General features: G+C 65.7%; 44 protein-coding genes and 1 pseudogene (2 of these 45 cut by a window edge). 20 read left to right on the forward strand and 25 right to left on the reverse strand.

The annotated features are described in order from the left end of the window. From ssuC to UB43_RS14965, 8 genes are all read right to left on the reverse strand, one after another. Positions 1-332, reverse strand: partial view of an aliphatic sulfonate ABC transporter permease SsuC gene (gene ssuC, locus UB43_RS14930; protein ID WP_045212284.1) — the beginning only. The gene continues 463 nt to the left of window position 1, outside the view; the window shows 332 of its 795 coding nt (coding positions 1-332); the start codon lies at positions 330-332; the stop codon falls past the left edge of the window. Between the two features lie 83 nt (positions 333-415). Next, complete coding sequence (ssuD, locus tag UB43_RS14935) at positions 416-1564, reverse strand: FMNH2-dependent alkanesulfonate monooxygenase (RefSeq protein ID WP_045212286.1); 1149 nt, start codon at positions 1562-1564, stop codon at positions 416-418. 164 nt (positions 1565-1728) lie between these two features. Then, entirely contained in the window at positions 1729-2694 is a 966-nt protein-coding gene (locus UB43_RS14940) for a sulfonate ABC transporter substrate-binding protein (protein WP_045212289.1), read from the reverse strand. A 148-nt stretch (positions 2695-2842) separates the two neighbouring features. After that, positions 2843-3436 carry an NADPH-dependent FMN reductase gene (ssuE, locus tag UB43_RS14945; protein ID WP_045212292.1) on the reverse strand — a complete coding sequence of 198 codons (594 nt, stop codon included), beginning with the start codon at positions 3434-3436 and terminating at the stop codon, positions 2843-2845. Between the two features lie 240 nt (positions 3437-3676). Then, complete coding sequence (locus tag UB43_RS14950; protein WP_017517646.1) at positions 3677-4429, reverse strand: ABC transporter ATP-binding protein; 753 nt, start codon at positions 4427-4429, stop codon at positions 3677-3679. Next, the gene (locus UB43_RS14955) at positions 4426-5250 is read right to left on the reverse strand and encodes an ABC transporter permease (protein ID WP_045212295.1); all 825 of its coding nucleotides are present in this window, start codon (positions 5248-5250) and stop codon (positions 4426-4428) included. The genes UB43_RS14950 and UB43_RS14955 overlap by 4 nt, the downstream gene beginning before the upstream one ends. A gap of 3 nt (positions 5251-5253) precedes the next feature. Next, positions 5254-6267 carry an aliphatic sulfonate ABC transporter substrate-binding protein gene (locus UB43_RS14960; RefSeq protein WP_156160416.1) on the reverse strand — a complete coding sequence of 338 codons (1014 nt, stop codon included), beginning with the start codon at positions 6265-6267 and terminating at the stop codon, positions 5254-5256. 275 nt (positions 6268-6542) lie between these two features. After that, positions 6543-7181, reverse strand: coding sequence for a peroxiredoxin (locus tag UB43_RS14965; RefSeq protein ID WP_045212297.1), 639 nt, complete (start codon positions 7179-7181; stop codon positions 6543-6545). A 291-nt stretch (positions 7182-7472) separates the two neighbouring features. On the opposite strand from UB43_RS14965, the gene UB43_RS14970 reads away from it, so the two are divergent. Further along, a complete protein-coding gene (locus tag UB43_RS14970) occupies positions 7473-7682 on the forward strand; it encodes a DUF6316 family protein (RefSeq protein ID WP_045212300.1) in 210 nt (69 codons plus the stop codon). Positions 7683-8020: 338 nt separating this feature from the next. Here the strand turns inward: UB43_RS14970 and UB43_RS14975 are convergent, their stop codons facing one another. Together UB43_RS14975 and UB43_RS14980 are read right to left on the reverse strand one after the other, a co-directional pair. After that, entirely contained in the window at positions 8021-9205 is a 1185-nt protein-coding gene (locus UB43_RS14975; protein ID WP_045212302.1) for a thiolase family protein, read from the reverse strand. A 178-nt stretch (positions 9206-9383) separates the two neighbouring features. Beyond that, positions 9384-18977, reverse strand: a complete 9594-nt coding sequence (locus UB43_RS14980) for a retention module-containing protein (RefSeq protein WP_082085846.1) — start codon at positions 18975-18977, stop codon at positions 9384-9386. 550 nt (positions 18978-19527) lie between these two features. Between UB43_RS14980 and UB43_RS14985 the strand changes: the two genes are divergently transcribed. The 3 genes from UB43_RS14985 to UB43_RS14995 all read left to right on the forward strand — a co-directional run bounded on the left by UB43_RS14985 (position 19528) and on the right by UB43_RS14995 (position 24516). Further along, positions 19528-20817 (forward strand): TolC family outer membrane protein, encoded by a 1290-nt coding sequence (locus tag UB43_RS14985; RefSeq protein WP_371318950.1) that lies wholly within the window; start codon positions 19528-19530, stop codon positions 20815-20817. 178 nt (positions 20818-20995) lie between these two features. After that, on the forward strand, positions 20996-23158 hold the full coding sequence (locus tag UB43_RS14990) for a type I secretion system permease/ATPase (protein ID WP_045212310.1): 2163 nt from the start codon (positions 20996-20998) through the stop codon (positions 23156-23158). Positions 23159-23163: 5 nt separating this feature from the next. After that, the gene (locus UB43_RS14995; RefSeq protein ID WP_045212550.1) at positions 23164-24516 is read left to right on the forward strand and encodes an HlyD family type I secretion periplasmic adaptor subunit; all 1353 of its coding nucleotides are present in this window, start codon (positions 23164-23166) and stop codon (positions 24514-24516) included. An 80-nt stretch (positions 24517-24596) separates the two neighbouring features. Here the strand turns inward: UB43_RS14995 and soxR are convergent, their stop codons facing one another. Continuing rightward, complete coding sequence (gene soxR / locus UB43_RS15000; RefSeq protein WP_045212313.1) at positions 24597-25058, reverse strand: redox-sensitive transcriptional activator SoxR; 462 nt, start codon at positions 25056-25058, stop codon at positions 24597-24599. Between the two features lie 74 nt (positions 25059-25132). On the opposite strand from soxR, the gene UB43_RS15005 reads away from it, so the two are divergent. Next, positions 25133-25480, forward strand: coding sequence for a hypothetical protein (locus UB43_RS15005; protein ID WP_045212315.1), 348 nt, complete (start codon positions 25133-25135; stop codon positions 25478-25480). Positions 25481-25593: 113 nt separating this feature from the next. Here UB43_RS15005 and UB43_RS15010 read toward each other — a convergent pair whose 3' ends face one another. The 4 genes and pseudogenes from UB43_RS15010 to UB43_RS15025 all read right to left on the reverse strand — a co-directional run bounded on the left by UB43_RS15010 (position 25594) and on the right by UB43_RS15025 (position 29580). Then, entirely contained in the window at positions 25594-26037 is a 444-nt protein-coding gene (locus UB43_RS15010) for an acetyltransferase (protein ID WP_045212317.1), read from the reverse strand. A gap of 178 nt (positions 26038-26215) precedes the next feature. Continuing rightward, a pseudogene (locus UB43_RS15015) lies at positions 26216-27826 on the reverse strand (ABC-F family ATP-binding cassette domain-containing protein). A gap of 261 nt (positions 27827-28087) precedes the next feature. Next, complete coding sequence (locus tag UB43_RS15020; RefSeq protein ID WP_045212320.1) at positions 28088-28687, reverse strand: tRNA-uridine aminocarboxypropyltransferase; 600 nt, start codon at positions 28685-28687, stop codon at positions 28088-28090. Beyond that, on the reverse strand, positions 28684-29580 hold the full coding sequence (locus UB43_RS15025) for a LysR family transcriptional regulator (RefSeq protein WP_024765259.1): 897 nt from the start codon (positions 29578-29580) through the stop codon (positions 28684-28686). Before UB43_RS15025 ends, UB43_RS15020 begins: the two co-directional genes overlap by 4 nt. A 287-nt stretch (positions 29581-29867) precedes the next feature. Between UB43_RS15025 and speB the strand changes: the two genes are divergently transcribed. From speB to UB43_RS15055, 6 genes are all read left to right on the forward strand, one after another. Further along, entirely contained in the window at positions 29868-30827 is a 960-nt protein-coding gene (speB, locus tag UB43_RS15030; RefSeq protein WP_045212323.1) for an agmatinase, read from the forward strand. A gap of 16 nt (positions 30828-30843) precedes the next feature. Further along, positions 30844-31254 (forward strand): nuclear transport factor 2 family protein, encoded by a 411-nt coding sequence (locus UB43_RS15035; RefSeq protein ID WP_045212325.1) that lies wholly within the window; start codon positions 30844-30846, stop codon positions 31252-31254. Between the two features lie 25 nt (positions 31255-31279). After that, a complete protein-coding gene (locus UB43_RS15040; protein ID WP_045212327.1) occupies positions 31280-32794 on the forward strand; it encodes a cytosine permease in 1515 nt (504 codons plus the stop codon). Positions 32795-32925: 131 nt separating this feature from the next. Beyond that, the gene (locus UB43_RS15045; protein ID WP_045212329.1) at positions 32926-34305 is read left to right on the forward strand and encodes a sodium:solute symporter; all 1380 of its coding nucleotides are present in this window, start codon (positions 32926-32928) and stop codon (positions 34303-34305) included. Between the two features lie 115 nt (positions 34306-34420). Next, positions 34421-36022, forward strand: coding sequence for a 5-guanidino-2-oxopentanoate decarboxylase (locus UB43_RS15050; protein ID WP_045212331.1), 1602 nt, complete (start codon positions 34421-34423; stop codon positions 36020-36022). 434 nt (positions 36023-36456) lie between these two features. Beyond that, a complete protein-coding gene (locus UB43_RS15055; RefSeq protein ID WP_045212333.1) occupies positions 36457-37182 on the forward strand; it encodes an MBL fold metallo-hydrolase in 726 nt (241 codons plus the stop codon). Between the two features lie 74 nt (positions 37183-37256). On the opposite strand, the gene UB43_RS30080 is transcribed toward UB43_RS15055, so the two are convergent. The 4 genes from UB43_RS30080 to UB43_RS15070 all read right to left on the reverse strand — a co-directional run bounded on the left by UB43_RS30080 (position 37257) and on the right by UB43_RS15070 (position 40889). Further along, complete coding sequence (locus tag UB43_RS30080; RefSeq protein ID WP_256205164.1) at positions 37257-37391, reverse strand: PA1414 family protein; 135 nt, start codon at positions 37389-37391, stop codon at positions 37257-37259. Between the two features lie 174 nt (positions 37392-37565). Next, on the reverse strand, positions 37566-38504 hold the full coding sequence (locus tag UB43_RS15060; protein ID WP_045212336.1) for a DMT family transporter: 939 nt from the start codon (positions 38502-38504) through the stop codon (positions 37566-37568). A gap of 143 nt (positions 38505-38647) precedes the next feature. After that, a complete protein-coding gene (locus tag UB43_RS15065) occupies positions 38648-39745 on the reverse strand; it encodes an extracellular solute-binding protein (RefSeq protein ID WP_045212338.1) in 1098 nt (365 codons plus the stop codon). A gap of 103 nt (positions 39746-39848) precedes the next feature. Then, a complete protein-coding gene (locus tag UB43_RS15070; protein WP_024765266.1) occupies positions 39849-40889 on the reverse strand; it encodes a histone deacetylase family protein in 1041 nt (346 codons plus the stop codon). Positions 40890-41140: 251 nt separating this feature from the next. On the opposite strand from UB43_RS15070, the gene UB43_RS15075 reads away from it, so the two are divergent. The 3 genes from UB43_RS15075 (at position 41141) to UB43_RS15085 (ending at position 45545) form a co-directional block, all read left to right on the forward strand. Next, positions 41141-43600 (forward strand): DUF3772 domain-containing protein, encoded by a 2460-nt coding sequence (locus UB43_RS15075; protein WP_052969550.1) that lies wholly within the window; start codon positions 41141-41143, stop codon positions 43598-43600. 199 nt (positions 43601-43799) lie between these two features. Continuing rightward, entirely contained in the window at positions 43800-44846 is a 1047-nt protein-coding gene (locus UB43_RS15080) for a class I SAM-dependent methyltransferase (RefSeq protein WP_045212340.1), read from the forward strand. Positions 44847-44978: 132 nt separating this feature from the next. Next, complete coding sequence (locus tag UB43_RS15085; RefSeq protein WP_045212342.1) at positions 44979-45545, forward strand: hypothetical protein; 567 nt, start codon at positions 44979-44981, stop codon at positions 45543-45545. A 75-nt stretch (positions 45546-45620) separates the two neighbouring features. Here UB43_RS15085 and UB43_RS15090 read toward each other — a convergent pair whose 3' ends face one another. The 4 genes from UB43_RS15090 to UB43_RS15105 all read right to left on the reverse strand — a co-directional run bounded on the left by UB43_RS15090 (position 45621) and on the right by UB43_RS15105 (position 49355). Continuing rightward, positions 45621-45836 carry a DUF3079 domain-containing protein gene (locus tag UB43_RS15090; RefSeq protein ID WP_045212344.1) on the reverse strand — a complete coding sequence of 72 codons (216 nt, stop codon included), beginning with the start codon at positions 45834-45836 and terminating at the stop codon, positions 45621-45623. Positions 45837-45969: 133 nt separating this feature from the next. After that, a complete protein-coding gene (locus UB43_RS15095; RefSeq protein WP_045212347.1) occupies positions 45970-46989 on the reverse strand; it encodes an AraC family transcriptional regulator in 1020 nt (339 codons plus the stop codon). Positions 46990-47214: 225 nt separating this feature from the next. Then, the gene (locus UB43_RS15100; protein WP_015476361.1) at positions 47215-48396 is read right to left on the reverse strand and encodes a VWA domain-containing protein; all 1182 of its coding nucleotides are present in this window, start codon (positions 48394-48396) and stop codon (positions 47215-47217) included. Positions 48397-48509: 113 nt separating this feature from the next. After that, on the reverse strand, positions 48510-49355 hold the full coding sequence (locus UB43_RS15105) for a MoxR family ATPase (RefSeq protein ID WP_015476360.1): 846 nt from the start codon (positions 49353-49355) through the stop codon (positions 48510-48512). A 231-nt stretch (positions 49356-49586) separates the two neighbouring features. On the opposite strand from UB43_RS15105, the gene UB43_RS15110 reads away from it, so the two are divergent. The 5 genes from UB43_RS15110 (at position 49587) to UB43_RS15130 (ending at position 54073) form a co-directional block, all read left to right on the forward strand. After that, the gene (locus UB43_RS15110) at positions 49587-49976 is read left to right on the forward strand and encodes a hypothetical protein (protein ID WP_052969551.1); all 390 of its coding nucleotides are present in this window, start codon (positions 49587-49589) and stop codon (positions 49974-49976) included. Between the two features lie 9 nt (positions 49977-49985). Next, a complete protein-coding gene (locus tag UB43_RS15115) occupies positions 49986-50186 on the forward strand; it encodes a helix-turn-helix transcriptional regulator (protein ID WP_045212350.1) in 201 nt (66 codons plus the stop codon). Positions 50187-50267: 81 nt separating this feature from the next. Further along, positions 50268-51242, forward strand: a complete 975-nt coding sequence (gene cysK, locus UB43_RS15120; protein ID WP_045212353.1) for a cysteine synthase A — start codon at positions 50268-50270, stop codon at positions 51240-51242. Between the two features lie 211 nt (positions 51243-51453). Then, positions 51454-52548: a polyamine ABC transporter substrate-binding protein gene (locus tag UB43_RS15125; RefSeq protein WP_045212354.1), complete on the forward strand. Its 1095-nt coding sequence runs from the start codon at positions 51454-51456 to the stop codon at positions 52546-52548. A gap of 619 nt (positions 52549-53167) precedes the next feature. Next, on the forward strand, positions 53168-54073 hold the full coding sequence (locus tag UB43_RS15130) for a DMT family transporter (RefSeq protein ID WP_045212356.1): 906 nt from the start codon (positions 53168-53170) through the stop codon (positions 54071-54073). 221 nt (positions 54074-54294) lie between these two features. On the opposite strand, the gene UB43_RS15135 is transcribed toward UB43_RS15130, so the two are convergent. Beyond that, positions 54295-55200: a DMT family transporter gene (locus tag UB43_RS15135; RefSeq protein ID WP_045212359.1), complete on the reverse strand. Its 906-nt coding sequence runs from the start codon at positions 55198-55200 to the stop codon at positions 54295-54297. A gap of 85 nt (positions 55201-55285) precedes the next feature. After that, positions 55286-55783, reverse strand: coding sequence for a GNAT family N-acetyltransferase (locus tag UB43_RS15140; RefSeq protein WP_045212361.1), 498 nt, complete (start codon positions 55781-55783; stop codon positions 55286-55288). A gap of 177 nt (positions 55784-55960) precedes the next feature. Between UB43_RS15140 and aceK the strand changes: the two genes are divergently transcribed. Then, positions 55961-57671: the 5' portion of a bifunctional isocitrate dehydrogenase kinase/phosphatase gene (gene aceK, locus UB43_RS15145; RefSeq protein ID WP_045212364.1), read on the forward strand. 38 nt of this gene lie beyond the right edge of the window; only the first 1711 of its 1749 coding nucleotides appear in the window; its start codon is at positions 55961-55963; the stop codon falls past the right edge of the window.

Genomic DNA, 57671 nt, shown 5'->3' on the forward strand with positions numbered 1-57671 from the left:
AGGTGCGGCACGTTGCGGATCATCTGCACCGAGCTGTCGAGGAAGCGTTCGCCCCACTTCGACAGGCCGGTGATCAGCCCCAGCACCAGGCCGATGCTGCCGCCGATGACGAAGCCGACGGCAGCGCGCCAGGTGCTGATCGCCAGGTGTTGCCACAGCTCGCCGCTGACCACCAGGTGGTAGCCGGCCTCGGCCACCGCGCTGGGTGCCGGCAGGATGCGGCTGGACAGCCAGCCGAATTCCACCGCCAGTTGCCAGATGAGCACCAGGCCCACCGGCAGGGCCCAGGGCGCGAGGCGCTGGGCGATTGAATTGACCTTCGTGTTGCTCATCTTCTGCTCTCACGCATCGCGGGCATGGCCCGCTCCTACAACCAGACGGATGACGCCCTGGCGTCATCCGCCGCGCCGGTTCCTCAGCTCGCCGAAGCGGCCTTGGGCAGGATGTCGTTGGCGACCATCTCGCCGAACGGGCTGACGTAGCCACGTGCCTGCGGTTGCTGGGGCTGGGCGAGGTCCAGGTGCGGGAAGAGCAGTTCGGCGACTCGGTAGGACTCTTCCAGGTGCGGGTAGCCGGAGAAGATGAAGGTATCGATGCCCAGCTCCGCGTACTCCTTCACGCGCGCCGCCACGGTCGGGCCATCGCCCACCAGCGCAGTGCCGGCGCCGCCGCGGACCAGGCCGACGCCGGCCCAGAGGTTGGGGCTGACTTCCAGCTTGTCCTTGCTGCCGCCGTGCAGGGCGGCCATGCGTTGCTGGCCGACGGAATCGAAGCGCGCCAGCGAAGCCTGGGCGCGGTCGATGGTGTCCTGGTCGAGATGGGAGATCAGGCGGTCGGCGGCCTGCCAGGCTTCGTCGTTGGTCTCGCGGACGATCACGTGCAGGCGGATGCCGAAGCGCACGCTGCGGCCCTGCTTGGCGGCCTTCTCGCGCACCTGGGCGATTTTCTCGGCGACGGCGGCCGGCGGCTCGCCCCAGGTCAGGTACAGCTCGACCTGCTCGGCGGCGAGGTCTTGCGCGGCATCGGAGGAGCCCCCGAAGTACAGCGGCGGACGCGGCTGCTGGATCGGCGGATAGAGCAGCTTGGCGCCCTTCACCTGCAGGTGCTTGCCGTCGTAGTCGACGGTCTCGCCTTCCAGCACACGGCGCCAGATGCGGGTGAACTCGACCGAGGCTTCGTAGCGCTCGGCGTGGCTCAGGTGCAGGCCGTCACCGGCCAGTTCGTCCGGGTCGCCACCGGTCACCAGGTTGAACAGCGCGCGCCCGCCGGAGAGCCGGTCGAGGGTTGCGGCCTGGCGGGCGGCCACGGTCGGGGAAATGATGCCTGGGCGCAGGGCGACCAGGAACTTCAGGCGCTGGGTCACCGGGATCAGCGAGGCGGCAACCAGCCAGGAGTCCTCGCAGGAGCGGCCGGTGGGGATCAGCACGCCGCCGAAACCGAGGCGGTCGGCGGCCTGGGCGACCTGTTGCAGATAACCATGGTCCACGGCGCGGGCACCTTCGGCGGTGCCCAGGTAGTGGCCGTCGCCGTGGGTCGGCAGGAACCAGAAGATGTTGAGACTCATCGCAGTAACTCCAGATAAGCGCGCCGGCGTGGCGTAGCCGCGCGATGAAGGGGTAGGTGTACGTGTTGCTGCTGTTCTTCGTAGGAGCGAGCTTGCTCGCGAACAGACTCCCGGCAGCTCTGGAGCTGGGCGGGTTCGCGAGCAAGCTCGCTCCTACAAGCGGATCATTGGGCGGTAGCGACCTTGGCCGGAGCCGTCCACACCACGTCCTTGATGCTCAGCGCCTTCGGGATCAGCTTCAGCTGGATGAAGGTGTCGGCGATCTTCTGCTGCGCGGCGGTGACTTCCGGGGTGATCGGCTGGGCACCGTAGCCCTGGCGTTTCACCGCGGTGAAGGTGATGTCCGCCGGCAGGCCGAGCAGCGGCGCAACCTGGTCGGTCACCTGCTGCGGGTTCTGCTGCGACCACTCGCCCACCGAGCGCACTTCGTCGATCAGGGTGGTGATCACCTGCGGGTGGTTGTTCGCATAGGGGCGGGTCGCCAGGTAGAACTGGTGGTTATCCACAAGACCGGTGCCATCCACCAGGGTACGGGCGGAGAGCTGCTTCTCGGCGGCGGCCTGGTACGGGTCCCAGATCACCCAGGCATCCACGCTGCCGCGCTCGAAGGCGGCGCGGGCGTCGGCCGGCGGCAGGTAGACGGGCTGGATGTCGGTGTATTTCAGGCCGGCTTTTTCCAGGGCACGCACCAGCAGGTAGTGCACGTTGGAGCCTTTGTTCAGGGCGACCTTCTTGCCCTTGAGCTCGGCGACGGATTTGATTGGCGAGTCCTTGGGCAGCAGGATCGCTTCGCTGGTCGGCGCCGGCGGCTCGTGGGCCACGTAGACCAGATCGGCGCCAGCGGCCTGGGCGAACACCGGCGGGGTTTCACCGGTGACGCCGAAGTCGATGCTGCCGACGTTCAGGCCTTCCAGCAGCTGCGGGCCGCCGGGGAATTCGGTCCATTGCACCTTGACGCCCTGCTCGGCCAGGCGTTTCTCCAGCGTGCCACGGGCCTTGAGCAGCACCAGGGTGCCGTACTTCTGATAACCGATACGCAGGGTGCCGGGTTGTTCGTCCGCCTGGACGTTGTAGGACAGGGCTGCGATCAGCAGGGCCGCCAGTCCACTACGCAAAGTAAGAGTCCGCATGGGAGTGATCCTTCGTCGAGTGTGATTGCCGGACCTGCGGTCCCGTTGGCGGGACGGTGAGGGCCTGGTTTTTGTTCAAACGCAGTGGTTTTCGCAGTTGCCGCCTGCCGGGTCGGGGCTTGGCGTTCGCCTGCGTTGGGTCTGCCTGTCAGATGCTCCAGCGGGCGTTGATCAGCCGTTCGTTGAGCAGGTTCGGGTCGATGGGTTTCGGACGGCGCGCCAGGGCGCCGTGGAACTGTTCCAGGGATTCCAGCAGTCGGTGTTCGAGGGTCGATTCCAGGCGCGCCGGGGTATTGCCCTCGGGGTAGTGCACCTGGCTCTCCTCGGCGAACACGCCGTGGAGGGTTTCCTGGGCTTTCAACGCGGCGAGGACCGGCTTGAGCGCGTAGTCCACCGCCAGCATGTGGGCGTTGCTGCCACCGGTTGCCAGGGGCAGCACGACCTTGTGGGCCAGCGCCCGCTCCGGCAGCAGGTCGAGAATGACTTTCAGGGCACCGGCGATGGACGCCTTGTACACCGGGGTGGAAATCACCAGGCCGTCGGCGCGCAGGACCTGCTCGATCAGCTCGACCACCCGCGGGCTGTCGAAGCGAGCGTGCAGCAGGTCTTCGGCCGGGAAGTCACGCACGCTGTAGGAGCGCACCTCGGCGCCGTGGGCATGCAGCCAGTTCCGCGCGATGTCCAGGAGGACACCGGAACGGGAACGCTGGCTCGGGCTGCCGGCAAGGGTGACTACATACATCTGCACGCTTCCTTATAACGATCAGGTCGGTACAAATGCCGGCCTGCTAACCAATGTGCATAGACCTTAACAGGCAACCTTATATTCCAATAAATGTTATTTATTCATTTAGTTATGCATTTTTGTTTTAAATGCAGGAGCGAGCTTGCTCGCGAATGCCCTCCGGCCAGCTCCGGCGTCAAGCGGTTCGCGAGCAAGCTCGCTCCTACGAAGGGCCGATCTTTCGGGGGAAGACCACAGTCAGATGACGTGGGACTGGTGCAGCTCGGTCAGCGCTTCGCCACGCAGGAAGGCCAGCTCCACGGCGCGACGGTCGCGCGGGCGCGGCAGCGGCACGGGGAATTCGCGGCGCAGGCGGCTGGGCGTGCCACCCAGCAGGAGGACGCGGTCGCTGAGGTAGAAGGCTTCATCGAGGTCGTGGGTGACCAGCAGGATGCTGATGTCGTACTCCAGCGCCAGTTGCTGGATCAGGTCCTGCAGGCGGATGCGGGTGAAGGCGTCCACCGCGCTGAAGGGTTCGTCCAGCAGCAATACCTGCGGCCGGCCATAGAGGCCACGGGCGATGGCCGCACGCTGGGCCATGCCTCCGGAGAGTTGCTTGGGCAGCAGGTCGCCCTTGCCTTCCAGCCCCACATCGCGCAGCAGATGCTCGATGCGGTGGTCGTCGGCCAGCCAGCCGTCGGCGAAGCCGATGTTCTGCGCCACGGTCAGCCAGGGCAGCAGGCGCGGCTCCTGGAACACCACGCCGACGCCACCACCGCCCCGGCCGGTGTCGCCGTCCGGGCCGAAGCCCAACAGCGGGTTGCGCTCCAGCGAGCCGGCGAACTCGTCGTCCAGTCCGGCGGCAATGCGCAGCAGGGTACTTTTTCCACAGCCGCTGGGGCCGAGCAGGCTGACCACCTCGCCCGGCGCCAGGCTCAGGCTGACGTCGTCGAGCACGCGTACGCCGGAGAAGCTCTTGCGGATATCACGCAGTTCCAGCAAGGCGCTCATCGGTTGTCTCCTTGACCCAGGAAGGTATCGCGCCAGGCCAGCGCGCGCTGCTCCAGCGCCTTGAGCAGGCTGTCGCTGAGCTTGCCGAGCACCGCCAGCACGAGGATGGCGGCGATGACGATGTCCGGCCGCGAGGTTTCCCGGCCGTCGCTGAGCAGGTAGCCCAGGCCACGGGTGGCGGCGATCAGTTCGGCAGCGACGAGGAACATCCAGCTCAGGCTCAGCGCACCACGCAGGCCGGTGAACAGGCTCGGCAGCGCCGCCGGCAGGAGGATGCGCCGTACCAGGGCAAAGGGCGACAGGTGATAGAGCCGGCCCAGTTCCACCCACTTGCGGTCGACGTTGCGCACGCCGGCCACCAGCGAGAGGTAGACGGGGAAGAAGGCGCCCAGGGCAATCAGCACGATCTTCGGGGTTTCGTCGATGCCCAGCCAGAGCAGCAGCAAGGGCACCCAGGCGAGGCTGGGGATCGCCCGCAGCGCCTGGAAAGTTGGCTCCAGATAGGCCTCGGCGCGCTGGCTCAGGCCAACCCAGGTGCCGATCAGCACGGCAGCCGCCGCGCCAATGAAGAAGCCCGCCGCGACTCGCGCCAGGCTGGCCGCGACATGCTTCCAGAGTTCGCCCTGGGCCAGTTGCCAGAGCGTCAGCGCAACGCTGCTGGGCGCCGGCATCTGGTGCTCGGCCAGCCAGCCGACGCGCACCGACAGCTCCAGCGCCGCGCACAGCAGCAGCGGCACCAGCCAGGCGCGCCAGCTCAGCCGCGGCCAGCGCAGTTTCAGTGGGCGGCGCTGGCGGGCCAGGCGCAGGCTCTGGGTTGGCATGGATTACTGCTCCGCCTTGGCGACGGCGGGCTTGCCGATCACTTCACCGGCCAGTTGCGGGGCGATCAATTGATCTACCACAGCGGTCACGTCAGTGCCCGGACGCACCAGTTGCTCATCGACCAGGATCGGCGCGGCAGCCTTCAGCGCGGCAACCTGCTCGGCGCCCGGCAACGGTTTGCTGAAGTCGGTGCGCGAGAGTTGCAGCCTGGCCACTTCCAGCGGCAGCTTGGCTTCCTCGGCGAGCAGTTTCGCGGTCTCTTCCGGATGCGCCACGGCCCACTGGCGCGCCTCTTCGTAGGCGGCAATGACCTGCTTGATCAGCTCCGGCTGCTCCTGCTCGAATTTCTCGGTGACGCTGAGCACGCCGTAGCTGTTGAAGTCTACGTTGCGGTACAGCAGGCGCGAACCGGCCTGCAGCTCGCTGGCGGCCATGTGCGGATCGAGGCCGGCCCAGGCGTCCACCCTGCCCTGCTCCAGCGCGGCGCGGCCGTCCGGGTGCTGCAGGTGGACGATCTCCACGTCGTTCTTGTCCAGCCCGGCCTGCTGCAGGCTGCGCAACAGGAACAGGTAGGGGTCGGTGCCCTTGGTGGCGGCGATCTTCTTGCCCTTGAGGTCGGCTACCGATTTCAGCGGCGAATCCTTGGGCACCACCAGTGCGGTCCACTCCGGGCGACTGGCAATGTAGACGGTCTTCAACGGGCTGCCGTTGGCGCGGCTGAGCACGGCGGCAAGACCTGCGGTGGAGGCGAAGTCCGTGCTGCCGGCGTTGAGGTATTCCAGCGAACGGTTGCTGCCCTGGCTGAACACCCAGCGCACCTCGGTGCCTTGCGGCTTGAGGGATTTCTCCAGCCAGCCGAAGTGCTTGAGCACCAGGCTGGTTGGCGCGTAGTAGGCGTAGTCCAGGCGCACCTCTTTCGGGGCGTCGGCAGCTTGGGCGGGACTGTTGTAGGCGCCGATCGGCAGGCTCGCGAGAAGAGCGACGGCCAGGCTGCGGCGCCAGGTGGAATGACCCATGGTCGTTCTCCTTGGCGTGGGCTGACGTCTTCTTCCCGTTTGGCGGGTAAGTCAGAGCTTGAATAAAAAAGCGCGGCGTGGTCCGCGCATGAAGGATAAAAAATGGGCCGGTCAACCGGCCCGATGTCCCGCTCGAGGTTGAAACTTCTGCCTCCGAAGCGTGCGAGCTAGAGCCAGGCAAGGCGCCAGCGGCAGTGAGAGCGGAGTGTGCTACAGCACATGAGCATCTCGCTGTCGCTGGCAACGCAGCCTGGCCGACGCGCAGCCGCTTCGGATCACTTGTTCGGCTGCGGCGTCAGGCGCAGGTAGGGCTTGATCGCACGATAGCCCTTGGGGAAGCGCTGCTTGATCTCTTCCTCGTCCTTGAGCGAGGGCACGATCACCACGTCGTCGCCGTCCTGCCAGTTGCCGGGCGTGGCGACCTTGTGGTTGTCGGTGAGCTGCAGCGAGTCGATGACGCGCAGGATCTCGTTGAAGTTGCGCCCGGTGCTCGCCGGGTAGGTGATGGTCAGGCGCACCTTCTTGTTCGGGTCGATGACGAACAGCGAACGCACGGTGAGGGTGTCGTTGGCGTTCGGGTGGATCAGGTCGTACAGCTCGGACACCTTGCGGTCGGCGTCGGCGATGATCGGGAAGTTGACCACGGTGTTCTGGGTCTCGTTGATGTCCTCGATCCACTTCACGTGGGAGTCCACCGGGTCGACGGACAGGGCGATCACCTTCACGCCCTTGGCGGCGAACTGATCCTTGAGCTTGGCGGTCAGGCCCAACTCGGTGGTGCACACCGGGGTGAAGTCGGCCGGGTGGGAGAACAGGACGCCCCAGCTGTTGCCCAGCCATTCATGGAAACGGATGCGGCCTTCACTGGATTCCTGTTCGAAGTCGGGGGCGATGTCGCCGAGTCGCAAGCTCATGGGTCTCTCCTTGTTCGTGTTGGTAACCACTATGCACAAGGTCATTACGAATTAAAAAGAATATATTTTGATTTTCTTATAACCAAAACAATCACTTTTCTCGACCCTGCGCGGCGGCGACCGCCGCCGGACACTGAGCATAGTCAAGGGAGCGTGAAGCCCCAGCAGACGAGTGTTTCATCGCTGAAACGATTGACCGCCGTTCGTCGCCATTCCTCCGTAGCCCAGGCACGGCGGGGCTTTGCGACATACACTCGATTCAATTAATCCTTTCGTTCGGGAGGTCAGCTTATGTTGGGACAACGCGTCGGCGACGGCCAGGCGGCCACCCATTACCGAAGCGACCGCATCAGTGCGGTCAACGGCCAGTACTTCTTCTCCACCCGCGAAGGGACCCTCGAAGGCCCCTACTTCACCCGCTTCGATGCAGAGCGCGAGGTCATGCTGTACATCACCCGCATGCAGCAGGCATCCGACCTGTTCGCCCGCGCCGGACGCTGAACTTCTTCTGCTTCTACCCACACGAACCTCGGCCTGCCAGCCGGGGTTTTGTTTTTCTGTTGCTCAAGAGAATGCCCGTCACACCTTGGCACGAGCGGGCCGTGCCCGCGCTCGCGCCCATGGGGCGCTTCTGCAGGTTGCCGGCGGCTTTCCGGTAACGGAGGAGCTAGCCTGCTCGCGAACCCGCCCCAGCGGCAGACCTCGAGCACGATTCCCCCCTGCACCCCCAAAGAAAAACCCCCGGCGTCACCGCCGGGGGTTTCTCATCGGCACCGGGCCGCTTGCGTGGAGCGGTCGGTGCCGTCCAGGCAAGGGCCCGCGCCCTCGCCCGCCGTGCTTCAGCGAACGGCCTCGAACAGGCCGGTGGCGCCCATGCCGCCGCCCACGCACATGGTGACGATGCCGTAGCGCAGGTTGCGGCGCTGCAGTTCGCGCACCAGGTGGCCGACCTGGCGCGAGCCGGTCATGCCGAAGGGGTGGCCGATGGAGATGGAGCCGCCGTTGACGTTGTACTTCTCGTTGTCGATGCCCAGGTGATCGCGGGCGTACAGGCACTGCGAGGCGAAGGCTTCGTTGAGTTCCCAGAGGTCGATGTCGGCAATCTGCAGGCCCTTGGCCTTGAGCAGCTTGGGCACCGAGAACACCGGGCCGATGCCCATCTCGTCCGGCTCGCAGCCGGCGACGGTGAAGCCGCGGAAGAAGGCCTTGGGCTTGAGGCCCAGTTCCAGGGCCTTGTCCAGGCTCATGATCAGGGTCATCGAGGCGCCATCGGAGAGTTGCGAGGCGTTGCCGGCGGTGACCGAGCCGTCTTCGGCAAACACCGGCTTGAGGGAGTTCAGGCCTTCGAGGGTGGTTTCCGGGCGGTTGCAGTCGTCACGGTCGACCACGCCGTCGAGCACTTTCTTCTCGCCGGTGGCCTTGTCTTCCACCAGGTACTTCACGCTCATCGGCACGATTTCATCGTCGAACAGGCCTTCGGCCTGGGCGCGGGCGGTGCGCTGCTGGCTCTGCAGGGAGTACAGGTCCTGTTGCTCGCGGGTGACGTTGTAGCGGCGGGCGACGATCTCGGCGGTCTGGCCCATGGGGTAGTAGATGCCGGGGAACTCGTCCTTCAGGCGCGGGTTCACGAAATTGTCGAGGTTCTGCTTGCCCATGGTCAGGGTGATGGACTCGACGCCGCCGGCCACCAGGATGTCGCTGCAACCCGAAGCCACCTGGTTGGCGGCAATGGCGATGGCCTGCAGGCCCGAGGAGCAGTAGCGGTTCAGGGTCATGCCGGCGACGTGGGTGCCCAGGCGCGACAGTACCGCGGCGTTACGGCCGATGTTGTGGCCCTGGGCGCCTTCGTTGGAGCCGGCACCGACCACGCAGTCGTCCACCAGCAGCGGATCGAGGTGGTTGCGCGCCAGCAGCGCGTCGATGCAATGGGCGACCATGTCGTCCGGACGGGTCATGTTGAATTTGCCACGGAAGGACTTGGCCAGGCCGGTACGGACGCTGTCGACGATCACCACTTCGCGCATGGGAAACCTCGTTGCTTGTTGTTGGACTGAGGGAAGGTGTGGTCCGAGCATAAGCGCCGCTGAGGACACACCGCGACGATCATTCACCAGCCGTATAGCCGTGCCCCCACCCTCGTTGGGCGGAGCGAGAACGAAACCGCCGCCCGGAGGCGGCGGTTTCGACTGGCTTTACACAGGGTCAGACAGTGTCGGTCTTGATCGCGTGATCCCCCAGCAGACCGTTGAGCACGGTCTGGGTATCCCCCGCCGAGAGCACGCCGTTACCGGCATGGCCCGCGTACTTGGCGGCGAGGTCGACGTTGGCCAGGTCGACGGTCTGGGTGACGGCGCCACCGCTGGTGGGGCTGGCGCCGATGGTGGTGGTGCCGGCGTTGACCGAGAAGGTCAGGTAGTGCGCCAGCGACGAGGCCGTGGCGGCTTCCCCTTGCAGCAGGTCGGCGAAGTTCAGCACGTCATGCTCGGCGATGTTGAAGTCCTTGATCACATCATGGCCGGTATCGCCGGACTTCCAGATGAACTCATCCGCGCCGGTGCCGCCGTACATGATGTCGTCGCCGGGCCCGCCGATCAGCTTGTCGTTGCCGCCCTGGCCGAACATCAGGTCATTGCCGGCGCCGCCTTCGAGGATGTCGTCGCCACCGCGCGTGTCACCGGCGACGTTGAGCTGATCCGCGTGCTGGATGATGTAGTTGCTGATCGTGGCCGCCGTCGGCGCGGTGCCGTTGGTGGCGGTCAGGTAATCCACCAGTCCCTGGAAGCCCTGGCCGTTGTGCGTGCCGGCTGCATGCCCGGCCCAGGCCAGCTGGTCGGTGTTGATGACATCGCCGAACAGGATGTCGTTGCCCGCGCCGCCGACCAGGTGGTCGTTGCCCACGGTCACCGGTGTGCTGGTGCTGAAGCCTTCCTGCAGCGCCGCCTGCAACTGCTCGGCGGTATTGATGATCTGCGGCTGGCCGACGGTATTGGAGAGGTTCGTGCCGTCGACATTGGTCACCACGGTGCCGGTGGTGTTGGTGTTGTCGAAGTAGCGCAGGTAGTCGCTGTTGATGCCGTTGCCGATACCGATGGCATTGACTGCCACCGAGTTGTCGCCGACGAGGGTGCCGGCATGGTGCAGCATGTCGTTACCCGAAGTGAGCGCGACGTTCATGTCGTTGTAGCTGGTGCTGTTGCCGCTGCTGGAGTTGCCGTTGTAGACGGTCGGGTTGCCGTCCGTGAGGAAGAACGCCAGGTTGACGTAGCCGTGGGCCGCATCGGCGTGGTTGGTGCCGACCTGGGTGTTGAACCATGCCGAAGCCTTCTGCATGGCGTCGTCATAGTTGGTCGCCCCGTTGGCGCTGAGTGCGTTGATCGCGGAGATCAGCAAGGCCACGTTGGCGGTGGTCAGGCCGTTGTAGCTGACGCGAGTGGCGCTGTCGCCGAACGACACCAGGCTGACGTTGATGACCCCATCGTGGCCCTTGATGGCGTTGACCAGGTTCACCAGCGCATTCTTCGCCAGGTCCATGCGCGACAGACTGCCGGTGCCGGAGGCGTCCTTCATGCTGCCGGAGGTATCGACGATCAGCGAGATGTTGTAGTTCTTGCCCGGCTGGGTATAGACCGACACGCCCCCCGGATCACCAACCAGCACGTCGTTGCCGCCGCCGCCACTGATGGTCCCGGACTTGTCCACATCCTGCGGGTTGGGCAGGGTGTGCTGGGTGCTCGAACCGTCGATGTCGCTGCTGTTGCTGCCCACCACCAGGATCGACTGCGGGGAGCTCAGGTCCAGGCACAGGTTCAGCCCGGTGCTGTCGCCGTCGCCGTCGGTGAGGCCGACGTGGAAGTTGAGGTCCAGGTTCTCCGGCAGGACCGACTGCCCGGCAGAGACGGTAACCAGTCGGTAGTCCCCGCTGTTGCTGCTCAGCACCACGGAGTTGAAGCCGCCTTCGGAAAGCTGGAAGGCCGAGCCGCTGGTGAAGTGGCCGTCGGTCAGCAGGTTGAACGACACCGAGCTGTTCTCGCCATAGCCTGCCGGCGGCGAGAAGGTGCCGGTCGCCAGCACCACCCCGCCATCACCGAGCACCTTCCAGCTCAGCACATCGCTGGTGGAGAGTTTCTGCACGTCGAAGCTGACGTCGTAGATCTTCTCGCTGAAGGCGATGTTGAGGTTCTCGCCGGGGGTGATGAGGTTGTTGCCGCCCACGCCCATGCCATTGCTGGAGGGGTTCACATCGCCGTTGGGGCTTGTGAAGACCACCGTCAGGCCGTCAGACGTCAAGGAGGCCGACGGACGCGGACCGCCGGCGGCGAGCTGGGCAAGATCGTATTCCACCGTCGAGATCGGCCGCGAGTTGAGCACCTCGAAGCTGTAGGTGCCGTCGGCGTTGACCTTGAGAACGAAGAAGGCCTCGTTGGAACCGTCGTAGGCGGTCAGCTGCGAGCCGCCACCGGCCAGTTGGGTAACCACATAGGTCAGGCCATCGGGCGCGGTGTTGCCGCTGAGGTCGAAGGCACCACGGCCATCGCCGCCGAAGCTCACGTCGAGCATGCCGTTGAGCACGAAGCCGGGGACCTCGGACACGTCCTGGCACGGCGGTTCGCTGTGGACCACCGGCAGGTCGTCCTGCACGTTGATCACCAGCGAGCCGCTGCCCAGGCTGACCGGATCGCCGTCGCCGTCGGTGGCCTTGATCACGCCACCGAGGTTGAGCGCCAGCTGCTCCGCATCACTACCATTGTGCAGCGGATGATCCAGCGGGCCGACGAGCTTGAACTCGTAGTTGCCGGCCGTATCCACCGACAGGGTGAAGATGGTCTTGGCGCCGGCCATGGCGGTCAGCAGGTTGCCGACCACGCTGTAGGCCAGTGCCACGCCGCCGGAGGTCAGGTGCTGCGAGGTCAGCGAGGAGTAATCGCCGGTCAGCGAGAAGGCACCGGGGCCGTCCGCACCGAAGTTCACCAGGCTGGTGAGCGAGCCCTTGGCGGTCGTGGTGTCGCTGGCGCCATCGGGGTTGCCACCGGGCAGTGCATCCTCCATCACCTGGCCGGTCACGTTGCCACCGGCGATCAGCGCGGGGCCGTCGTCCTTGAAGACCAGCTTGCCGCCCAGGTCGACGCTGGCGGATTGCTGGTCGCCATCGCCGTCGGTGATGGTCGCCACCAGGGATATCTTGCTGCCCAGCAGGCTCACCGAGTCGTTGGGGTTGGTAGCGTCAGCGTGCTTGAACGCCAGTTTCTGATCGAGCGTCAGGTCACCGGTGGTGCTGTCGAGGGTCAGGCTGAAGGCGACCGCGCCGCCGGTGTTGCCCACGCGCCCCTCGACCACCGTGTCGCTGACCTTGACCAGCACGATGCTCTGCCCGCTGGTGGTCTGCAGGCCACTCGCAGTGCCGTCAGTCGCCGACAGGCTGTAGCTGACGGTGCCGCCGTCGGCACCACCGTTGGAGGTGAAGGCGCCGCTGAAGTTGGCGGTGGCGTCAGTGGCCAGCACGGTTTCATCCACCGTGAGGACCGGCGCCTGGCCGGCGTTGGCGGTGATGCTCGGGCCGTCGTCCTTGAAGGTCAGCCGGCCGCCCAGGTCGAGGCTGGCGGAGAGCGAGTCGCCGTCGGCATCGGTGATGGTGGCGACCAGGTTGATCTTGTTGCTCAGCAGACTGACCGAGTCATCGGGGTTGCTGGCGTTCGGGTGCTGCAGCGCCATTTGCTGGTCGAGGCTGACCACGCCACCGGCAATGGAGACCTTGAAGGCGACAGCGCCCTGGTCTCCGCCGACGCGGCCGACAACATTGCCGTCTTCGTTGAACAGCTGGATGGTCTGGCCATCGGTGGTCTTCAGGCCACTGTCCATGCCGTTGGAAACGGCGCTGAGCTGGTAGGTCAGGGTGCCGGCGCCGTCGGCGCCGAAGCTGCTGGTGAACTGCCCGGAGAAGTCCGCGCTGGCATTGCTGGCCAGGTTGGTTTCATCCACCGTCAGTACCGGCGCGCCCTGGCTGTTGGCGCTGATGCTCGGGCCGTCGTCCTTGAAGGTGAGGCGGTCGCCGAGGTCGAGTTGGGCGCGGCTGGAATCACCATCGCCGTCGGTGATGGTGGCGACCAGGTTGATCTTGCCGCCGGCAATGCTCACCGAGTCATTGGGGTTGCTGGCGTCCGAATGCTTGAGCGCCATCTGCTGGTCAAGGGTCACCACACCGTCGGCCACCGTCACCTTGAAGGCGATGGCGCCAGCCGGGCCGCCTACGCGACCGACCACGCTGGTGCCTTCGTTGAACAGCAGGATGGTCTGGCCCTGGCTGGTCTGCAGGCCGCTGTCGCTGCCGTTGGCAACGGCTTCGACCTTGTAGGTCAGCGAGCCCTGGCCGTCCGCCCCGTAGTTGCCGTTGAACTGACCGGAGAAGTCCGCGCTGGCATTGCTGGCCAGGTTGGTCTCGTCCACCACCAGGCTGGGAGCACCCTGGGCGTTCGCGGTGATGGTCGGGGCATCGTCGTAGAACACCATCTTGGTGCCGAGGTCGACGTGGGCCGAAGCCTGGTCGCCGTCGCCATCGGTGATGGTGGCGGTGAGGGTGATCTTGCCGTCGGGCAGGCGCAGCGCCTCATCCGGGTTGGTCGTATCCGGGTGCTTGAGCGCCAGGCGCTGGTCGAGCATGAGCGCGCCCTGGTCCTCGCTGACCACGAAGGCGATAGCGCCGGTGCCGGCGACCTTGCCGACCACGGTGCCGTCCACGTTGTACAGCAGGATGGCCTCACCCTTGGTGGTTTGCACTCCACTGTCAGTACCGTCGACCGCGGTCACCTTGTAGGTGATGGTTCCTGCGCCGTCAGCGCCGAAGCTCGGAGTGAACAGCTGGGACACCAGGCTGACTTCGACGCGGGCGTTGTTCGACAGGTCGGACTCGTCCACCTCCAGGCTGATGTCGGCGTCCAGGCACGGAACGATGCTCGGGCCATCGTCGAGGAAGGTCAGCTTGCTGCCCAGGTCGATGTGGGCGCTGGCGCTGTCGCCATCCTTGTCGGTGATGGTCGCGGTGAGGGTGACCTGGCCGCTGAGGCTCAGGGAGTCATCGGGGTTGCTGGCGTCCGGGTGGGCCAGGGCACGCAGCTGCTCCAGGGTGACCTTGCCATCGCCGTCGACGTAGACGCGGAAGGCGACGGTGTCGGTGCCCTGCAGGCGACCTTCGATGCCGTTGTCAGTGTTGTAGAGGTAGACCTTCTCACCGGTCTGGGTATCTTTCAGCCCGCTGTCGGTGTTGTCGGCTCCGGCCAGCTTGTAGGTGATCGTGCCGGCGCCGTCCGCACCGAAGTGGGTGGTGAACAGGTCGGCCACCGAAGCGCTGCTGGTGTCCGGCACGCCCAGGTGAGTCTCGTCCACGGTCAGCTTGATATCCGCGTCGTCGCACGGAGTGATGCTCGGGCCGTCGTCGAGGAAGTTCAGCTTGCCGCTCAGGTCGATGTGAGCCTGGGCGCTGTCGCCGTCCTTGTCGGTGATGGTGGCCGTAAGGGTCACGCTGTCCGGGGCGAGGCTGACGCCTTCATTGGCCTGGGTGGTATCCGGATGCACGACGGCGCGCACCTGATCGAGGGTGATCTTGCCGTCCTGCCCGAGGGTCACGCGGAAGGCGACGCTGCCGTCTTCACCTCCTACGCGGCCTTCGACACCGGTGGCGGTGTTGAACAGGAAGATCTTGCTGCCGGTGGCAGTGTCCTTCAGGCCGCTGTCGGTGTTGTCATTGGTCTCGACCTTGTAGGTGATCCCACCCGCACCATCGTTGCCGAAATGGGCGGTGAACAGGTCGGAGACCGTGACCGAACTGGTGGCATCCACGTTCAGGTGGGTCTCATCCACCGTCAGTTTGATGTCCACATCCTCGCACGGCGCGATGCTCGGGCCGTCGTCGAGGAAGGTCAGCTTGCTGCCCAGGTCGATGTGCGCCGAGGAGCTGTCGCCGTCCTTGTCGGTGATGGTGGCGGTCAGGGTCAGGGTGTTCTGGTCGAGGCTGACACCTTCGTTGTTGTCGCCCGGATTCGGATGCACGACAGCGCGCACCTGGTCGAGGGTGATCTTGCCGTCCTGGCCCAGGGTCACGCGGAACGCCACTTCGCCGTTCTCGCCACCGACCCGGCCTTCCACACCGCTGGCGGTGTTGAACAGGAAGATGTGGTCACCGGTGGCCGTGTCTTTCAGGCCGCTGTCGGTCTTGTCTTCGGTCTCGATCCGGTAGGTGATCTGCCCCGGGCCATCGGCGCCGAAGTGCGCAGTGAACAGGTCGGAGACACTGGCAGTGCTGGTGGCATCCAGATTCAGGTTGGTTTCATCCACCGTCAGCTGGATGTCGTGCCCCGAGCTGGGCGCGATGCTCGGACCATCGTCGAGGAAGCTCAGCTTGCCGCCCAGGTCGATCGAGGTGGTCGCGCTGTCGCCGTCCTTGTCGGTGATGGTCGCGCTGAGGGCGATCTTGCCGGCCAGGCTCAGCGAGTCATTGGGATCACTGGTATCGGAATGCACCAGCGCGCGCAGTTGCTCCAGGGTGACCTTGCCGTCCGGGCCGAGGGTCACGCGGAAGGCGGTTTCGCCGCTGGTTTCCAGGCGCCCTTCCACCCCATTGGCGGTGTTGAAGAGGATCACCCGCTGGCCGCTGGCGGTATCGGTCAGGCCGCTGTCGGTGTTGTTGGCCGCTTCGAGCTTGTAGGTGATCGAGCCCTCGCCGTCGGCGCCGAACTGGCCGCTGAACAGGTCGGCCACGGAGCCGGTGCTGGTCGCCGGTTGGCCAAGGGTGGTTTCGTCCACGCTCAGGTGCAGGTCGCTGCCTTCGATGGGCGCGATGCACGGGCCGTCATCGAGGAAGGTGAGCTTGCTGCCCAGGTCGAGACCGGCGCTCTGATGGTCGCCATCGGCGTCGGTCACGGTGGCGGTCAGGGTGATCTTGCCTTCACCCAGGCTCAGCGGATCGTTGGAGTCGGTATTGTCCGGGTGTACCAGCGCGCGGACCTGATCCAGGGTGATCTTGCCGTCCTGGCCGAGGGTCACGCGGAACGCCACTTCGCCGTCCACGCCACCCACGCGGCCTTCCACGCCGGTGGCGGTGTTGAACAGGAAGATCTGGCTGCCGGTGGCCGTGTCCTTCAGGCCGCTGTCGGTGTTGTCCTGGGTCTCCACCTTATAGGTGATCGAGCCGGCGCCGTCGGCGCCGAACTGGGCGTTGAACAGATCGGCCACCGAGCCGCTGCTGGTGGCGTTCTGGCTGAGGTCGGACTCGTCCACCGTCAGGTGCAGGCCTTCGCTGCTGCCCACGGAAATGCTCGGGCCGTCGTCGAGGAAGGTCAGTTTGCTGCCCAGGTCGAGGCCGGCGCTCTGATGGTCGCCATCGGCGTCGGTCACGGTGGCGGTCAGGGTGATCTTGCCTTCACCCAAGCTCAGCGGATCGTTGGCGTCGGTGTTGTCCGGGTGCACCAGCGCACGGACCTGATCCAGGGTGATCTTGCCGTCCTGGCCGAGGGTCACGCGGAACGCCACTTCGCCGTCCACGCCACCCACGCGGCCTTCCACGCCGGTGGCGGTGTTGAACAGGAAGATCTGGCTGCCGGTGGCCGTGTCCTTCAGGCCGCTGTCGGTGTTGTCCTGGGTCTCGACCTTGTAGGTGATCGAGCCGGCGCCGTCGGCGCCGTACTGGGCGTTGAACAGATCGCCTGCAGCCACGGAGCTGGTGGCGTTCTGAGCGAGGTTCGACTCATCCACCGTCAGGTGCAGCCCTTCGGTGCTGCCCACGGAAATGCTCGGGCCGTCGTCGAGGAAGGTCAGTTTGCTGCCCAGGTCGAGCCCGGCGCTCTGATGGTCGCCATCGGCGTCGGTCACGGTGGCGGTCAGGGTGATCTTGCCTGCACCGATGCTGAGCGGATCGTTGGCGTCGGTATTGTCCGGGTGTACCAGCGCACGGACCTGATCCAGGGTGATCTTGCCGTCCTGGCCGAGGGTCACGCGGAACGCCACTTCACCGCTCGCGCCGCCCACGCGGCCTTCCACGCCGGTGGCGGTGTTGAACAGGAAGATCTGGCTGCCGGTGGCCGTGTCCTTCAAGCCGCTGTCGGTGTTGTCCTGGGTCTCGACCTTGTAGGTGATCGAGCCGGCGCCGTCGGCGCCGAACTGCGCATTGAACAGGTCGCCTGCCGCCACGCTGCTGGTGGCGTCGGCCCCCAGGGCGGACTCGTCCACCGTCAGGTGCAGGCCTTCGGTGTTGCCCACGGCAATGCTCGGGCCATCGTCGGTGAAGCTGACCCGGCCGCCGAGGTCCAGCGAGCTGCTGGAGGAAACGCTGTCGCCATCACGGTCGGTCACCGTCAGGTTGCCCTGCAGTTGCACCAGGCCGGAATCGAGCACGGCGTTCTGGCTGGCGTAGTTGCCATCGCTGCCCGGCAGCGCATGGTCCACGGCGCTGAACTGGGTCAGGGTAACCACACCGGTATTGCCGTTCACCGACAGGCTGAAGATGGTGTTCTCGCCGGTGATGCCAGCGGCGCTGGCGGAGGTGGAAGCGACAATGGCGCCACCCACGCTGTACAGGTAGAGAGTCGCGCCGCCGCTGGTCAGGCCCGAATCGATGCCGTTGCCGCCCACCAGGTTCAGGCTGTAGCTCAGCTGGGTAGTACCGGCACCGTCGCCGCCGTAGTTGGCGGTCACCTGGAAGGCCGAGCTGTAGTCGGCGGTGGAGGTGTCGAAGGCAGCGCCGGCGGTGTTGGCGTCATGGGTCTGCAGCAGCACGTCCACACCGTTGTTGGCGGACAGGCTGGCCTGCGGCGCATCGTCCACCACACCCACGGTCAGGGTGCCGCCGGCCGGGGTGCCGTTGCCGTCGGTGATGGTGTAGGGAATCTCGATGTTCAGGGTGTCTTCGGCACCCTTGACCGGATGATCCAGCGGCTGCAGCAGGTTCAGCTCGAAGGCGCCGGTGCTGATGTCGGTGACGGTAACCGTGAACACCGGGACGCCATTGGCGCTACCGGTGAGGGTCAGGCCGTCGGGGCTGACGCTGTAGGTGAGCGGCACACCGCCGGAAGTGAGGTTCGGCAGGCCCGCGGTCCCCCAGGAGAAGCTGCCGACGCCATCGGCGCCGAAGCTGTAGCCCAGGCTGCCGGTGAAGGTCGAACCCTCGCCCGCGCCATTGGGCAGGCCACCAGGCAGGCCGGCTTCGAACACGCTGGCGGAGCCGGGGCCGGCGGTGGGCACTCCGTCCACGGGGGCCGGCGGAACGGCCTCGGCGGGCGGTTGCGGAATACCATCGAATTCGCGCAGGGGAAGCGGACCCGACCCGATGGGCCCGGTGGGGAAGCCAATGGTGGGATCGATATGCCCGCCGACCTCGGTGAGCAGTACAAAGGAGTGCCCGCCACCGGGTTTGCCGTTGGCGGCACCTGCGGCGCTCGGTCCGGCGGCGGTGGCCTCGGCAGCCTGGGTCGGGTCCATGCCTGCGGCGATGGCGGCCTGCAAGGCCTTGACGTCGGTGACGTCCTGCTTGGTCGGCGTCGCCGGCTGCTGCTGGGCAACCGACTGGTCACCCTGCTCCGCCTGGTGCGCAGCCGACAGCATCTGTGACGTCAGCGGCAGGGAGCTGTCACGTCCCAGCGTGATCTCGCCGCCTCCCGCGACCTTCAGCGCGACCGCGCCATTGGCGCCGGTGACCAGCTGCTCACCGACAAAAACCTTGTCTCCCTGTTCCAAAGGACGACGCGATCCATCGGCGGCTACCGCAAACACTTCGCCGATTACCTTGCTGACGACACCCATCAAAGTAGCCATGAGTCCTTCCTCCGCTGCACATCCCGCGGCCGGTTCCACCGGCGCGCGATTGACCGAAACAGGCCACGGCACGCTTGTATCCGGATGCTGCGAAGTAAGTTGCGAAGGGTGCGAAAAGGACTGCTAGCGTTTTTGCATCAAAAAGCCAGCGACAATTTTCTGTCATGCTGGCCACGCGTTTTCTTGTCCTTCTGCGGTGGTCCCCGCCCTAACTGCTACAAACCGTACCTGGCTTCTTCTGCAAGCGCCTTATCCGGCCCATACCCAGGAAACACGAGGGCTTGCACGTTCAAACAATGTGCGGTTTTTCACATGACTCATAAGATTTTTTCCGAATAACCCATGTGAAAAATTCTTCTGAGGTTCTCGAAAAGTTGTTCTTAGCTCTGATGTTACAGGCGTGAAACGCTTGATAAGAGAAAAAAGCCAATAAATTGGCGATCCAAGAGCATCGAAGTACGAGAACACCAGGAGCAAAGCCATGCGCAGTCGTAACGCGGCACTATGGAGCGGTGTATTTTTGGCGGTGGCGGGGACCCATGGGCAGGCCATGACCCTGACTGAAGCTATACAAAGCACGCTGCAATACCACCCGGAAATCAGTCAGAGCGTGAACAGTCGCCTGACCGCGGATGAAGAACTCAAGTTTGCCAGGGGAGGTTATCTGCCAACCGTCGATCTCGTGGCCGGTTACGGCCGGGAGAACACCGACAGCCCGACCACGCGCGCGGCGGGCAATCACAACGATGAAACCCTGACCCGCGGTGATGCGGAAATCCGTCTGCGGCAGATGCTGTTCGACGGCTTCGGCACCCCCAACGAGGTCAAGCGCAACGAGTCCAACGTCAACTCCAAGGCCTTCCGTATCCTCGGCACCTCGGAAACCGCCGCCCTGCGCACCGTCGAGGTCTACCTCGATGTGCTCAAGCGCCGCGAGATGGTGGCGCTGGCCAAGAACAACCTGCAGGCCCACGAACGTATCGGCGATCAGATCCGCCTGCGCAGCGAGCGCGGCGTCGGTTCCACCGCCGATAACGACCAGGCCATCGCACGTCTGGCCCTGGCGCAGAACAACCTCTACACCGAGGAAGTGAACCTGGCCGATGCCGAGGCCAGCTTCTATAGCGCCACCGGCCGCATGCCGGACCAGCTGGAGGCTCCCTCCACGGTCAAGGCCGAGGTTCCGCCGGACCTGCTGGTCGCCCGGCAGAACATGCTCAGCGACAACCCGCTGCTGAAATCGGCTCAGGCCGACGTCAACGCCGCCGAAGCCCAGTACGAAGCCGCCAAGGCGCCGTTCTACCCGCGCTTCGACGCCGAACTGGCGAAGGCGGCCAACAACAACGTCGACGGTGACGAAGGCCACTACAACAGCTGGGAAGCCCAGGTGGTGATGCGCTACAACCTGTTCAACGGGATGCGCGACAAGGCCCACCTGAACGCCACCTCGCACCAGATCAACGAGGCCCAGGACATCCGCAACAACGCGCTGCGGCTGCTCAACGAGAACCTCTCGCTGGCCTGGGACGCGATGGAAAACGCCAAGAAGCAGACCCAGCCGGCCCGCGAGTACGCCGACTACACCCGCAAGGTGCGCGAGGCCTACCAGCAACAGTTCACCCTCGGCCAGCGCACCCTGCTCGACCTGCTGGACAGCGAGAACGAACTGTTCACCGCCAACCGTCGCTACACCGAGGTCCGCTACACCGAGGAATACTCGATGTACCGCGTGCTCGGCAGCATGGGTTACCTGCTCAAGTCGCAGCATGTGGTGGCGCCGCACGAAGCCGTGGCGCTGTCGGATGTGAAGAACGAGGCACGCCTGCCTGACCTGAAATAAGAAAGTCGCTCGCGTCCGTCACTCAGCCCCGCGCCGCCCGGTGTCGGGGCGACGGCCGTGAAGCGATACGACGGGGCACGGAATACCCGACGACCGGCCTGGCCCGGCGAGCACCTGCAAGTGTTCGCCGGATGCCGCCGGCGCGGGTCGGCCCGGCCCGGGAGGAAGTAGCGTGACCATGATCATCCAGGAGCGCGGCACACCCGCGCCGGGCGATCCGCGCCTGAGCCATGACGACCCCCTGCTCGACGGACTGCTGATCCTCTGCCGCCTGCATGGCTGCGCAGTGAGCCGCAACAGCCTGTCCGCCGGCCTGCCGTTGCGCGACCAGCGACTCTCCGCCGCCCTCCTGCCGCGCGCCGCCGCCCGTGCCGGCCTGCAGGGCCGGTTGCTGCGCCGGGAACTGCGCAACATCTCCAGCCTGAACCTGCCGGTCCTGCTGCTGCTCAATGACGGCCGCAGCGCCGTGCTGCGCCAATGGCGCGAAGACGGCCAGGCGCTGATCCTGCCCTGCGAGACCGAAGGCGGCGAACAGGCCGTCGGCGCCGACGAGCTGGCCGCCCAGTACAGCGGCCAGGCCCTCTTCGCCCGCCCGCGTCACGAGCTGGAAGCGGCGCGCAAACCGCTGGTGCCACGCGTCGAAGCCTGGTTCCGCGACACCCTGCGGCTGTCGCGCTGGCTCTATACGGACGCCCTGGTCGCCAGCCTGCTGATCAACCTGCTGGGCATGCTGGTGCCGTTGTTCGTCATGCAGACCTACGACCGCGTGGTGCCCAACCAGGCGCTGTCGACCCTCTGGGTGCTCGCCGCCGGCCTGCTGATCGGCACGTTGTTCGAGCTGCTGCTGCGGGTGCTGCGCTCCAACCTGCTGGACATGGCCGGCAAGAAGACCGACGTGGTCCTCTCCGCCACCCTGTTCGAACGCATCACCGGCATGTCGCTCAAGGCCAAGCCGGAGACCGTCGGCGGCTTTGCACAGAGCATCCATGACTTCCAGGGCCTGCGCGAATTCCTCACCGCGCTGACCCTGACCAGCCTGATCGACCTGCCCTTCTCGCTCTTGATGATCCTGGTCATCGGCCTGCTCGGCGGCTGGCTGGTGGCCGTGCCGCTGCTGGCCTTCCCCATCACCATCGTGTTCGCCCTGATCATCCAGAGCCGCCTGCGCGATACCGTGCAGAAAAGCCTGACCCTCGGCGCCGAACGCCAGGCCCTGCTGATCGAAACCCTCGGCGGCCTGGAAACCCTCAAGGCCTGCGGCGCCGAAAGCGAGCGGCAGTACCGCTGGGAGTCCACCCACGGCGCCCTGGCGCGGCTGGACAACCACGCGCGCTTCCTCTCCGCGCTGGCCACCAACGGCACCCTGTTCCTCCAGCAGTTCGCCGGCCTGGCGATGATCTGCGCCGGGGTCTACAGCATCCTCGACGGCAACCTCAGCGTCGGCGCACTGGTCGCCAGCTACATGCTCAACAGCCGCGTGCTCGCCCCGCTGGGGCAGATCGCCGGACTGATCACCCGCTACCAGCAGGCGCGCCTGACCATGAAGAGCACCGACGCGCTGATGGAGTTGCCGCAGGAGCGCCAGGCCCGCCAGCGCCCGCTGGAGCGCACCCAGCTGCACGGCGCGCTGGAAGTCCGCCAGCTGAGCTTCAGCTACCCGGAGCAGACGACCCCGGCGCTGAACCACGTCAGCCTGCGCATGGCCCCCGGCGAGAAGATCGGCATCATCGGCAAGAGCGGCTCGGGCAAGAGCACCTTCGGCCGCCTGCTGATGGGCTTCTATCATCCGGACGAAGGACAGATCCTGCTCGACGGCCTGGACCTGCGCCAACTCGATGTCTCCGACCTGCGCCAGCAGATCGGCTACGTGGCCCATGACCTGCCGCTGCTGGCCGGCAGCCTGCGCGACAACCTGACCCTCGGCGCGCGCTACGTCAGCGACGCGCGGATGCTCGAAGTGGCCGAGCTGACCGGTGTCAGCGAACTGGCCCGGCAACACCCGGCCGGCTTCGACCGCCCGGTGGGCGAACGCGGCCAGCTGCTCTCCGGCGGCCAGCGCCAGGCCGTGCTGATGGCCCGCGCGATGCTGCTCGACCCACCGATCCTGCTGCTCGACGAACCCACCAGCGCCATGGACAACAGCAGCGAGGAGATCCTGCGCAAGCGCCTGCACGAGGCCTGCCGCGACAAGACCCTGCTGCTGGTCACCCACCGCACCTCGATGCTCAGCCTGGTCGACCGCCTGCTGGTGCTCGACAGCGGCCGTATCGTCGCCGACGGCCCGAAAGACGCGGTCATCGAAGCATTGCGCAAGGGCCACGTCGGCCCGGCAGCGGGGTAATGGCCATGCACTTTTCGCAATCGATCCGCGGCTACCTGGGCGGCAACGGCGCCCGCGACACCGAATTCATGCCCGAGGTCCAGGGCACCCTGCTGGAAGACTCGCCCAACGCCACGCGCATCACCCTCTGGGCGGCGCTCGGCCTGCTGGTGGCGGCCATCACCTGGGCCTACTTCGCCGATATCGAGGAAGTGACCAAGGGCGAAGGCAAGGCCATCCCCTCCTCCAAGGTGCAGACCATCCAGAACCTGGAGGGCGGCATCGTTTCGGAAATCTTCGTCCGCGAGGGGCAGGTGGTGAACAAGGGCCAGCCGCTGCTGCGCCTGGACGACACCCGCTTTTCCTCCAACAAGGGCGAGACCGAGGCCGACCGCAACTCCCTGGAAGCCCGCGTCGAACGCCTGAGCGCGGAAGCCGAAGGGCGCGAGCCGGTGTTCACCGACGACCTGAAGAAAGCCGCGCCGCAGGTGGTGGAAGACCAGCTGGCGCTCTACCAGACCCGCATGCAGCGGCAGAGCAGCGAGCTGAACATCCTTCAGGAACAGCTGCGGCAGAAGGGCCAGGAGCTGCAGGAGTTCCGCGCCAAGACCCAGCAGTACCGCTCGAGCCTCGGGCTGGTGCAGCAGGAGATCAACATGTCCGAGCCGCTGGTGAAGGCCGGCGCGGTGTCCCCGGTGGAGCTGCTGCGCCTGCGCCGCAGCGCGGTGGAAATCAATGGCGACCTCAACGCCACCAACCTCGCCATTCCCCGCGCCGAGGCGGCGGTGAACGAGATCCAGCGCAAGGTGGAAGAGTCGAAACTGGGCTTTCGCAGTGATGCGCTGAAGGAGCTCAACGACGTCCGCACCGACCTCAACAAGCTCACCGCCACCAGCCGCGCGATTGACGACAAGGTCAACCGCACCCTGGTGGTCGCGCCCCTGCGCGGCATCGTCAAGCAGCTCAAGGTCAACACCATTGGCGGCGTGGTGCAGCCGGGCAACGACATGGTGGAAATCGTCCCGCTGGAGGACAACCTGCTGGTGGAAGCGCGGGTGCGCCCGCAGGACATCGCCTTCCTCCACCCCGGCCAGCCGGCCACGGTGAAGTTCACCGCCTACGACTACACCATCTACGGCGGGCTCAAGGCCAAGCTGGAAGTGATCAGCGCCGACACCATCACCGACGACAAGGGCAACAGCTTCTACATGATCCAGGTGCGCACCGACAAGAACCACCTGGGCACCGACGCCAAGCCCCTGCTGATCATCCCCGGCATGGTGGCGACGGTGGACATCATCACCGGCGAGAAGAGCGTGCTGGACTACATCCTGAAGCCGGTGCTGAAGGCGCGGTGGGAGGCACTGCGGGAGCGGTAAGCCCAGCGTTCGCGAGCAAGCTCGCTCCTACAGTTGCCGGGTGCTTCATGTAGGAGCGAGCTTGCTCGCGAAACCCTCCATCACTCATCCCCCCGCCAATGCGCCCCCGGCCCCTCCTCCGCCAGCTTGTCCCCCGGATTGCGCAACGGGCAGGCCTCCATCGACAAACACCCGCAGCCGATGCAGCCGTCGAGCTGATCGCGCAGCAGCAGCAATTTCTCGATCCGCTCGTTCAGGTCGTCCCGCCAGCGCGCCGACAAGCGCGCCCAGTCCGCTGCCGACGGGTTGTGCCCTTTCGGCAGCGAGCCCAACGCCTCGGCGATCTCACCCAGGGGAATGCCGACCCGTTGTGCGACCTTGATCACCGCCACCCTGCGCAGCGTGTCGCGGGAATAGCGGCGCTGGTTGCCGGCGTTGCGCGAGCTGCTGATCAAGCCCTTGGCCTCGTAGAAGTGCAGCGCGGAAACGGCCACGCCAGCGCGCTTGGCCAGCTCGCCGACGCTCAGCTCGCGGTGCATGGAGCAGGAAGAAGATTCTTTCATGGGCTATTGACCTCAACTTAAGTTGAGGTTTTACCCTCGCCAGGCATTCGGTTCAAGCCAGGGAGCCCAGGAACATGACGCAACCCGCCCCGATCACCGCCCATGCCTGCGTGGACAACCCGCACTTCATCCTGCAGATCGAGATCGACGTACCGCCCCAGCAACGCCCGCACATTGCCGCGCGGCTGTGCGATTACCTGTCGCACCTGCAGGAGCTGTTCTACCGGCGCCCCGGCTACCTCGCCAGCGAGCTGCATGCCGAAGGCGAGCCGCAGCGCCTGGTCGGCCGCCTGCACTGGCGCCGCCAGGAAGACTGGGAAGCCGCCTGGGATTGCCGCAGCACCGCCAGCGACCTGTTCGCCGACAGCCTGCTCAAGCTCGGCGCACGGAGCATCCGCTTCGGCAGCCGCGAAATCACCTGAACCTGTAGGAGCGTGCCGTGCACGCGATGGCGGACAACGTCCGCCACGATGCCAGACTCCATGAGGTGCCGGCCGGATCGCGGGCATGGCCCGCTCCTACAGGGAAATGCAGGTTATGGGCTGCCCGGCAGGCTCATGTGCAGCAGCGGGAATGGTCTTCCTTCGCCATCGTGGGAAGAACGCCCGGTCTGGACGAAGCCGTAGTGCCGATAGAACCCCACGGCGGGAGGATTCTGTTCATTGACATCGACACTCAGTGTGCCGCGCATTTCACGCGTGAAATCGAGCAGCGCACGGCCCAGGCCGCGCCCTCGGCAATCCGGGTCGATGAAGAGCATCTCCACATGGCTGTCGTTGAGCCCGATGAAACCCAGCGGCCGGTCAGCATCGTCCACCGCCACCCAGACCTCGACGGCGGGCAGGTAGAGGTCGCGGACCTGGGGCAGCAGAGCATCGATGTCCGACGCCTGGAGGAAGTGGTGGGTCGCGCGCACGGCGCCCAGCCAGATATCGAGCAGCCGCGGGTTGTCCGCAGCGATGCGTTGGCGAATGAGCATGAATTCATCCTGATTCAGCAGATCACGAAGGGATGGCGCACCACGCAGGGTGGCAGCCGTTGGAGCGTCGGCAGCATGAATGCCCGCTTCGCGAATCAACGCCTGGGCGGGTCACGGCAGAGGCAGCCGGAAAGAGAGGAGAGTCGATCCTACCCAGCCCTTCCCGACCGGTAAAGCCTCACTCGGATAGCCAGCGCCAGCCGCCCTCCGCGCATTCCAGCCGCGCCTCCAGGCCCAGCCGTCCCAGCAACGCCTCGTCATGGGAGACCACCAGCAGCGCGCCCCGGTACTGACGCAGCAGGTTTTCCAGCGCCTCGCGGGACGGCAGGTCAAGGTGGTTGTCCGGCTCGTCCAGGAGCAGCAGTTGCGCCGGCTGCTCGGCGTAGAGTTCGCAGGCCAGCGCCGCTTTCAGCCGCTCGCCGCCGCTGAGCAGCGCACTGGGCAACTCGACCCGCGCCGCCGGCAAACCCAGCTGCGCCAATCGGGTGCGCAACACCGCAGAGTCCGCCACGCGATTGCGCTCCTGTAGCTGCTCGAGCACCGAACGCTCGGGCGCCAGCGCGGCCAGATGCTGATCCAGATAGGCACTGCGCACCTTCACTTCGCAGGAGCCAGCGACGGGACCGAGTACACCGGCAATCACCTTGAGCAGGGTCGACTTGCCGCTGCCGTTGCGCCCAGTGACCGCCACACGGCGCGGCCCGTTCAACTGCAAGTCCAGCGGCGCGGCGTTGCCGTATGGCAGGCGCAGCGACTCCAGCAGCAATACCCCACGGGACTCGGGCAGCTCGCAGTCCGGCGCATTCAGGAGCACCGCGCTGTCCTCGCGCAACTGCTCGAAAGCCTCGCTCACCTCCCGCGCCAGCCGTTGCCGACGCTCGTCATGCTGCGTGGCCAGGCGCGCGATGCTGGTCTGGCTGCGCTCCTTCTGCCGGTCGACGAGTATCTTCGCCTGATTGGCTTCCTTTGCTTCCTTGCGCCCCTTCGCCTGCCGATGTTCCTGGCGCTCGCGCTGCTCCTGCATGGCGTGCTGCTGGCGATCACGCTCCAGCTTGCGCCGCTGCAACTCGCGCTGGGCGTTGTCCTGCTCCTGCCGGCGCACCTCTCGGTAGAAGGCGTAGCCACCGGAGTAGCTGCGCAGTCCAGCCGACGACAGCTCGACGATGCGTTGCATGTCGTCGAGCAACAGGCGGTCATGGCTGATCAGGATCAGGCCGCCACGCCAGCGTTGCAGTTGCTCACGCAAGGCCTCGCGCCCGGCGCGATCCAGATGGTTGCTCGGCTCGTCGAGAATCAGCCAGTCCGCGCCGCTGAGCCAGGCGCCAAGCAGCGCAACCCGTGTGCACTAGCCGCCACTGAGGCGCGAGGCGGGCGTATCCGGCAGCAGATGGGCGAGCCCGGCCGCCGACAGTTCCGCCTCCAGCCGGGCTCGGATGTCCCAGTGGCCGTCGAGGCACTCGAAGTCCGCCGGATCGACGCCACCGGCTTCGACACGCGCCAGCGCCTCCAGCAGCGGTCGTACGCCGGCCAACTCCGCGACGCTGCCGAACGCCTGTGGCTCGAGGCGCTGCGGCAGGTAATGCACCGGCCCGGAGAGCAGGCAACGGCCAGCGCTGGCAGCCAGCTCGCCCGCCATGATCCGCGCCAGCACGGACTTGCCCACGCCATTGCGCCCGACCAGCGCGGTACGACGGTCGTCGAAGGTTTCGTTGAGGTCGCTCAGCAGCAGCTCGCCGCAGGGCAATTGGAAAGAGACGCCTTGCAGCGCCAGGGTAAACGGGCTCGTCATGCGCAGGTCCAGATTGATGCCGGAATTCCCCTGGGAACGGGCCAGGGAAGGAAACGGGCCGTGAAACCACGGCGGCATCAATTGCGCATCGGACGAACACCTCGCGAAGGGGAATGAGGGGCGCAGTATAACGAACCTGCGGTGCCCCGTGACACGTCCGGCCTGCCGGCCGGTTCGCGGGCATGGCCCGCTCCTACGGGGGAGGTGTCGCGCGGGGCTGTAGGAGCGTGCCATGCACGCGATGGCGGACAAGGTCCGCCTTCAGGACGAGGAACGCGGCCCGTGGTTGCGCAGGAAGGTCTCCTCGCCCATCGCGGCGATCTGCCCTTCGATCAGTGCCTCGAACGGGCGCAGCAGGTCGGCGTGGGACTGCGGCGCATCCAGCGCATCGAGCGCATGCACCACTGCCTCGATGGTCGACAGCGCACCTTCGGCCGGCGCCTTGCGCAGGCGGTAGCGCGAAGTCAGCCCTTCAGGGAGAACGACACGCGGCAGCGCGGCGAGGTTCGGGTTGAGGTGCAGCAGCTTGCGCGCCTTGCGCCAGGTGCCGTCGGGGACGACCAGCAGGCGTGGTTTATCCACAGGCTGCGCGGCCAGATCAGCCAGACCCACAGCGGCTTCGCCGGGGAACAATAGCCAGGCGTCCCAGGCGGAAAGGTCCAGCTCACTGAAATCCTCGCCAACCTTCAGCTCCGCATTGGCCAGGCCAAGCGCCGCCAGACGCGCAGTGTTCAGCGCATGACCGACCTCGCTCGGATGCTGCAACAGCAGGACGCGGGTGCGGTTATCCACACGGGGAATCAGCGCACACAGGCAATGATCCAGCGGGCGCTCACAGCGCGGGCAACGGGCGCGGCTCATGACTGGCTCGGCTGGGTGCGCAGCAGGTCGCGGAAGTTCTGGATCAGCGGCTCGCGGGAACGGCCGCGGCGCAGGATCAACGAGAACGGCGCCTGGTAGCCGAAGGTCGCCGGCAGCAGCGCGCGCAGGCGGCCCTGCTCCACCCAGGGATGGGCGTAGTGCTCGGGCAGGTAGCCGATGTAGCCGCCGGAAAGGATCAGGATCAGCTGCGCCTCCATACTCTCCACGGTGCCGGCGCTGTGCTTGAAGCCGTGCCGCGCCAGCTCCGCCTGGCTCCAGTAGCCGCGGCCGACCATGCGCTGCTGGGTGATCAGCTCGGCGGGGATGCGCCGTCCGTCGAACAGCGGGTGGCGGTCGCTGCAGTACAGCCAGTGCTGCTCTCTATAAAGAGGCTGGTAGACCAGGCCGTTCATCCGGCTGAAGAACGAGCCGATGGCCAGGTCCAGGCGGTTGTCCAGCACCGCCAGCTGCAACTCGTACGGGCTCTGCACCTGCAAGTGCAGGTGCACCGCGGGGTGCAGGCTGCTGAAGGAGCCGATCACATCCGCCAGCGGCAGCGCCGGGTCACTCACGGTGGAGTCCAGCACGCCGAGGTTCAGGGTGCCGCGCAGCTCCCCCTTGAGCGTCGCCGCATAGCGCTCGAAGCCTTCCAGTTCGCCGAGGATGCGCAGGGTTTCCTGGTGGAACAGCTCGCCCTTGCTGGTCAGGCCGAAGCCGCCACGTCCACGGTGGCAGAGCACGATGCCCAACTGGTTCTCCAGTTGGCTCATGTAGGTGCTGATCGCCGAAGTCGACAGGTTCAGCTCCTGCTGGGCGGCGGCGAAGCCCTGGCTACGCACCACGCAGGCGAAAATCCGCAGCAGTTTGACGTCGGGCAATGCGCTCGCGCTCATGAAGACTCCGCAAAACCGCGGCCGGGCCGCTCTAGTTCAGTAGTTTCTATACCTGAAAAACGGATGATAGCAAGCCACCTATCTATTCAGGAACCGCAGGCCACAAGCCCGGCGAGCCGTCTGCTGCGGCAAGGTGGCGCAGTCTAGCGACCGTTATTAGTTTAGAAAACTCTGAAGTGATTATTTGTAGCCAGCGATTTTTTCCACTACCCGGCGTGGAGAGAATCCGGCCCCAGTATCAACAAGCCTGTTTCCACGAAGACAGCGATCAGCCTGAGGCCCTCCCCATGGACAAGAAACTTCACCAGCCCCTGGGCGGTAACGAAATGCCGCGTTTCGGCGGCATCGCCACCATGATGCGCCTGCCGCATATCCAGTCCCCCGAAGAGCTCAACCAGCTCGATGCCGCCTTCGTCGGCGTGCCCCTGGACATCGGCACCTCCCTGCGCTCCGGCACTCGTTTCGGGCCGCGCGAAATCCGCGCCGAGTCGGTGATGATCCGTCCCTACAACATGGCCACCGGCGCTGCGCCGTTCGACTCGCTGAACATCGCCGACATCGGTGACGTGGCGATCAACACCTTCAACCTGATGGAAGCCGTACGCATCATCGAAGAGGCGTACGACAAGATCCTCGACCACGGCATCCTCCCGCTGACCCTGGGCGGCGACCACACCATCACCCTGCCGATCCTGCGTGCCATCCACAAGAAGCACGGCAAGGTCGGCCTGGTCCACATCGACGCCCACGCCGATGTGAACGACCACATGTTCGGCGAGAAGATCGCCCACGGCACCACCTTCCGCCGCGCGGTGGAAGAAGGCCTGCTGGACTGCGACCGCGTGGTGCAGATCGGCCTGCGCGCTCAGGGCTACACCGCCGAAGACTTCAACTGGAGCCGCAAGCAGGGCTTCCGCGTGGTGCAGGCCGAAGAGTGCTGGCACAAGTCGCTGGAACCGCTGATGGCCGAAGTCCGCGAGAAAGTCGGCGGCGGCCCGGTTTACCTGTCCTTCGACATCGACGGTATCGACCCGGCCTGGGCACCCGGTACCGGCACCCCGGAAATCGGCGGCCTGACCACCATCCAGGCGATCGAGATCGTCCGTGGCTGCCAGGGCCTGGACATCATCGGCTGCGATCTGGTCGAGGTTTCTCCGCCCTACGACACCACCGGCAACACCTCATTGCTCGGCGCCAACCTGCTGTACGAAATGCTCTGCATCCTCCCGGGCGTAGAGCGCCGCTGAGCGCACGAGCACACCCATGAATAACGACGCCTGCGTAGCACAGGTGCTGGAGGCTGCCCGCGATCTCGTGGCAGCCTTCGCGCGCACCGACACCGAAGCCTACTTCGCCGCCTTCAGCGAAGACGCCTCCTTCATCTTCCACACCTGGCCGGTGCCGCTGCTGTCGCGCGCGGCTTATCGCGAAGTGTGGGAAGGCTGGCTGCGTGACGATGGTTTCGAGGTCCTTGACTGCCTTTCGAGCAACACCTTTGTGAGCCTGCAAGGCGAAGACGTGGCCGTGTTCTGCCACGACGTCGCCACGCGGCTGCGCATCCAGGGAGAGGAAAGCCTGAACCACGAACGGGAGACCATCGTCTTCCGCCGTGATCCGAAACAGGGCCGCTGGCTGGCCACACACGAGCACCTGTCACCGTCTCCGACGCCATAAAGACAGGGCTCCCCGGGAGGAAGTCATGGATAACAAGAACAACGCACACGCAATCACAACGATCGAGACATTCGGGGTCGAACAGATCCCGGATCACGAACGCAACGCCACGCCCACCGACCTGTTCCGCATGATCTTCGGTGGCGCCAACACCTTCGCCACCGCCGTGCTCGGCAGCTTCCCGGTGCTGTTCGGGCTGTCGTTCCAGGCCGGCGTCTGGGCCATCGTGCTCGGCGTGCTGGTCGGTTCGCTGATCCTCGCACCGATGGGCCTGTTCGGCCCGCTCAACGGCACCAACAACGCGGTCTCCTCGGGCGCCCACTTCGGCGTGCACGGGCGGATCGTCGGTTCGTTCCTGTCGCTGCTCACCGCCGTTGCCTTCTTCTCCCTCTCCGTGTGGAGCTCGGGCGATGCGCTGATCGGTGGCGCCAAGCGCCTGTTCGACCTGCCGGAAACCGACCTGACCCTGGGCCTGGCCTACGGCCTGTTCGCCGTGCTGGTGCTGATCGTCTGCATCTACGGCTTCCGCTTCATGCTGATGGTCAACAAGATCGCCGTATGGGCCGCGAGCCTGCTGTTCCTGCTCGGCCTGTTCGCCTTCTCCGGCCCGTTCGACGCTGGCTACGCCGGTACCGTGCAGATGGGCAGCGAAGGTTTCTGGGCCGCCTTCATCGGCGCCGCCCTGCTGGCCATGAGCAACCCGGTGTCCTTCGGTGCCTTCCTCGGTGACTGGGCGCGCTACATCCCGCGCCAGACCTCGCAGAAGCGCATCATGCTGGCGGTGATCTGCGCCCAGCTGGCCACCCTGATCCCGTTCCTGTTCGGCCTGGCCACCGCCACCATCGTCGCCGTCAACGCCCCGGACTACATCGCGCAGAACAACTACGTCGGTGGCCTGCTGGCCGTTTCGCCGAGCTGGTTCTTCCTGCCGGTGTGCCTGATCGCGGTGATCGGCGGCATGTCCACCGGCACCACCTCGCTGTACGGCACCGGCCTGGACATGTCCAGCGTGTTCCCGCGCCTGCTCAACCGCGTGCAGGCCACCCTGCTGATCGGCCTGCTGTCCATCGCCTTCATCTTCATCGGTCGCTTCGCCGCGAACCTGGTGCAGAGCGTGTCCACCTTCGCCGTGCTGATCATCACCTGCACCAGCCCCTGGATGGTGATCATGATCCTCGGCCTGATCATCCGCCGTGGCTTCTACCACGCCGATGACCTGCAGGTGTTCACCCGTGGCCAGGAAGGCGGCGCCTACTGGTTCCACAACGGCTGGAACTGGCGCGGCATGGGTGCCTGGATCCCGAGCGCGGCCCTGGGCCTGTGCTTCGTCAACCTGCCGGGCCAGTTCGTCGGCCCGCTGGGCAACCTGGCCGGCGGTATCGACATCAGCCTGCCGGTGACCCTCGGCATGGCCGCGCTGCTTTATATCGCCCTGCTGCGGACCTTCCCGGAACCCGCTGGCGTGTATGGCCCCAAGGGCCCGCGCTGGGTCGGCAGCCATGACCGCCCGGTGCGCAGCATCAGCGAGCCGACGGCCTGATCCAGGCTTCGCGGCCTGACGCGAAGTTCATTACCCGAAAGTCCCATCGGGCCGGTTGCCGCCGGTCCGATGCCCTACCGCACGCCACAAGCGCGCGGCAACAATGACAATGCAAGTGTGAGGAGCCGACCATGGCGTTAGATCTGATCGTCGTACTGATATATGCCGCTGGCATGTTGTGGCTGGGCTGGTACGGCATGCGCCGCGCCAAGACCCACGAAGACTACCTCGTGGCCGGCCGCAACCTCGGCCCGGCGTTCTACATGGGCACCATGGCCGCCACCGTCCTGGGCGGCGCCTCCACCGTGGGCACCGTGCGCCTGGGCTACGTCCACGGCATTTCCGGCTTCTGGCTGTGCGCCGCACTGGGCGCCGGCATCATCGCGCTGAACCTGTTCCTGGCCAAGCCGCTGCTCAAGCTGCGCATCTTCACCGTTACCCAGGTCCTGGAGCGTCGCTACAACCCCATGGCCCGCCAGGCTTCGGCGGTGATCATGTTCGCCTACGCGCTGATGATCGGCGTGGTTTCCACCCTGGCCATCGGCACCGTGATGCAGGTGCTGTTCGGCCTGCCGTTCTGGGTGTCCGTCCTGCTCGGCGGTGGCGTCGTGGTGATCTACTCCACCATCGGCGGCATGTGGTCGCTGACCCTGACCGACATCGTGCAGTTCATCATCAAGACCGTCGGCCTGATGTTCATCCTGCTGCCGATCTGCCTGCATCGTGTAGGCGGCTGGGACGAGCTGGTAGCCAAGCTGCCGAGCACCGCCTTCAGCTTCCACACCATCGGCTATGACACGATCATCACCTACTTCCTGATCTACTTCTTCGGCATCCTGATCGGCCAGGACATCTGGCAGCGCGTGTTCACCGCCCGCGACGAGAAGGTCACCAAGTACGCCGGCACCGCCGCAGGCGTGTACTGCGTGATCTACGGCCTGGTCGGCGCGCTGATCGGCATGTGCGCCAAGGTACTGCTGCCCGACCTGGACAACGTCAACAACGCCTTCGCCGCCATCGTCCAGTCCGCCCTGCCGGACGGCATCCGTGGCCTGGTGATCGCTGCTGCACTGGCTGCGATGATGTCCACCGCCAGCGCCGGCCTGCTCGCCGCTTCCACCACCATCACCGAAGACCTGCTGCCGATCTTCACCGGCCAGCGCTCCACCCGCCTGAGCCTGAACCGCATCTGCACCCTGCTGACCGGCATCCTGGTACTGGGCATCGCCCTGGTGGTGAACGACGTGATCAGCGCCCTGACCCTGGCGTACAACCTGCTGGTGGGCGGCATGCTGATTCCGCTGATCGGTGCCATCTACTGGAAGCGCGCCACCACTGCCGGCGCGATCACCAGCATGGCCCTGGGCTTCATCACCGCACTGGTGTTCATGCTCAAGGATGGCTTCGACGCCAACACCCCGATCTACTACAGCCTGGCCATCGGCCTGGTCAGCTTCATCGTCGTCAGCCTGCTGTCGCCCCGCCCGGCAGCGGTCGCCGACGCGGCCTGATCTAACGCTTGCGCAAGGCAAGAGGGCGCGGCGAGATGATCTCCGCGCCCTCTTTGCTTGATGGCCACGACTTCACACTAGACACGACCTCACCCACGAACAGTAAGGAACTGCCATGACCACCTGCGGCGAATTCCTCGTCAAGCAACTCGAAGCCTGGGGCGTCGATACCGTCTTCGGCATCCCCGGCGTGCACACCGTCGAGCTGTACCGCGGCCTGCCCCACAGCGGCATCCGCCACATCACCCCGCGCCACGAGCAGGGCGCCGGCTTCATGTCCGACGGCTACGCGCGCGTCACCGGCAAACCGGGCGTGTGCTTCATCATCACCGGCCCGGGCATGACCAACATCCTCACCGCCATGGGCCAGGCCTACGCCGACTCGATCCCCATGCTGGTGATCTCCAGCGTCAACGAGCGCTCGCGCCTGGCCCACGGCAACGGCTACCTGCACGAGCTGCCGAACCAGCGCGCCATGGTCGCCGGCGTCAGCGCCTTCAGCCACACGCTGATGAGCGTCGAGGAACTCCCCGCCGTGCTGGCCCGCGCCTTCGCCGTGTTCGACAGCGAGCGCCCGCGCCCGGTGCACATCGAACTGCCGCTGGACATCATCACCGCCCCGGCCGACCACATGCAGGTGCGCCCGCGCGTCCAGCTGGCCCGCCCTGCCCCGGCCCGCTCGCCGCTGCATGAAGCGGCCGCCAAGCTGGCCAAGGCGAAGAACCCGCTGCTGCTGCTCGGCGGCGGCTGCGTCGAAGCCCAGGCCGAAGCCCGCGCCCTGGCTATCGCACTGGACGCCCCGACCGCACAGACCATCAACGCCAAGGGCCTGCTGCAACCAGAACACCCGCTGCTGATCGGCAGCAACCAGTCGCTGGTGCCAGTCCGTGAACTCGCGCAGGATGCAGACGTGGTCCTGGCCATCGGCACCGAGCTGGGCGAGACCGACTACGACGTGGTGTTCGACGGCAACTTCAAGATCGGCGGCGAGCTGATCCGCATCGACATCGACCCGCAGCAGCTGATGCGCAACTACGCGCCGAGCATCGCCATCCACAGCGACGCCCGCACCGCCATGCGCGCCCTGCTCGAACTGCTGCCGGCCCGCCAGGCCGACGCCAATAGCCCCGGCGCCCAGCGCGCGGCCAAGGTACGCGCGCAACTGGCCGAGGACTTCAGCGGCTGGGCGCACTACCGCGAGCTGTTCGGCAAGATCCTCGAAGTACTGCCCGATGCGCGCTTCGTCGGCGACTCGACGCAAACCGTCTACAGCGGCAACCACCTGGTGGAACTGGACGGCGGTCGCCGCTGGTTCAACGCCTCCACCGGCTACGGCACCCTGGGCTACGGCCTGCCGGCCGCCATCGGCGCCAAGCTCGGCGAGCCGGGCCGCCCGGTGATCAGCCTGATGGGCGACGGCGGCCTGCAGTTCACCATGACCGAACTGGCCAGCGCCGTGGAAGCCAAGGTGGGCATCATCGTCCTGCTGTGGAACAACCACGGCTACGGCGAGATCAAGCGCTACATGGAACGCCGCGACATCACTCCGCTGGGCGTGGACATCTACACCCCGGACTTCCTCGCCATCGCCAAGGGCTTTGGTTGCGAAGCCGAACGCGCCCGCGACCACGCGCATTTGCAGGAACTGCTGCGCAACGCGCCGAGCGATCGCCCGCTGATCGTGGAAGTGATGGAGGCGGCGCCTTTCGCGCCTTGAGGTAATGGAGTGGGCCTGAGCCCCTCTCCCCTGCCCTCTCCCTGAAGGGAGAGGGAGCTTGTCCGTGCCGATGGGATGAGGGGTGCTTGCCGGCTAACGCTGGAATATCCGCACACTCCGGACGGTCCCCTCTCCCTTCAGGGAGAGGGTTAGGGAGAGGGAACGAATTACATCCCAGCACAACGAGCTCACCATCACCACCCTGCCCTCTCCCAGGGGGAGCGGGAACCCGCCAGAGCCGGGCGGCGGCGCAGCTACCGGCGACGCCGCTCCAATCCCCCCAGGCTCCGAACGGTTCCTTCTCCCCCTGGGAGAGGTTAGGGTGGGAACACCCTCTCATGTAGGAGCGAGCTTGCTCGCGAACGTCTCAGCTCACCGGGAGCCTGTTCGCGAGCAAGCTCGCTCCTACGAAAAGCCCCCGGAACAGGTCAACCATGAAGATCGTCACCCGCGACCGCTGGTTCGAGGTCCGTCACTGCTACGACGGCGTCAGCCTGATCCACGAGCCCTACGTCCGCCCCTTCTACCGCTGCAACATGTGGCATATCCAGGGCCGCGAGCGCGACGTGCTGGTGGACAGCGGCTCGGGCCTGGTCAGCCTGCGCGAACAGCTGCCCTGGCTCACCGACCGCCCGCTGCTGGCCGTGGCCAGCCACACCCATTTCGACCACATCGCCGGGCACCACGAGTTCGACGAGCGCCTGGTACACCCGGCCGAAGCCGACGTACTCGCCAGCCCCGATGGCGAACGCACCCTGGCCACTGCCTTCGTCGACGACCAGATGTTCGACGCGCACCCGGACTGCCCGCTGTGCTACGCCGAATACCGCGTCAAGGCGGCGCCGGCGACCCGCACCATCGATGAAGGCGACGTGCTCGATCTGGGCGACCGCACCCTGCAGGTGCTGCACACCCCCGGTCATTCGCCGGGCGGCATCAGCCTCTGGGAAGAGAAGACGCAGACGCTGTTCTCCGGCGACATCATCTACGACGGCCCGCTGATCGAGGACGCCTACCACTCCAACCTCGACGACTACGCCGCGAGCCTGGCGCGCCTGCGCGAGCTACCGGTGCGCACCGTGCACGGCGGGCACTTCGACAGCTTCTCCGGGGAGCGTTTGAAGGCAATGATCGACGACTGGTTCAAGGCCCACGAATGACAGGGCATCCGCCAGGACCCCATAAAAAAACCCGCCATCAGGCGGGTTTTTCTTTTGCGGTAGCGCAGGAGCCATCAGTAACGGCGGCGCTGCTCCATCAGGCGACGTTGCTCGTCGCTGCGGATCGGGATCGGTTGCAGACGTGGAGGCTCGATCAGGCCGAGCGTGACACCGAGTTTCCACGCAATGCTTTGCAGCCAGGCTTTCATGGATACCTCCTCGTTCGAATTCAGGTCGGGCGGCCCGTTACCACCATGGGCCGCCCTAGGAAGAATAGCCCGGCGTCCCACTCTCCGCCCGTGCCACTCACTCCTTGCAACAAAGACTATCGTCTTCCCTCGCCGCAGCGCCTGACCTGAATCAAGAGCGCGACAATTCCCAGCTCAGCGACGAAGCATCCGCCGAATCCACTGCTCGCTGCTCACCAGGGTGATGCCCACCAGCACCAGCGCGGCGCCCGCGACGAAGTTCAGGGTCAGCGGCTCGCCGAGGATGAGCACGCCGAAGGCGATGCCGAACATCGGCGTCATGAAGGAAAACACCGCCAGGTTCGACGCCAGGTAGCGGCGCAGCAGCCAGAACCAGGTGAAGTAGCTGAAGAACGACACCACCAGCCCCTGGAACAGCACGCTGCCCACGCCGATGGCGGTGAAGCTCACGTCATGGGTCTTGCCCAGCGCCAGCGCGGCGAAGGGCAGCAGCAGCGCGGCGATGAGCAACTGGTAGAACAGCGTGAGGATCGGTTTGGCCTCGGACAGCCGCGTGGTGCGCACCGCCACCGTGGTCATGCCCCAGGCGAACCCGGCGAGCACGCCGAAGGCATCGCCCAGCAGCATGCGGCCGTCCATGGCGGCGATGTCGAAGCCACCGCCGAAACACATTGCGATGCCGCCGAAGCACACGCCGATCCCCAGCCACTGCAACGGCCGCAGGCGTTCGCTGGGCAACAGGAAATGCAGCGCCAGCGCGGAGAAGATCGGCGCGGTGTAGATGAACACCGCCATGTGCGAAGCCGAGGTATAAACCAGCCCCTGGGCGATGAAGAAGAACTCGGCGGCGAACAGCACGCCGGCCAGCAGCCCGCCCTTGACGGTGCCATGGCGCAGGAAGCCTTCCCAGCCGCCGCGCCAGCACATCAGCAGCCCCACCACCACGGCGGCCACCAGGTTGCGGCCGAAGGCCTGCATGATCGGCGCAATGTCGTGGGCGGCGAGTTTCACCATCACCGCCTGGATGCCCCAGATAATGCAGAGGCCGGTCATGACCTGGATGGCGAAGGCGTCGGCGCCCTTGCGCTCGACGATGGCGGCTTGGGAGTTCATGGCAAGGCTCGGCAGCAATTGGCAGGAATCGGGAAGCCACAAGGACAATCGGCGGACTTCCTCGAAGAAAGTCCGCCGATCATGCCAGTTCGCGCCCGCCGGCCGCCAACGGAAATCCGCTGTTCAGCCAGCTGCAAGCGACATTATTTCCCGGATTTCACCTGGGTCCAGGTGCGGGTACGGATGCGTTCCAGTTTCGGCGGCAGCATTTCCACCGAGAACAGCTTGGCCTGCACGTCCGCCGGCGGGTAGACGTTGGGGTTGTCGTGCAGCTCCCTGGAGATCAGCCCGTCCGCCGCCTGGTTGGGGTTGGCGTAGGCGACATAGTCGGAGATCGGCGCGACCACTTCCGGGCGCAGCAGGTAGTTGAGGAAGGCGTGGGCCTGCTCGACGTTCTTCGAGTCCTTCGGAATCGCCAGCACGTCGAACCAGGCGGCGGCGCCTTCCTTGGGAATGCGGTACTCGATGTGGATGCCGTTATTGGCTTCCTTGGCGCGATTGGCCGCCTGCATCGCGCCGCCGGACCAGGCCAGGGCCACGCAGACATCGCCATTGGCGAGGTCGGTGACGAACTTCGAAGAGCTGAAGTAGGTGATGTGCGGACGCAGTTGCGCCAGCAGCGCCTCGGCCTTCTTGTAGTCGTCCGGGTTGTGGCTGTTCGGCGACAGGCCCAGGTAATGCAGGACCTGCGGGATGACTTCGGTGGGCGAATCGAGGAAGGCCACGCCGCAGGACTTCAGCTTGGCCAGGTTCTCCGGCTTGAACACCAGGTCCCAGGAGTCCACCGGCGCGTTGTCGCCGAGCACGGCCTTGACCTTGTCGACGTTGTAGGCGATGCCGTTGGTGCCCCACATGTAGGGCATCACGTACTGGTTGCCCGGGTCCTTGCTCTCCAGCACCTTGAGCAGGGCGGGATTGAGATTCTTCCAGTTCGGCAGCTTGCTCTTGTCCAGCGGCTGGAACACGCCGGCCTTGAGGTAGTTGGGCAGGAAGCTGTCGCTGGGCACGACCACGTCATAGCCCGAATGACCGGACAGCAGCTTGGCTTCCAGCAGTTCGTTGCTGTCGTAGACGTCGTATTGCGGCTTGATGCCGGTCTCGCCCTGGAAACCCTTGAGGGTATCCGGACCGATGTAGTCGAACCAGTTGTAGATGCGCACTTCCGGCGCGGCGCTGGCAGCGCTGGCCGTGACGAGGGTGGCGGCGGCGAGCAGGCCGCGCAGCGCGGTATTCTTGTTCATGTCCTTCCCCAGTTGGATGCGCTCGCACTCTGACCACTACAAACAGCGGGTGGCGAGCCAATAAATGCAGTGGGGCGGATCAATGTCCGCCCCACCTTGTCGATCAGCGTGCAGCGCCTTCGTAGCCCTGCAGCACGTTCACCGCGTTGACGCCGATGGCCTCCACCGCGTAGCCGCCTTCCATGATGAACAGGGTCGGGATACCCAGTGCGGCGATGCGCTCGCCCATCTTCAGGTAGTCCGGGCTGTCCAGCTTGAACTCGGAAATCGGGTCGTCCTTATACGTATCCACGCCCAGCGACACAACCACGGCGTCCGGCGCGTAGTCGGCGATCTTCCGGCAAGCGTCGTCCAGTGCGGCGAACCAGCCATCCCAGCCCGTGCCATGGGGCAGCGGGTAGTTGTGGTTGTAGCCCTCGCCGGCGCCTTCGCCATGCTCGTTGGCGTGGCCGAGGAAGTACGGGTACTCCACCAGCGGGTCGCCGTGGATCGAGGCGAACAGCACGTCGTTGCGGCGGTAGAAGATGTCCTGGGTGCCGTTGCCGTGGTGGTAGTCCACGTCGAGGATGGCCACGCGCTTGGCGCCCTGGTCGAGGAAGGCCTGGCTGACGATGGCGGCGTTGTTCAGGAAGCAGTAGCCGCCCATGAAGTCGCTGCCGGCGTGGTGGCCCGGCGGACGGCACAGCGCGAAGGCGGTGCTGGCACCCTGGCGCATGTGGTCCTGGGCGGTCAGCGCAACCTGGGCCGAGCTGTACACGGCCTGCCAGGTGCCGGCGGTGATCGGCGCCTCGGTGTCGAAGCTGTAGTGCCCCACTTCGCCCATCAGCGCGGTGGGGATCGGACCGTCACGCAGCAGGCGGCGGCCCGGGAAGGTGGTGGAGACCAGGTCGCCGGTGTGGCCTTCGGCCGCCCAGCGGGCCCAGGCGCCCTTGAGGAATTCGACGTAGCGGGTGTTGTGCGCGCGCAGGATCGGCTCCAGGCCGAAGTCCTTGGGCTCGATGATTTCGCCCAGGTTCTGCGACTTCACGCGGGCCAGCACGGTGTCCGCGCGGCTGGGCATCTCGAAGCAGGGCTGGAGTTTGCCGTCGACCAGTTCGGACTGGCCGAAATGCAGGCGGTGATCATCGCTGTACACGGTAAGCATGGGAGTACCCTCTGAAGGATTCTTGTTGTCCGGTGGCAGAATTCTGCCCAGCGACCGCCCGGCACAGAACAGCGGAAGCGGCCAAAAGGGGATCGATGTGGCCAGAATTTCTGACCCTTAACCATCTACATGCATTGATTATCCGCTTTCGCCCGGCAAAGACTCACCGCTGCGGCGCTATGCTCAGGGAATTGTCCGGGCCTTGGGCCGGTCGAACATCATCAAGCGTTTTGACCACAGGATGGGGGAAGATGCGGGAAACCTTCGTACGCGCCTGCAGCCGTGCGCTGCTGGTGCTGACCTTGTCGCTGGCAGGCACTGGCGCCGTGCTGGCGGACGAGCCGACCGACGTCCAGGCCGGCAATTCCATCCAACTGCCGGACCTCCCCGAGGATGCTGGCGTCGATCAACTGAGCGCCCGTCTCGAACTGATCCGCCAGCGCGTCTCGGCCGACAGCGACGATGGCCTACTGTCGAACCTGCGGCAGTCCGCGCTGGCCGTGCAGGCCCGTGCAGAGCAGAACGCCACCGACATCGGCACGGCACTGTCGCGCACCGAGGACCAGCTCAAGGTGCTCGGCCCGGTCACGCCCAACGAGGCCGAGAGCCTGACCAGACAGCGCAACGACCTCACGGATGCCCAGAGGGACCTGCAGAAACAGCTCGAACGCGCCAACCAGCTGGACAAGAACGCCCAGGACCTCGCCGCACAGATCGTCAACCTGCGCCGCAGCCAGTTCAACTCGCAGATCGCCACGCGCTACCCGCCGCCGCTGAGCCCGAGCTTCTGGTCGAACCTGATCCGCCCCACCGACGATGACCTGAAGCGCCTGCAATCCATGCGTGCGCAGATCGGCGACGCCTTCGCCACGGTCTGGCGGCCCGAGCACCGCTCGCCCTTCATCGCCAGCCTGATCGTTGCCGTGCTGCTGTGGATTCCCGGCCGGCGCCTGCTGGAGCAACTGCTGACCAAGGCGATGATTCGCTGGATTCCGGTTGGCCGCCTGCGCCGCAGCGCCCTGGCGGTAGCGGTCGGCCTGGCCACCATCCTCACCCTCGGCGGCGGCGCCACGGTGATCCACGAGGGCATGAACTGGCACGACCAGCTCAGCGGCAATATGGACAGCCTGGGCGACCAGATGCTCTCGCTGGTGGTCTTCTGCACCTTCACCGCCGGCCTGGGCCGCGCGCTGTTGGCCGTGCAGAGGCCATCCTGGCGACTGCCCGACCTGCCCGACCCGGTTGCCACGGCCCTCTCGCCCTTCCCCTGGCTGATGGCCTGGCTGCTACTGGTGCTGGGCACACTGGATCGCATCAACAGCTCCAGCGGTGCCAGCCTCGCATTGACCGTGGCGGTCAACGGTCTCACCGCTCTGGCAACCGCCCTGCTCTACGGCATCGCGCTGTATCGCTATCGCGTCGCGCGCCGCGAAGCCGAAGGCCATGAGACCTCGCCGCTGGCCGGCATCCTCGTGCTGGCGATGCTGATCACCGTGCTGCTGATCGTCCTCGCACTGGTCACCGGCTACCTGTCGCTGGCCTACTTCTTCGCCGGCAAGCTGCTCTGGGCCAGCGTGGTGTGCGCCACCGGCTACCTGCTGACGAGTCTGTTCGTCGACCTCTGCGAGGTACTGCTGTCGCCCCGCCAGCCGATCGGCGAGCGGCTGGCGGAGAACCTCGGCGTCGATCCACGCCATCAGGCACAGTTCGCCACCCTGCTGACCGGCGCCGGCCGCACCCTGCTGGTGTTGTCCACCCTGCTGATCGCCTTCTCCACGTCAGGCACCAGCCCCGGCGAACTGCTCCAGGGTCTGGTGCAACTGGTGGAAAGCGGCCAGTCGCTGGGGCGCCTGAACATCGTCCCGCAGGACATCCTGCTGGCCCTCGGCACCCTGGCCGCCGGCCTGTTCGGCCTGCGCCTGCTCAAGCGCTGGCTGGCCGACGAACTACTGCCCGAAACCCGCATGGACGCCGGCATGCGCGCCTCGCTGGTGACCCTGGTGGGCTACCTCGGCATGGTCATCCTGGTGCTGCTGGTGCTCTCGGCGCTGCGTATCAACCTCACCAGCCTGACCTGGGTGGTCAGCGCCCTGTCGGTGGGTATCGGTTTCGGCCTGCAGGCCATCGTGCAGAACTTCATCTCCGGCCTGATCCTGCTCACCGAGCGCCCGGTGAAGGTGGGCGACTGGGTCAGCCTGACCGGCGGCGTGGAAGGCGATATCCGCCGAATCAACGTACGCGCCACGGAAATCCAGATGTCCGACCAGTCCACGGTGATCGTGCCCAACTCCCAGTTCATCTCGCAGAACGTGCGCAACGTGACCATGGGCAGCGCCCTGGGCGTGGTCGGCATCAACCTGACCCTGCCCCTGGACACCGACGTGCAGAAAGTCCGCGAACTGATGCTCAAGGCGTACACCGAGCACGAGAACATAGTCGACACACCCGCCCCCTCGGTGACATTCAAGGACCTGAGCGCCACCGGCCTGACCCTGGCCGCCTCGGGCAACGTCAGCAGTCCGCGCGCGGTGTACTCGACCAAGAGCGACCTGCTGTTCACCCTCTTCAGCGGCCTGCGCGAGGCCGGCATCAGCCTGAGCACGCCGCAGAACCTGATCCTGCAGCGGCCGCAACCGGCCCGCGCAGAGCCAGCAGACGAGGCGGCAGCACCGCAAGTCGGCGACGATACCGGGCCGAATCCGCCGCCGTAGAATGAAAGGACTACGCCGGCCTGGCAGCCGCCAGGCCGGCCCTGGCGCAACAGTCCCGCCCGGGAGTCGCCGTTGCGCCTGCAGCGTCCCGTGCCCGCCGCTGGCCGGCGCCCGTCGCGGCATCCGGCACGGCCGCCTGCCGCCTTCCTTCCTCGCTTGCCGCCGGGCCTCCCCGTTGCGGCGCACGGGAGATCGCGCGATGGACGAAGCCAGACTCAACGATTTCATGGGCAAGCTGGTCACCGACATGGGTGGCGCGGCAATGCTCGCCAACATCATCCTGGGCGAAGAGTTAGGCCTGTACAAAGCCATGGCCGACGGCCAGTGGCTGAGCCCGGCGCAACTGGCCGAACGCAGCGGCTGCAATGCCCGCCTGCTGCGCGAATGGCTCAGCGCCCACGCGGCGTCAGGCTACATGGAGCACCAGGACGGCAACTTCCGCCTGCCCGAGGAACAGGCCATGGCGCTGGCCATCGAGGACTCGCCGGTCTACGTCGCCGGTGGCGCGTCCGTGGTCGCCGCGCTCTACCACGACAAGGACAAGCTGGTCGCCGCCATGCGCGGTGACGGCGGCCTGGCCTGGGGCGATCACCATCCGTGCATGTTCTCCGGCACCGAAAAGTTCTTCCGCCCCGGCTACCGCGCACACCTTGTTGCCGAGTGGCTGCCGGCCCTGGACGATGTGGTCGGCAAGCTCGAACGCGGCGCACGGGTCGCCGACGTCGGTTGCGGTCACGGCGCCTCCACCATCGTCATGGCGCAGTCCTTCCCGGCTTCGAAATTCGTCGGCTTCGACTATCACCAGCCCTCCATCGAGGTAGCCAACCAGCGCGCCGGGCAGGCCGAAGTCAGCGGGCGCGCCAGCTTCCAGCGTGCCAGCGCCAAGGACTACCCCGGCAACGACTACGACCTGATCTGCTTCTTCGACTGCCTGCACGACATGGGCGACCCGGTGGGCGCCGCACAGCACGCGCGCCAAGCGCTGAAAGCGGACGGCACGGTGCTGCTGGTGGAGCCGTTCGCCCATGACCAACTGGACGACAACCAGAACCCGGTGGGTCGGTTGTTCTATGCCGCCTCCACCTTCATCTGCACGCCCAACTCGCTGTCACAGGAAGTCGGCCTGGGGCTGGGCGCCCAGGCCGGCGAGGCACGCCTGCGCAAGGTGTTCGAGGAAGCCGGCTTCAGCCGCTTCCGCCGAGCGGCCGAAACGCCGTTCAACCTGATCCTCGAAGCGCGCCCCTGAATCGCCGGAGATTGCCTGCAGCGCCCGTGATCCGGGCGCTGCAGCGCCGAAACAATTCGTCATTTTCCCGTCATCAATCCGTTATGTGGCCCATTGAAACTCGCAGGCTTTCAACCCAGGGAAGCCCCCGAGATGTTCAACAACAAAGCCAACAAAGCTGCATCCTTCGCTCTGCTCGTCGCCGCCCTCGCCGGTTGCGCCGCCCAGGCTCCGGTAGCCAGCAAGGAAGCCACGCCCAACAACGACGACTGGTACCTGGTGCGTACCGACGAGACCCTGTACCTCTTCGATGACGCCGCCGTCTACCGCGACTACATCGTGACCGGCAAGACCACCTACACCAAGGAAGTGGGCGAGAAGGACAAGTTCGGCCAGAACGTGGTCCTGGTCGTCCGTGCCGAGGACAAGGACAAGGACGCGAAGAAGATCGCCTCCTACCAGTTCTACAAGCAGAGCCTGCCGCCGGCCGCCGGCTTCTACGGCGAAATCCGCCAGGAAGGCGTGATCTACGTGGCCCAGCGCTACGGCGACATGGTCGACATGAACGGCCTGGGCGAACCGATCTTCCGCCACACCGAAATCGCCAGCGGCCCCAACGGCGAGCGCGTGGTGTACCTGATGCAGAAGGAAGAGAAGAAGCCGGTCGGCCTGATCGCGCGCTTCCAGAAGATCTACGGCATCACCCCCGCCAAGGGCTGATGACGAAAAAGCGCGCATTCCGGGGAGGGAGTGCGCGCTTTTTCATGGCCGGCGCCGCCAGGGCGCGGGTACGTGTTAGCTGGAAGGCTCCAGCTGCACCGAGGGAATCGTCTTCGGTACCTCGATACCCCAGTCACCGAACTGGTACCAGTCATCGCCGAGCATCTCGGCCGGGTGCATGGTGCGATCGGCACCGTTGCCACAGGCCAGGTTGGTCGCCGGGCAGTAGCGGTCGCAACCCCAGCAGATGCGCTCGGGGTGCGGCGGGTTGAGCGGGAATTTCTTGGCCATGGTCAGGCCCTCGGAAGTTTCCTTGTGGGATTCCTGAAGGCTATGCCTGTCGGACCGGCCTGCTCCTTGATCTGCGACAATTTCGCGCGGATTTCAGGCGCGGTTTTTACGCATGACGCTTATGCACGGCCTTCTATGCACGAAAATGGCTCGGCGGCTGGCCACTCCAGCGCTGGAAGGCATGGCGCAGGCTGGCGGTTTCGCTGAAACCCAGCTCCTCGGCGATGCGGTAGATCGGCATGTCGCCGTCCTGCAGCAGTTCCTTGGCGCGGGCGAAGCGCAGTTCGTCGAGCAGTTGCTGGTAGCTGGTCTGCTGCTGTTGCAGGTGGCGACGCAGACTACGCGAGGAGCAGTTGAGGCGACGCGCCAGTTCTTCCAGGCCCGGCGGCTCCTGCAGGCGTTCGCCTAGGATCGCGCGGACCTTGTCCAGCCAGGCGCGGCGTGCAGCCAGGTCGATGTTCTGGCGGCGGCACTGTTCGAGCATCTCGCGGTGGGTCACGGCGTCAGCCAGTGGCAGGCGCATGTCCAGCCAACTGGCGGGGAAACCGATGGCACTGCGCGAGCAGTTGAAACTCAACTGGCAGCCGAACAACGTGGCGTAGGCGGCGCGACGATCGACCGGACCCTCGTAGTCGAACTCCGCGCGCACCAGCGGCAGTGGCTGGCCGAGCAGGTCGGCGCAGGCCACCTTCAGCGAGCCCAGGCACAGCTCGGTGTTGAACGGGCGCATGTCCTCCTCTTCGCCGTAGCCGGTGGCGACCAGCCAGGCCATGTTGCCGTCCACTTCCAGCGCGAGGTGGAAGTAGGTGCCCAGCAACACCGGGTAGCTCAGGCCGATGCGCAGCGCCTCGCCCAGGGTCGGCGCGGAGATCAGCGCGTAGCCGAGCAGGCCATAGGCGGTGATCCGCGTGCGCACGCCCAGGCGCAGGCCGAGTGCGGGCTCGCCGGCAAGATTCTGCACATTGCCGAAGACCTGCTGCTCCTGCCAGGGGCTGACCAGCCGGCGCAGGTCGAGCAGGTCGTCGCCGGTGATGCCGCTGCCCTCGAGGATGGACTCGCGGCTGTGCCCCTCGGACTCCATCAGCGCGACGGTCAGCGAGGTCATGTGCAGGGAGTTGAGCCAGGTGGAGCGGGAGAAGGTCAGAGGATTCATTCGATGCCCATCGTAGACGCTACGGCGCCCCCGTCAGTGTTACCAGCGCGGGGGCAGGTCAGGAGCAGGCAAGTTGCGTGCCGGCCACCCAGCGTGGCCGGATCGATCCCCATCTTACGGGGTCTCGAGCGCGATGCGGAAGTTTCGACCTTCCGCGGCAGGGTTACCTTTGCGGACATCGGGACGGTGCGGGCGCACCGTCCCGGTGCTCAACCGCGGCAGAACTCAGCCGCGGGAGAGGAAGCGCATGCCCTCTTCCAGGCCGCTCAGGGTCAGCGGGAACATCTGCTCTTTCACCAGCTCGCGCACAAGGCCGGTGGAGGCGGTGTAGTTCCAGGTGTCCTTGGGGTACGGGTTGATCCAGATGAGCTTCTTGTACTTCTCCATGAAGCGCTGCATCCAGACGTAGCCGGCCTCCTCGTTCCAGTGCTCGACGCTGCCGCCGGCCTGGGTGATCTCGTACGGCGCCATGGCGGCGTCGCCGACGAACACCACCTTGTAGTCCGGTCCGTACTTGTGCAGCAGGTCGAAGGTGGCGGTGCGCTCGCTGGAACGGCGCAGGTTGTTCTTCCACACCGACTCGTAGATGAAGTTATGGAAGTAGAAGTACTCGAGGTGTTTGAACTCAGTCTTGCAGGCCGAGAACAGTTCCTCGCAGACCTTCACGTGGGCGTCCATGGAGCCGCCGATATCCAGCAGCAACAGGAGCTTCACGGTGTTGCGGCGCTCAGGACGCATCTGGATGTTGAGCAGGCCGGCATCCTTCGCGGTGTGGTCGATGGTGCCGTCGATGTCCAGCTCTTCCGCCGCGCCCTCGCGGGCGAACTTGCGCAGGCGGCGCAGGGCGATCTTGATGTTGCGCGTGCCCAGCTCGACCTGGTCGTCGAGGTTCTTGTACTCGCGCTGATCCCAGACCTTGGCGGCCTTGCCCTGGCGCTTGCCGGCGTCGCCGACGCGGATGCCCTCGGGGTTGAAACCACCGGAGCCGAATGGGCTGGTGCCGCCGGTGCCGATCCACTTGTTGCCGCCGGCGTGGCGTTCCTTCTGCTCTTCCAGGCGCTTCTTGAACTCCTCGATGAGCTTGTCCAGCCCGCCGAGGGACTGGATCTGCGCACGTTCCTCGTCGGTCAGCAGGCGCTCGAATTCCTTGCGCAGCCACTCCTCGGGGATCAGCGCCTTGAGGTGGTCGTCGAGCTTTTCCAGGCCCTTGAAGTAGGCGCCGAAGGCCCGGTCGAACTTATCGAAATGGCGCTCGTCCTTCACCATGATGGTGCGGGCGAGGTAGTAGAACTCGTCCATGTCGGCGAACACGACGCGGTGCTTGAGCGCATCGATCAGGTCGAGCAGCTCGCGCACCGACACCGGCACCTTGGCCGCGCGCATTTCGTTGAACAGGTTGAGCAGCATGGCTGCACCCTCTCGTAAAGCTTGTGCCCTTGTAGGAGCGAGCTTGCTCGCGAACCCAGCGAACCCGCAAAGCGCTTCGCGAGCAAGCTCGCTCCTACAGAGAGATACGGAAATCAGCGACTCGCGCGGCGGCTCATGAAGGCAAGACGCTCAAGTAATTGAACGTCCTGCTCGTTCTTCACCAGGGCGCCAGCCAGCGGCGGGATGGCCTTGGTGGGGTCGCGCTCGCGCAGCACGGCTTCGCCGATGTTGTCGGCCATCAGCAGCTTCAGCCAGTCCACCAGCTCGGAGGTGGAAGGCTTCTTCTTCAGGCCCGGCACCTTGCGCACGTCGAAGAAGATGTCCAGCGCCTCGCTGACCAGCGTGCCGCTGATCTTCGGGTAGTGGACGTCGACGATCTTCTGCAGGGTCTCGCGGTCGGGGAAGGCGATGTAGTGGAAGAAGCAGCGGCGCAGGAAGGCGTCCGGCAGTTCCTTCTCGTTGTTGGAGGTGATGATGATGATCGGGCGCTGCTTGGCCTTGATGGTCTCGTTGGTCTCGTAAACGAAGAACTCCATCTTGTCGAGTTCCTGCAACAGGTCGTTGGGGAACTCGATGTCGGCCTTGTCGATCTCGTCGATCAGCAGGATCACGCGCTCCTCGGCCTCGAAGGCCTCCCAGAGCTTGCCCTTCTTGATGTAGTTGCGCACGTCGTGGACCTTGTCCACGCCCAGCTGCGAGTCGCGCAGGCGGCTGACCGCGTCGTACTCGTAGAGGCCCTGGTGGGCCTTGGTGGTGGACTTGATGTGCCAGGTGATGAGCTTGGCGCCGAAGGACTCCGCCAACTGCTCGGCGAGCATGGTCTTGCCGGTGCCCGGCTCGCCTTTCACCAGCAGCGGGCGCTGCAGGGTGATGGCGGCGTTGACCGCCAGCTTGAGGTCGTCGGTGGCGACGTAGGACTGGGTGCCTTCGAACTTCATCGGTGAATCCTCGAACGATAGCGGGCCGGGCGTTCTGCCGGGCCGGGCGAATGGTCGGACAAGCTGCGACTATACCGCGCACCCAAGGCGAGTGTGAACGCAGACGCGGCATTCAGTCATTGAATGGCGGGTCAGGGGATGACTGATCGCGATCAGCCTGCCGATGACAAGTTTACTTTACATCGCAGAAATCCCGATGTTAAGTTCACTTTACATCACAAGGAGACCGCGATGAATCCCGCCCTGCGCCGCTACACCCTGTCCTGCGCCGCCCTCATGTTCATCTACTCCGCCCTGGTGGCGCTGATCAGCTGGGGGCTGGACCTGCAGCAGCTGCCTTATGCCCTGCGCGTCCTGGCCGCCGCTTCTCCGGCGCTGCCGCTGCTGGCGATGCTCTATGTGTTCGACCGCTACTTGCGCAGCGAGCCGGACGAGTTCCTGCGTTTCCTGCTGTCCCGCGCCGCCATGCTGGCCGGCGGCGTGGTGGTCGGGTTGTTCAGCGCCTGGGGCTTCCTGGAGCAGTACGCCGCCTGGCCGCGCTTCCCGGTGATCCTCGCTTTCCCGCTGTTCTGGGCTGCCTACGGCATCGCCGTGGTACTGCTGCGCCGGCGCTTCGCCTGAGGACGACCTATGCAGAATCGCCTCAAGGCACTGCGCGCCGAACACGGCTGGAGCCAACAGGACCTGGCCCTGCAGCTGCAGGTTTCACGGCAGAGCGTGATCGCCATCGAGAGTGGCAAGTTCGACCCCAGCCTGCCGCTGGCCTTTCGTATAGCCCGGGTTTTCGGGCTGCCCATCGAGGCCATCTTCAGCGACGCGCAGCCCCAGTGAGCCGGGTGCCCCGACTGGACTACGAAGCCCGCCGGGCATAGGCTGCTGGGTCTGCACAGCTCCGAATCTAAGGAACGCATCATGAGCCGCATATTCGCCGACAACGCGCAGTCCATCGGCAACACGCCGCTGGTCCAGATCAACCGCATCGCCCCGCGCGGCGTCACCATCCTGGCCAAGATCGAAGGCCGCAACCCCGGTTACTCGGTGAAGTGCCGGATCGGCGCCAACATGATCTGGGATGCCGAGTCCGGCGGCCGTCTGAAGTCGGGCATGACCATCGTCGAGCCGACATCCGGCAACACCGGCATCGGCCTGGCCTTCGTCGCCGCCGCCCGTGGCTACAAGCTGATCCTCACCATGCCCTCCTCCATGAGCCTGGAACGCCGCAAGGTGCTCAAGGCCCTCGGCGCCGAGATCGTCCTGACCGAGCCGGCCAAGGGCATGAAGGGCGCCATTGCCAAGGCCGAGGAAATCCTCGCCAGCGACCCGGCGAAATACTTCATGCCGGCGCAGTTCGACAACCCGGCCAACCCGGCGATCCACGAGAAGACCACCGGCCCGGAAATCTGGAACGACACCGATGGCGCGGTGGACGTGCTGGTGGCTGGCGTGGGGACCGGCGGGACCATTACCGGCGTGTCGCGCTACATCAAGAACACCAGGGGCAAGCCGATCCTCTCGGTGGCTGTCGAGCCGGTCGCCTCGCCGGTGATCAGCCAGGCCCTGGCCGGCGAAGAGATCAAGCCGAGCCCGCACAAGATCCAGGGTATCGGCGCCGGCTTCGTACCGAAGAACCTCGACCTGTCCCTGGTCGACCGCGTCGCCACCATCGCCGACGAGGACGCCAAGAACATGGCCCTGCGCCTGATGCAGGAAGAAGGCATTCTCTGCGGCATTTCCAGCGGCGCCGCCATGGCCGCCGCGGTGAAGCTCGCCGAAGAGCCGAACATGCAGGGCAAGACCATTGTCGTGGTGCTGCCCGACTCGGGTGAGCGCTACCTCTCCACCATGCTCTTCGACGGCCTGTTCGAGGACCAGGAACTGGTCCAGTAAGCTCTATTCCGCCCCTCTGCGGGGCGGTTTCCTACCTGCCGTTCCGAATCGGTGCGGCTCGGGTCACGTGCGCTGTCTGCGGACCCGCAGGCAGCCATGGCCCCTCGCCATGTTCCGGCAAAATGGTTAATTCTTGCGCAGCCCGCGACGAAGCGTCGCCCATCTTTCGCGGATGGCCCGGGCTTTCCGCACCGTTGTCAGGAACACAAGAATGAAAATTTCCGCCCCGTTGCTCTCCACCCTTGCACTTTCCCTCTCCGTTGCCGCCGGCGCCGCCCAGGCCGACAGCGTGAAGATCTACAACTGGTCCGACTACATCGCCCCGGACACCGTGCCGACCTTCACCAAGGAAACCGGCATCCAGGCGACCTACGACGTCTACGACAGCAACGAGACCCTCGATGGCAAGCTGATGACCGGCAAATCCGGTTACGACATCGTGGTGCCGTCGAACCACTTCATGGCCAAGCAGATCCAGGCCGGCGCGCTGAAGAAGCTGGACAAGAGCCAACTGCCGAACTGGAAGAACCTCAACCCGGTGCTGATGAAGGCGCTGGAAGTGAACGACCCGGGCAACGAGCACGGCTTCCCCTACCTGTGGGGCACCACCGGCATCGGCTACAACCCGGCGAAGATCAAGGAAGTCCTCGGCGACAACGCGCCGATCGATTCCTGGGACATCTTCTTCAAGCCCGAGTACATGGAAAAGCTGGCCAAGTGCGGTGTAGCGGTGCTGGACAACGGCCCGGAACTGCTGCCGATCACCCTGAACTACCTGGGCCTGCCGCATCACAGCCAGAAGCTGGATGACTACAAGAAGGCCGAGGAAGCGCTGCTCAAGGTGCGTCCGTACATCCGCTACTTCCACTCCTCCAAGTACGTCAGCGACCTGGCCAACGGCGAGATCTGCGTAGCCGTCGGCTTCTCCGGCGACATCCTGCAGGCCGCCACCCGCGCCAAGGAAGCCAAGAACGGCGTGGAAATCCAGTACTCCACCCCGAAGGAAGGCTCGCCGCTGTGGTTCGACATGGTCGCCATGCCCAACGACGCGCCGGATGAGAAAGCCGCCTACGCCTTCATGAACTACCTGCTGCGCCCCGAAGTGATGGCCGGCGTCAGCAACTACGTGCACTACGCCAACGGCAACCTGGCCGCCGACCCGCTGGTGGACAAGGCGATCAAGGCGGACCCGGCGATCTACCCGCCGCAGGACAAGATGGCCAAGCTGTTCGCCCTCGAATCCATGCCGATGAAGATCGACCGCGTACGTACCCGCACCTGGAACACCATCAAGACCGGCAAGTAAGCGTCAACCTTGCGTGACAACGCGCGGCCCCGGCCGCGCGTTGTCGTTTCTGCCGATTGCACCGGGCCGGATTTCGCGGAGAGCGCCCGCCCCAGTGAGAGATGCAGGAGGCGAACTCCTTGTAGGAGCGAGCTTGCTCGCGAACAGGCCCCGCGACGGAATCGGTTCGCGAGCAAGCTCGCTCCTACGAAATGCGTCAGCACAGGTGCAGCCTGTGCGCGTTGTCGTTTCTGTCGCAGGAATCGCAGATTGCCGCGCGACTCGCACAGGGCTCGCCTGCGCGCGCAACGCCCGCTATAGTCAGCCCACGCAGCGCCGTTGCTGCCCCACTGAACAGGTTCGCCGTCCATGTCCCGATACCCATTGCCCGATCCGGCAATCATCGCTGCAGCCTCCCCGGCACGCGGCGCGGGTGCGGGCGCGGCCTGCCCTCCTCCTCCTGTCGTCGCTGTCGCGTCGCCTCCGCCACCCGGTGCGGCCTACCCGCCACCCGGCGTGAGCTTCTGACGCCTCACGCGTTTTTCACCGCCTGGTTTCCCGCGTTCAACTGACGCGGCTCCCGGTATGTGTCCGGCCCTAAGCAGGCCGGGCGTGATCTGCCTGACGACAGGTGCATTGCATGATTTCGTTCACTCGTTCTTCCCTGGCCGGCCTGGCCAGTACCTCGCTGTTCGTGCTGCTGTGGAGCAGCGCCGCGATCATCAGCAAGTGGGGCCTGGCCCACGCCTCGCCGATGGTGTTCCTCATTGCCCGCTTCGGCACCGCGCTACTGGCGCTGCTGATCCTCTCCCCGCTGATCGGCCTGCGCTGGCCGCGCGAGCGCAGGCAGGTTCGCCATGCCGTGTTCACCGGCCTGGTGATGCTGGGTATCTATCCGATCTTCTACCTGATGGCGCTGGACCTGCACGTCACCCCCGGCGTGATCGCCACGGTGCTGGGCGTACAGCCAATGCTGACCAGCTTCCTGCTCGAACGCCGGCATTCGCCGCAGCGCCTTGCCGGTCTCGCGCTGGGGCTGATCGGGCTGGTGATGGTGGTCTACCAGAGCATCGGGCTGTCCGGCCTGACCTTCGCCGGGCTGGCCTGCTGCCTGCTGGCACTGCTGTCGATCACCGGCGGCTCGATCCTGCAGAAGAACATCCGCGAGAATCCGCTGGGCACCCTGCCGCTGCAGTACATCGCCGGGCTGGCGCTGTGCGTCGCCGTGGCGCCCTTCCAGCCGCTGCATGTGGAATGGAATGCTGCGTTCATCCTCAGTGCACTGTGGATGGGGCTGATGGTCTCGGTGCTGGCCACCGTGCTGCTCTACCGGATGATCGCGGCGGGCAACCTGGTCAACGTCACCAGCCTGTTCTACCTGGTGCCGGCGGTCACGGCGCTGATGGATTACACGGTGTTCGGCAATCGCCTGTCCGCCCTCGGGCTGCTGGGCATGGGGCTGATCGTGGTGGGCCTGATGCTGGTGTTTCGCAAGACGGCTCCGGCGCGGGACGCTGGAAACGCACAAGCGGTGGATAACGGGTAGTCCTCCGTGGGGCTTGCCCCCTCTCCCTAACCCTCTCCCTGAAGGGAGAGGGGACTAGTCTGCGCCAACTGAAAGATCCGAGCGGTCCTGCCAGCACCGGAAGAACTCGGGCGTTGAAGCTCGCAGAGGACTGCTCCCTCTCCCTTCGGAGCGGGGCGCGCAGCCAGGGCTGGGGAGAGGGAAACCCGCCGGCACAAACTATCAGGAAATGTCCGTCGCCCTCACCCCGCCGTCTCCACCTTCGCCACCGGCGCCGGCCGCAGCACCAGCCACAGCGCCGCGGCGATCAGCACGCCTCCCTGCAGGTGCGCCCAGGACAGCGACTCATCCAACAGCAGCACGCCCCAGAACACGCCGAAGGGCGGGATCAGGAAGGTCACCGTCATGGTCTTCAACGGGCCGATGCTGGCCAGCAGGCGGAAGTACAGGACGTAGGCGAAGGACGTGCAGAGGAAGCCCAGGCCAGCCAGCGCCAGCAGGATCTTCGGCTCGGCCAGCGGCGCCAGCGGCATGTCCAGGCTGGTGCCGAGGAAGAACGGCAGCAGGCACAGGGTTGCGCCCGTCTGGCTGCCCAGGGCCGAGACAGCGAAGTCCAGCCCGCCCTGGTCGTTGATCCAGCGCTTGGTGAAATAGCCGGCGAAGCCGTAGCAGGTCGTCGCCACCAGGCAGGCGGCGGCGCCCCAGAGCACCTGAGAGTCGAAGGGAACAGGCCCGGCGCGGGTCAGCACCGCTACGCCGGCCAACCCCAGCAATACGCCGAGCGCCTTGCCGCCGGTGAGTGCCTCACCGAAGAACAGCGAACCGATCAGCACGCCCATCAGCGGCGTGGTGGCGTTGAAGATCGCCGAATACCCCGCCGGCAGAAACTGCGCCGCCAGGCTGTACATCAGCACCGGGATGCCAGAAGCAATCACGCCGATCAGCAGGAGGCGCACCAGCTTGCCGCGGAAATCCCAGCGGGTGCGCAGGACCAGCATGATCACAACCAGCCCGGCTGCGGACAGCACGACACGAAAGAACGCCGTCGGCATGACCCCGATGGCGGGCACCAGTTGGCGCATGAACAGGAAGCTGGCCCCCCAGATGGCGGCCAGCCCGAACATATTCAGCAGAGCAGCGGGATTCATCGCGAAAAGCTCCAGGGCAGGTAAGCCGCCAGACTACGCCAGCGGCAGACACCATCCATCCATAGCTGACTTTCAAAGTCCACTGTCAGATGCGACGCAGGCGGGCCATGCTCAGCACGTCGGCGTAGATGCCGTCGCGAATGGCGTACTCGCGCAATTGGCCCTCCACTTCGAAACCGAACTTGCGGTACAGCGCGATGGCCGGAGCGTTGTCGGTGTAGACGGTCAGTTCGACGCGGCGCAGGGCCATCCAGTTGTCCGCAAGGTCCATCAACTCGGCCAGCAGCCGCGTGCCGACGCCGCGCCCCTGCCAGGCCACCGCCACGCCCATGCCGATGCTGCCGCAATGGCTGCGCCGCACGCGCGGGAACTGTTCGATGCTCGCGCTGCCGATCACCTGGTCCTGGTGCATCGCCATCAGCGTTACCCGGCGCTCGTCATCCAGCACCATTCGCTTGCGCCACAGGTCCGGCGCCTGATGCGGCATCTGCAGCACCTGGCGGCACACGGCCGGGTCGTTGTAGAGGGCCGCGAGGCCATTGATGTGCTGCTCGGTGCAGCGCTCGATGCGAAACTCTTCCATTGCGGGCCGGCTCCTTGCCGATAGGGCTTTTCCAGGGCTCTTTGTCCAAGAGCGTGGCCGGCCAGCATACGCGTTAATTTCACGGGAAAGCGCCACGATCCTCCGGCGAAATCGCCCTTTCCCTCCCCCATTCCCATGGCTAAGCTCGCTGCACCAGAACCCAGCAGAGGCGCTCCCATGGCTCAGCACTGGCCGGCGACCGAGATCGCGACCCTGATCCTCGAAGGCTTCGACGACTACCGCGCGAAGTTCCACCAGATCACCGCCGGAGCGCCCGCGCGTTTCGAGCAGGCGCAATGGCAGGAGGCCCAGCGCGCCTCCGCCGCACGCATCGACCTGTACGAGGAAATGGTCGCCGAGACCGTAAGCCGCCTGACCCGCGCCATGGTCGGCATCGACCTGGTGGACGTGGAGCGCTGGCCCATCGCCAAGAGCGCCTACATCACCCTGATCGACCCGCGGCTGGACGACGAACTCGCGGAAACCTGGTTCAACTCGATCTTCTGCGGCCTGTTCAGCCACGACAACATCAGCGACGGCACGATGTTCGTGCACACCACCCGGCCCTCGCTGCGCGCCCATTCGCGCGATCCGCACACGCGCCTCTACCGCCCCGGCGGCAAGCTGCGCCAGGCGCTGGAGAGCATCTTCGACGACTACCGCTTCGCCGTGGACTACGACGACCGCGAACGCGACCTGGAGCGCATGGATCACCTGCTGCACGCCAACCTGCCGGACTGGGTGTGCAAGGACCCGACCCTGACCATCGAGCTGATCGGCTCGGTGTTCTACCGCAACAAGGGCGCCTACCTGGTCGGCCGCCTGTTCACCCCCGAGGAGCAGTGGCCGCTGGTGTTCCCGCTGGTGCACCACGAGGGGCGCGGCATCCAGTTCGACACGGTGATCACCGACGAGGCGGAAGTCTCGATCATCTTCTCCTTCACCCGCTCCTACTTCATGGTCGACGCGCCGGTGCCGGCGGAGATGGTCGCCTTCCTCAAGCGCCTGCTGCCGGGCAAGCACATCGCCGAGCTGTACACCTCCATCGGCTTCTACAAGCAGGGCAAGAGCGAGTTCTACCGCGCGCTGATCAACCACCTGGCGACCACCGACGACCGCTTCGTGATGGCCCCCGGCGTGCGCGGCATGGTCATGAGCGTGTTCACCCTGCCCGGCTTCAATACGGTGTTCAAGATCATCAAGGACAACTTCAACCCGGCCAAGACCGTGGACCACGCCACGGTGATCCAGAAGTACCAGCTGGTGAAGAACCACGACCGTGTCGGGCGCCTGGCCGACACCCAGCAGTTCGCCGATTTCCGCTTCCCGGTGCGAAAGTTCGACCCCGACTGCCTTGCCGAACTGCTGGACGTCGCGCCCTCCACCGTGATTCTGGAGGGCGACGTGGTGCTGATCCGCCACTGCTGGACCGAGCGCCGCATGACCCCGCTGAACATCTACCTGGAGCACGCCACGCCGGCGCAGGTGGAAGAAGCGCTGAAGGACTACGGGCTGGCGATCAAGCAACTGGCGGCAGCGAACATCTTCCCCGGCGACATGCTGCTGAAGAACTTCGGCGTCACCCGCCACGGCCGCGTGGTGTTCTACGACTACGACGAGATCTGCTACCTCACCGAAGTGCATTTCCGCCACATCCCGCCGGCGCGCTACGAGGAGGACGAGATGTCCTCCGAGCCCTGGTACTCGGTGGGGCCGATGGATGTGTTCCCGGAAGAGTTCCCGCGCTTCCTGTTCGTCGACCTGAAGCTGCGCCGGCAGTTCGCCAAGCTGCACGGCAACCTGTTCGACGCGGACTACTGGAAGGGGCTGCAGGAACAGATTCGCGCCGGCAAGGTGATCGACGTGTTCCCCTACCGCCGCCACGAAT

The organism is Pseudomonas sp. 21, from assembly GCF_000955805.1.
Lineage (GTDB): Bacteria > Pseudomonadota > Gammaproteobacteria > Pseudomonadales > Pseudomonadaceae > Pseudomonas.

What these genes read in the sequence shown, in the direction of transcription:
- UB43_RS14995 (WP_045212550.1), top strand. Translation starts at nt 23,164, where the DNA reads ATGCACTTTTCGCAATCGATCCGCGGCTACCTGGGCGGCAACGGCGCC.
- UB43_RS15090 (WP_045212344.1), bottom strand. Translation starts at nt 45,836, where the DNA reads ATGGCCAAGAAATTCCCGCTCAACCCGCCGCACCCCGAGCGCATCTGC.
- UB43_RS15050 (WP_045212331.1), top strand. Translation starts at nt 34,421, where the DNA reads ATGACCACCTGCGGCGAATTCCTCGTCAAGCAACTCGAAGCCTGGGGC.
- UB43_RS14970 (WP_045212300.1), top strand. Translation starts at nt 7,473, where the DNA reads ATGTTGGGACAACGCGTCGGCGACGGCCAGGCGGCCACCCATTACCGA.
- UB43_RS15035 (WP_045212325.1), top strand. Translation starts at nt 30,844, where the DNA reads ATGAATAACGACGCCTGCGTAGCACAGGTGCTGGAGGCTGCCCGCGAT.
- UB43_RS14975 (WP_045212302.1), bottom strand. Translation starts at nt 9,205, where the DNA reads ATGCGCGAAGTGGTGATCGTCGACAGCGTCCGTACCGGCCTGGCCAAG.
- UB43_RS15065 (WP_045212338.1), bottom strand. Translation starts at nt 39,745, where the DNA reads ATGAACAAGAATACCGCGCTGCGCGGCCTGCTCGCCGCCGCCACCCTC.
- UB43_RS15005 (WP_045212315.1), top strand. Translation starts at nt 25,133, where the DNA reads ATGACGCAACCCGCCCCGATCACCGCCCATGCCTGCGTGGACAACCCG.
- UB43_RS14985 (WP_371318950.1), top strand. Translation starts at nt 19,528, where the DNA reads ATGACCCTGACTGAAGCTATACAAAGCACGCTGCAATACCACCCGGAA.
- UB43_RS15040 (WP_045212327.1), top strand. Translation starts at nt 31,280, where the DNA reads ATGGATAACAAGAACAACGCACACGCAATCACAACGATCGAGACATTC.
- UB43_RS15085 (WP_045212342.1), top strand. Translation starts at nt 44,979, where the DNA reads ATGTTCAACAACAAAGCCAACAAAGCTGCATCCTTCGCTCTGCTCGTC.
- UB43_RS15100 (WP_015476361.1), bottom strand. Translation starts at nt 48,396, where the DNA reads ATGCTGCTCAACCTGTTCAACGAAATGCGCGCGGCCAAGGTGCCGGTG.
- UB43_RS15110 (WP_052969551.1), top strand. Translation starts at nt 49,587, where the DNA reads ATGAATCCCGCCCTGCGCCGCTACACCCTGTCCTGCGCCGCCCTCATG.
- UB43_RS15075 (WP_052969550.1), top strand. Translation starts at nt 41,141, where the DNA reads ATGCGGGAAACCTTCGTACGCGCCTGCAGCCGTGCGCTGCTGGTGCTG.
- UB43_RS15080 (WP_045212340.1), top strand. Translation starts at nt 43,800, where the DNA reads ATGGACGAAGCCAGACTCAACGATTTCATGGGCAAGCTGGTCACCGAC.
- UB43_RS15020 (WP_045212320.1), bottom strand. Translation starts at nt 28,687, where the DNA reads ATGAGCCGCGCCCGTTGCCCGCGCTGTGAGCGCCCGCTGGATCATTGC.
- UB43_RS15025 (WP_024765259.1), bottom strand. Translation starts at nt 29,580, where the DNA reads ATGAGCGCGAGCGCATTGCCCGACGTCAAACTGCTGCGGATTTTCGCC.
- cysK (WP_045212353.1), top strand. Translation starts at nt 50,268, where the DNA reads ATGAGCCGCATATTCGCCGACAACGCGCAGTCCATCGGCAACACGCCG.
- UB43_RS15060 (WP_045212336.1), bottom strand. Translation starts at nt 38,504, where the DNA reads ATGAACTCCCAAGCCGCCATCGTCGAGCGCAAGGGCGCCGACGCCTTC.
- UB43_RS15125 (WP_045212354.1), top strand. Translation starts at nt 51,454, where the DNA reads ATGAAAATTTCCGCCCCGTTGCTCTCCACCCTTGCACTTTCCCTCTCC.
- UB43_RS15115 (WP_045212350.1), top strand. Translation starts at nt 49,986, where the DNA reads ATGCAGAATCGCCTCAAGGCACTGCGCGCCGAACACGGCTGGAGCCAA.
- UB43_RS14950 (WP_017517646.1), bottom strand. Translation starts at nt 4,429, where the DNA reads ATGAGCGCCTTGCTGGAACTGCGTGATATCCGCAAGAGCTTCTCCGGC.
- UB43_RS15070 (WP_024765266.1), bottom strand. Translation starts at nt 40,889, where the DNA reads ATGCTTACCGTGTACAGCGATGATCACCGCCTGCATTTCGGCCAGTCC.
- UB43_RS14980 (WP_082085846.1), bottom strand. Translation starts at nt 18,977, where the DNA reads ATGGCTACTTTGATGGGTGTCGTCAGCAAGGTAATCGGCGAAGTGTTT.
- UB43_RS15130 (WP_045212356.1), top strand. Translation starts at nt 53,168, where the DNA reads ATGATTTCGTTCACTCGTTCTTCCCTGGCCGGCCTGGCCAGTACCTCG.
- UB43_RS14990 (WP_045212310.1), top strand. Translation starts at nt 20,996, where the DNA reads ATGATCATCCAGGAGCGCGGCACACCCGCGCCGGGCGATCCGCGCCTG.
- UB43_RS30080 (WP_256205164.1), bottom strand. Translation starts at nt 37,391, where the DNA reads ATGAAAGCCTGGCTGCAAAGCATTGCGTGGAAACTCGGTGTCACGCTC.
- UB43_RS14940 (WP_045212289.1), bottom strand. Translation starts at nt 2,694, where the DNA reads ATGCGGACTCTTACTTTGCGTAGTGGACTGGCGGCCCTGCTGATCGCA.
- ssuD (WP_045212286.1), bottom strand. Translation starts at nt 1,564, where the DNA reads ATGAGTCTCAACATCTTCTGGTTCCTGCCGACCCACGGCGACGGCCAC.
- UB43_RS15055 (WP_045212333.1), top strand. Translation starts at nt 36,457, where the DNA reads ATGAAGATCGTCACCCGCGACCGCTGGTTCGAGGTCCGTCACTGCTAC.
- UB43_RS14960 (WP_156160416.1), bottom strand. Translation starts at nt 6,267, where the DNA reads ATGGGTCATTCCACCTGGCGCCGCAGCCTGGCCGTCGCTCTTCTCGCG.
- speB (WP_045212323.1), top strand. Translation starts at nt 29,868, where the DNA reads ATGGACAAGAAACTTCACCAGCCCCTGGGCGGTAACGAAATGCCGCGT.
- UB43_RS15010 (WP_045212317.1), bottom strand. Translation starts at nt 26,037, where the DNA reads ATGCTCATTCGCCAACGCATCGCTGCGGACAACCCGCGGCTGCTCGAT.
- ssuE (WP_045212292.1), bottom strand. Translation starts at nt 3,436, where the DNA reads ATGTATGTAGTCACCCTTGCCGGCAGCCCGAGCCAGCGTTCCCGTTCC.
- UB43_RS15095 (WP_045212347.1), bottom strand. Translation starts at nt 46,989, where the DNA reads ATGAATCCTCTGACCTTCTCCCGCTCCACCTGGCTCAACTCCCTGCAC.
- UB43_RS15135 (WP_045212359.1), bottom strand. Translation starts at nt 55,200, where the DNA reads ATGAATCCCGCTGCTCTGCTGAATATGTTCGGGCTGGCCGCCATCTGG.
- UB43_RS15140 (WP_045212361.1), bottom strand. Translation starts at nt 55,783, where the DNA reads ATGGAAGAGTTTCGCATCGAGCGCTGCACCGAGCAGCACATCAATGGC.
- UB43_RS15045 (WP_045212329.1), top strand. Translation starts at nt 32,926, where the DNA reads ATGGCGTTAGATCTGATCGTCGTACTGATATATGCCGCTGGCATGTTG.
- soxR (WP_045212313.1), bottom strand. Translation starts at nt 25,058, where the DNA reads ATGAAAGAATCTTCTTCCTGCTCCATGCACCGCGAGCTGAGCGTCGGC.
- UB43_RS15105 (WP_015476360.1), bottom strand. Translation starts at nt 49,355, where the DNA reads ATGAAGTTCGAAGGCACCCAGTCCTACGTCGCCACCGACGACCTCAAG.
- UB43_RS14965 (WP_045212297.1), bottom strand. Translation starts at nt 7,181, where the DNA reads ATGAGCTTGCGACTCGGCGACATCGCCCCCGACTTCGAACAGGAATCC.
- UB43_RS14955 (WP_045212295.1), bottom strand. Translation starts at nt 5,250, where the DNA reads ATGCCAACCCAGAGCCTGCGCCTGGCCCGCCAGCGCCGCCCACTGAAA.